Here is a 57,671-nt window from a genome sequence, read left to right on the forward strand (position 1 = left end):
AAGATCCCGGTGTTCCTAGAGGACCAGCTACACTTGCAATGTAAGTACTACCATTATACGTAATGACTTGACCTGCTGGATAACCCGGGGCGAGCGCTGGATTAAATGCCACTGCTCCTGTCAAACCAGCTCCGATTGCTCCCGTGGCTCCAGTCGTTCCACCCGACAGCAAAAGAGTGTAGTCTGGAGAACTTCCGGGTGTACCCAAGGGACCGTTCACATTGGCAACATAAAGACTGCCCTCGTAGCTTACTACTTGACCTTGAGCATAAGTTGGTCCCAGTGCAGGATCATATGCAGTAATATTGTTCAAGCCAACACCAGGTGCTCCTGCCGGACCCTGTGCTCCCTGTGGACCAACTGGGCCAACCGGTCCTACTGGTCCAATTCCTCCCGGTGTTCCAGTAGCCCCTTTCACCCCAGGGACTCCCGGGACACCGGGTACCCCCGGAACTCCTGGCACTCCCTGTGGGCCAGCTGGTCCGGTAATCCCTCCAGTTCCAAGAGTTGTCGTCGCCCGGCTTAACGATATGGAGATCGATCGAATTAATCCCACAAGTTTATCTTTTTCTGCAGGTGGTACTTCAAGAAGCAGCGTCACACTTAACAAGTCATCCAGTAAGTTCTGTAAGTTACCTGCAAGATTAATAAGAGGAACTGGGACAATCTCTGAACCTGCAATCGTTAATTCCAATACGGCTTGTAATTCTGCCTTTACCCCCGCACGAAATCCGGATTGATTCACAAAAGTAAGTAACTGGCGTAATGCGTTCTGCAAAGACATTATATTGGCTGAAGTCGGCTGACTGATTGCAGCAGGAATAGCCACAGCCAAAGAACGCAGTATGGATTCAAACTCCTCCAGTTCTCTTGTAGTTATTGGAATAAACGGAGAGCCCGCTCTAAAAGATCTGCCGTCCAGAAAAGCTTTAATATTGACCCTTTTCCGATCATCGGACATGCTTATCTCAATCCTCCTCTATCTTGCTTGCTTTTCAAGCTTATGTAACATAGGAAGGAAAATTATCTTGGACACTCTTTTTAGTCAAAAAAAGACCATTCATGTTCCACGTTGAACAAGATTAAACGGTAGTCTTCAACAAAAAAACACCCTCCTTAAGAGGGTGTTTCCGCACTTTTTGTATGAAATTCAGGCTATTTCGATGAATCCAAAGGAAATTGCAAAATAAACTCTGTTCCTTCGCCAAGCACACTATTGACAGTAATCATGCCTTGATGCGCATCAACAATATTTTTCACAATCGCTAAACCAAGCCCCGTACCTACACTTTCTCCCCGAACACGAGCCTTGTCTGCTTTGTAGAATCGTTCAAAAATAAATGGCAAGTCGGATGAAGGGATACCTACACCCTGATCCTTCACAGAAACTCTGACAAATGGAGCACGAAGATAAGTGACCCGCTCAGCTGAGATCATAACATTTTTACCAGTAGGTGTATGTCTGAACGCATTATCCAGCAAATTCGTAAATACTTGCTCAAGTCGATCCTCATCTGCCTGTTGAAGTTCAATGGTTGGCTGTTCGAACTCAAAGTGCAGTTGAATTCCCTGTTCTTTTGAACGCACCGAGAACTTCCGATATACACGTTCAAGTAGCTCTCCGAGGTCAACTTCCTTCATCACCATGTCCGTGTGTCCAGCTTCCATCCGCGCAAGGTCAAGCAAGTCTTTAACCAGTCTGCCCATCCGCAAGGACTCATCATGAATGACCTGGATCAGTTCTTCGCTCTCTTCGGGTGAGGTTGCCATACCGTCCAGAAGCGCTTCGCTGTAGCCTTGCATCATGGATAATGGGGTACGTATCTCATGAGATACGTTAGCCACGAAATCACGCCGCATCTTCTCCAGCCGTACTTCTTCTGTTACATCTCTTAAGACAGCCACAGCCCCTCTGACAACACTGTCAGCATACAACGGTGCCATCTGAACAGACCAGACACCTTGCTGTACGTGAACATTGGAGTTCTGGTCCCCACCTTGCTCCATCACCATTCTGAACAAAGGAAGAAGGGGCTCAGGTACATCACGCGATGTCTTGTCAGACTGCTCGGATTCTTGCCCTTCGTCCATTTTTGCCCAATCGAGATCATACCATGTCTGCATGATCTTCTCTCCAGGCGGATTCGTCAGAATAACTTTGCCTTCACCATCAAATGTAACCACCGCATCGGTCATGCTGCGAAGCACACTCGCCAAATGTTCCTTCTCATGGTTAAGGTTTCGAATATTATCTTCCAATTGGGCAGCCATATGATTAAATGTGTTGGCAAGTTCACCAATCTCATCACTCGTTACCAGGGAGAGACGTGTTCCGTAGTTCCCTTTGCGAATCGCATTGGCTGCCTGGATCAATTGCTGCATGGGCTGCGTTATTTTGGTGAATAGAAACAATGCAAAAAACGTGGTTAAACTGAATCCGATAATACAGATATAGGTGAACAACCGCTTAATATCTCTGGATTCGGACTCTGCAAAGTTCGTATCAATGTAGGGCAGCAAAAAAAGACCCAGCGCTATAAGTACACAACCCACAAGGCAGATAATAGTGATCCATAACTTCCCGACCAGTGATCTCCAGAAACTAAAACTACTTCGGTACTTCCAGTTTATAACCCACACCCCACACCGTCGTAATCATGGCCGCCGATTCAGGCGATACCTTGTTAAGTTTCTCGCGAAGACGCTTCACGTGCGTATCCACGGTACGAAGATCGCCAAAGAATTCGTAATTCCATACATCTTTGAGCAATTCTTCTCTGGAGAAAACTTTGTCGGGAGATGTTGCAAGGTAGTGCAGCAATTCATATTCTTTTGGTGTAAGACTAATCTCTTCGCCACCAGCGGTTACCCGGTGGGCATCATGCTCAATAACCAGATGCGGGAACACGATGTTGTTACTTGAATTGCTCTCCTTGGAGAGATAAGCTGTCGCGGAAGATCGACGCAAAATCGCTTTGACACGATAAATCACTTCACGCGGGCTGAATGGTTTTACAACATAGTCATCAGCGCCAACTTCGAAGCCTTGAACCCGGTTAATCTCTTCACCTTTTGCAGTGAGCATCAAAACCGGCGTTGATTTCACCTGACGAAGACGTGTACACACTTCGACTCCATCCATACCTGGTAACATCACATCAAGCAAAATCAGCCCGTAGTCCCCTGCTGTTGCTTTACGCAGCGCAGTTTCCCCATCCTCGGCTTCATCGATTTCATAACCTTCTTTTTCAAGATACATTTTTAAAAGCCTGCGGATTCTCTCTTCGTCATCCACGACCAGTATTCGATTCTCATGTTCAGCCATGCCTCTCCAGCCCCTTTGCAATAACTCCTCATCACTTCTATTATGTTCGATCTGGCGAACAATATTTGAATACCCTTCAATAAAAAGGTACGTTTGTGTTTCCCGCTTCTAAACTCAACCTTTGCAATACGAGTCTGTCCTAGTCCGCACCAGCGTAAGAATGTAATCCAGCAATGATCAGATTCACCCCAACTAGCGTAAACATGACGACTAGGAAGCCAAGAACTGCAAGCCATGCAGACTTCTGACCTTGCCAACCTCTGGATAAACGCAAATGCAGATACACACTATAATATAGCCATGTGATCAATGCCCACACCTCTTTGGGGTCCCAACCCCAAAAACGACTCCAGGCAATCTGAGCCCAGATCATGGCAAAGATTAATGCTCCCAGCGTAAATATCGGAAAACCGATGGCAATCGCACGATAACTTATCTCATCCAGATCATCGGCATCAATTCCATCCATCATTGGCTGTAACGCTTGTCCAAGTGGTCTGCGTACAAGAAGTCGTACAATTCCATATAGGATCAGACCTACAATAAGTGACCAAACCACCGTATTCAGCTTGCGCCCGGCATTTACGCCGTTCATCCAGGAAGGCGTCTCAAGTAAAGGTTTTTTCATGCCAAGAAACGGTGTCATGCTCTCCACTTCGCTATTATATGGTGCAAAAATCGGAGGCATGCGATAATTCACTTTCTCTATTGTACTATTTTCCTGTACCTCTGTGTCAATGCTGACCGTTTTCTGTACAAAAACTGCCTCGTAACCAGCTGCACGAAAGGCAAATACCGTCCCGATAAATCCGATAACGACGACGATCGTAACCAGGGTGAATTCAACCCATCCTCTTTGCCGTCTTGAAGACTTGTCTTTACCACTGAAATCAACCGTACGGAGCAAATACATGAACCCTGCGGCAAAACCCACGGCGAAGAATGCTTCACCAAGTGCAGCCAACGTCACGTGAATTTTCAGCCAGATGGACTGAAGTGCCGGGATTAACGGCTGTACCTCCTGAGGAAATACAGCAGCGTAAGCCATTATAATGATGGTAAGTGGTAAGGCAAACAAACCAAGTAGTGACTTCCGATATATGGCGTATACAACGATAAATGCAACCATGATCATCATGGACAGAAAAGACATAAACTCGTACATGTTACTAACCGGGATATGCCCTGCCCCAGCCCATCGTGTTGCAAAAAATACAAGATGTGCTGCCAAAGCGACAGTCGAGGCAATGAAAGCTCGTTTACCCCAGCGATTCATATGGTCCAGAGGATCACGATTGCTCCATTTTTTGCCCATTACCGCAACACCATATAAAAAGAATGCGGCACAATAGAGAAAGAAAGCTACGATAAATGCGTCGCTGCTGAAATCCAATAAATTCATGCTTGGTTCCCCCCGTTATCCAACGACTTCTCTTCCACTTCCAAATTCATTTGTTTCAAAACAGCCGCGACTTCACGCCTGAAGCCAAACCAGTTTTTGTTGGTATGTCCACCCAAGGTAAGCTGTTGATCATCAAAACGAATCCAGATGCGGCGATGATGCCAATAAAAACCCATGACCAGACCCAACATGACAATGCCGGCTCCTACCCACACGAAAGGCATTGCTTTATCCACGCGTATATTGAGATAACTTACGGATTGAATAATATCAACCTTGTCCATGCTGTCTACTTCCAACTGTAAAGGAATCTCTGCTCCAATCAGCTGTTGGTTAATTGCATCCTGCTGAAACCGTTGCTTATCAATCTGCTTCGCAAAATAAAGATATTGTATCCCCTCTTCCGGCAGATTCGGTCCCTTAATGAGAAAGAGAAAAGCAGGTGCATTAGGTGAAGGCGATTTTGATTTGGGCTGACCATTCTCATCCAATCCAAAGTCCATGAACTTTTCCTTTACGGTCAGTTCATAAGGACCCGCTTCAAATGTTTTTTGGGTATCGACCATATCAATCTTAATCGCCCCATATACTTCACCAGTCTTTGTATTGACCAGATCCGGCGTTACGGACCGAATGGTGGGTGTTAGATCATAATCAAACTGATATGCTTTCAGACCGTTATAATTTAATGGATGATTCACACGAACATCATGTCTGGCCACCTCAGCCAATTGAGGTTTTTTCGAAAGATCCGAACAATCTGCTGTACATTCATATAAAACAACTTTTGTTTCGAACAGTTTTGGAACGGTCTTATTCAGGTTACGGAATTGCTCAGGTACTTCTTCCTCACTGTAAAATTCAACATTAAACTGTTCATTTTTCAGATACATCGACGTATTCGGGATCTTTTTGATCTCACCTTCTGGAAAAGCAACATGCTCATCCAGATTCAGGCCAGGTAGCCCTCGTGCGAGCACCGCCAGCAGAAATATAATGAGTCCAATATGGATGACATATGGGCCCCATCGACTGAATCGCTGTTTCTCGGCGAGCAAAGCATCACCCTGGGTGTGCACTCGGTAGCCTTTCTTTTTAAGCGGCGTAACCGCTTTCTTAATCCAGTCTTCTGGTGCCTCTTCGATAGATCCTTGGTACACCAGACGCTGTCTCGTCAGAAATTGCGTATGTTTACGTATTTTCTGTTTATTCAGTGCTTTGTAGAGCGGTAGGACGCGATCCAGACTGCATATCACCAATGATGCCCCAATCAGCACCAACAGCAAGATAAACCACCAGGATTCGTATGTATGGGATAAACCCAACAGATAATAGATATGACCCAACTGACCGTATGTTTCTTTGTAATACACGGAAGGATCAATATTCAAGAATGTACTTTCTTGCGGATAGATCGTACCAAGCATAGAACCTACAAGCGTGAAAACAATCATATAGACGGCAATTTTGACGGATGAAAAAAAGTTCCATATGCGGTCAATGATGTTGGGATTACTGCGCTGTGAACGGCGCGCCATGCCATCATAACGCATTTCCAGCACTTCATTCGATTTAGCTTCAGACTCCAGTATCGGTTTCCCACATGCTTCACATAGTACAGTGCCAACCGGATTCTGGTGTCCGCACTCACATTTGGTATTTTGGAACACGAATAGACCTCCTATCAGGGCTGCTTCGCCAGTTGCGAAATTTGAGCGTCAAGTGTGTCCAAATCAAGTTGCCCGATATGAATGGTAGAGATTTTGCCCGTGTCGGATACAAAAAATGTTGTTGGCATCGGAGAGATCCCAAAATCACGAACCGAGTTTTTCTCACGGTCTAACATGATTGGAAACGTAACCCCAACCTGCCGTACAAAATTATCCACGGTCATCTGGTCTTCTCCAACATTAATTCCGACAAACTGTACTCCTCGGTCCTTCCATTTGTCAGCTTGCGCCTGAAGTGCAGGCATTTCTTTAACACAAGGTTCACACCAAGTGCCCCAGAAATTGATCACCATTGCTTTTCCTTTGTACTCATCAGACGTATGAACTTGACCATCCAGGCCCAGCAGTTCAAAAGAAGGAGACTTATCCCCTTCCTTTGGCTTGCCATTCGAGCCGGATACCGATGTGGTAATCGCATATCCGCCCAACACCAGGATCAATAACAAAATGACGATTTGCACCGTTCTTCTTGATTTGCCCATGTGCTGCTCCCCTTTTAAGTGACTGTAGCATTCGCATCTTATTGGTCTAAGACAACTGTGAACATCCTATGAACAATTATAGCGAATTTCGTCACAAAACTGCGGCGGTTTTATGAAAATTATGTGTCCTCACATTACCTTTTTTTCATTTTTTTGGCTGGTTCTGATTGTGCGAGGGTAATCAGGTTGTTGATTTCCTCTTTGGTCAGATGACGTGTCAGACCACGTTTCAGGTTTTGTAGCAAAATACCACCAAACGAAATCCGTTTCAGACGGGTTACCGGATGATTGATTGCCTCGAACATACGTCTAACCTGACGGTTACGCCCTTCATAGATCGTAATGGAAATGACCGACTCATTGGCCGCTGTATCGACATCTTTGTACTCTACCTCTGCAGGAGCAGTCATGCCGTCATCCAGCATAATGCCTGTCTTTAATTTCTCCAGAGCTGTACCATGTGGCACACCTTTGACCGTTGCGTGATACGTTTTGGGTACGTGATGCTTCGGATGCGTCAGCAAATGTGCAAACTCACCATCATTGGTAAGGATCAATAAGCCCTCTGTGTCATAATCCAGACGACCTACAGGATATACGCGTTCCTTGACACCTTTCAGGTAGTCGGATACAATTTTCCGACCTTCCGGGTCAGATGCACTTGTGATTACACCTTTTGGCTTGTTCAACATCAAATACACTTTTTTCTCACTGCGGATCGGTTTTCCATTAACCGTAATCATATCCTCTTCGGGGTTCGCTTTTGTACCCAGTTCGGTTACGACCTCCCCGTTAACTTCTACTTTGCCGGACAGGATTAGTTCCTCGCTTTTGCGGCGGGATGCAATGCCTGCCTGTGCGATAATTTTTTGTAATCTTTCCATGTTTGTCATGTCACCTCACACTAATGATACCCATCCAACAGGGAAATCACAAGGATAATCCAAGGATTTTGTTAACTGGCGACACGAATATGCATTTTAGGCTACCTCCCCCTTTGAGATTGACGCAAAAAAAGCCTGCCTTTACACGACCTGTTGAACACAGATGGCGTAAAGATAAGCCTTTTCCTCAAATCATTTAATTGGAAACTTTACCGGCAACTGCAACTTGTTTTTTGGCAGGTTTAGTACTCTCTTTAATGAAAGTCTCCAATGTCTTGGAAGTAATATAATAGGTACGTCCACCGTACACAAATGTCATCATACCAATGACCCGGTTGTTCTGATCCAGAACAGGGCCACCTGAATTACCTTGTGCCATGGATTTCACAATACTGCCGATTCCCTTTTTACCTGGAACGTCCGAAGCTTGAGAACTGAACACTCTGCTTTTGGCAATCGTATTGTAGGTTGAAGGAAAATCTTCATCCAGGATGACAAGATCACCAGCAGGATTTTTGGGGAATCCAATCGTATAGACAACCTGGTTATCCCTTGCATTAGCAAATGTGACCGGTTGGGCATCTATTTCCTTGTCCAGCTTCAGCAGTGCCATGTCTGTGCCTGGATCTGTCTTAATAATCTTTGCCTTTACAGGCTTACTAAGGGAACCCGGGCTTGCAACAGTCAGTGTACCTTCATCACCATCAGACAGTTCAGCAAAACTCTGAACGACATGGTAATTCGTGAGCACTTCATCCTTCGAGATCAGTATTGAGGTACCAACATCATAATATACCATATCGGGTTCATCCTGCTTGACCAAACGTACATTCACGACTGGAAAAGAATCTGCCGTTACTGCCATTTGTGCACGCAGCTGTTTGTCGAAGTACCCTGTAAAATGTATCGTCTGAACGGCTTGAGCTGCCGCCAGCCCCGTTGACCCTGCGAGCATTGCAATAGCAAGCACGCCTGTCATTCCGACACGGAGCATTCGTTTCCAACTCTTCTGCATGTCTCACTCTCCTCCGCTATTATTCTAGCATATCTAATATATCGGAAGGAAAGGAGATATCTTTTAACCAAAAACGAGCAAACAAATGGCGAGGGCAGCAATAAAACCAATGACATCGGAAAACAACCCTACTTTGAGTGCATATCGACCGTTCCGTATGCCTACAGCCCCAAAATAAACAGTCAGCACATATAACGTGGTGTCTGTACTCCCCTGAATCGTAGATGCCATACGTCCAATCATGGAGTCAGGGCCATGGGTTTTGATCAGATCGGTTGTAAACGCCAGAGAGCCTGTCCCCGTTAAAGGACGCAGTATTCCGAGTGGCAACACTTCGCCTGGAACACCCATCCAGGACACCAGAGGAGCGAACAGGCTAATCACAAAATCCAGTGCACCCGAGGCACGAAATACGCTGATTGCGACCATCATGCCCACGAGATGCGGAATAATACTGATTGCAGTAGAGAATCCATCCTTGGCCCCATCAACAAAGGATTCGTAAACCGGGACCTTTTTGGTAAACGCATATAATGGAACAAACGCGATAATAACCGGGATGGCCCAGACGGAGATCCAGTTGATGAAGGTTAACAAAGGTGCTCATCCTTTCATGCCGGGATTGCCACTTTTCTGTATGCGCGGCGGTTTGTGTAATGCCCTGTTCCGATACCAGCGATCGGCGATTATAGCAGCAAGTGTAGCGATAATGGTAGCCATCAATGTTGTTCCCACAATCTCTGTAGCATTGGCGGAATGATAGTTTAAGCGGATTGCGATCAGCGTTGTCGGAATAATGGTAATACTAGCCGTATTCAGAGCCAGTAAGGTGCACATGGCAGGAGACGCTGTTTGTTTGTCCGGATTAAGCTCCTGCAGCTGTTGCATGGCTTTGATTCCCATCGGAGTAGCCGCATTTCCTAGCCCCAGCAGATTGGCACTCATATTAGAGAGAATATAACCCATCGCCGGATGATTTTTGGGCACATCGGGGAACAGGAAGCCAACAACCGGACCGAGCAGCTTGGCAATCCGGGCCAGGAGACCCGCATCTTCAGCCATTTTCATCATGCCCATCCAGAACACTAGCACACTAATCAGTCCAAAACAGACCGTGACTCCCGTTGCCGCCCCATCAAAAGCTGCTTGCGTAACCACTTCGATATTGCCGTTGACGGCTGCAAAAGCAAATCCGATTAAAATCATGAGCAGCCAAATTAAATTAATCACGGATCATATCCTCCCTTCAATGGCGATTTAGCTAAGGAGACAATAGATGGCTTAACACGGCACGCCATGCAGCTGCCCAGGAAGAGACATCACCGACTCCACCCAGTGTTGCATCTTCTGTCTTCGGTTCAGGAGGAATATAACTGCCTTTGCGATACACGGGAATTGAGCCAACAAGTTTGCCGTCAAGCTGCATATCAATGCGACCTGCCAACCCGAACGAAGGATCTGTCGATTGTTCCTTGCCTTCCGTTTCCGACTGTCCTCGATTTTCGTGTAGTATCAATTTCTTGGTCAATGAGCCTTGTTCACTCTTAGCCAGTGGGTACCAGAATCCCCGGCCCGTAACGACATCCGTATTTTGCACAGGCTGTTCTTGCTTGGCGACCTCTACCAATGGGAAGTATTCAAACCCGAAATCTAGCATCCGAGCATGATCGTTCCAATCGTTTCCGTCGTTCAGCGTTACCGCGGCGAGCTGCTGTCCATTACGTGTAGCGGAGCTGACCAAACATCTGAAAGCTTTTTTTGTGTAGCCGGTCTTCACTCCATCCGCACCTTCGTACATCCGCAGCATTTTATTTTTATTGTGCCAAGAGTATTCCCAGCTTTCATTGGGATTCGGTGCGGATTTGTCCTCCGTGGCTACGATTCGTTTGAACACCGGATTGTGCAAGGCATATGCCGTTAATCGGGCCAAGTCATTGGCTGTAGAATAGTGACCTTCTGCATCCAGTCCATGAGGGTTCATAAAATGGGAATGCGTCAGACCGATTTGCTCCGCCTTTTTGTTCATTAACAGGACAAAGCCTTCTTCCGATCCACCTACATGTTCCGCTATTGCAGAGGCCGCATCATTGCCTGAACGGAGCATTAGCCCGTACAACATGTTCTCCAGCGTCATCTCTTCACCTAACTTGAGATAGAGAGATGATCCTTCTTTGGCAAAAGCAGTGGGCGTCACTTTAACTTTTTCATCCAGCTTGCTGTGTTCAATCGCTACGATCGCTGTCATGATTTTGGTCAAGCTGGCAATCCGCAGTTCTTTATCCCCATCCTTGCTGTATAAGATCCGGCCTGATGTCACATCAATGAGAGCAGCGCTTTGCGCATGTGTAGACGGACCTTGAATTGTTGCCTGGGCTTGAGTAACTCCAAATGAAGACAGCAAGAAGACAGGGATAAGCATGCATGCAATGACTTTCGTTATTTTTCGCATCAATTCATTCCTCCGGGTCACTTGGAATCTTGTACTATCTTATGTCCGGACAACTTGGAGTATGTCCCATCAGGCAAAAACAGCAAATATCCCTCACCGCTTGAATGCGGGAGGGATCATGACGAAATGATTCAGCTATACGTTGATGGATCTGGTGTAACGGGTACATCTGATGTATTCGTTTGTGTTGTATTACGTTGGAACATGCCCTGGATTCGGTCAAGAACATAAGGGGTAGAGTCAATGAGCTTCTCAAACAAATGCGTGGAGTTATCGAGTGGTACAATGTGTACCCCTTGTTTACCAACGACAAGAAATGCGATTGGGCGTATGGAAACTCCACCACCACTACCTCCACCAAAAGGTGAAGATACAGAGGCATGCTCTGTCTTCGCTCCTGTCGTGGAACCAGTCTCCTTGTTCTTTTCATCATTCACGCGAAAATCGCTACCACCTGCTGCAAATCCGAAACCCACTTTACTGATCGGCAGAATGACTGTACCGTCAGGTGTTTCAACTGCATCGCCAACGATAGTATTGACATCCACCATGGCCTTGATATTTTCCATTGCAGTTTCCATTAAGCCTTGAATTGGATGATCTGACATCTGAATTCCCTCCAGTTTCAATGTAAGCTAGGTTTGATCTAACCATATGATCCCCAAACACCAGGGGACTTATGTAACAAATGCATTTTATCCATATCCTGCGATTTCTCAGTCTCATCTGTGCTAAAATGTGTAACGAGTGTTCTACACATCACTGTACCCATCAGAAACTGCCAGTCCAAATTGAGAAAACATGAACGAATAACACATCGCTGTCTTCAAAGAGTTACGGTTTTGCCCCTTCAAGCTTTTGTTTCTCCTTGTGTTTACGACGCTGCTCCCGCAGTAGCTTGAACCACATCCGCCATCCACCCTCGACTTGTAACACTCGGGTTAATAACCTTATTCCTGCAACCATAATGGCTGTAATCCGGATCTTCAATCGGAATTCAAGTTCCGTCCGGAACTCCATCTCATCTGACCATACCGGTATAACTTCAAGCATTGGCGTCTTTTCAAACTTAACCTGATAGGTCAGAAAACCAATGATAATGGACTTGATTCCCCATACCCAACCCGTAAGGACAGCCGTATACGCTGCATCACTTACCCCGATGTGAGTAGACCAGGACAGTTGAGTCATATGTACGCGTGTGAGTGTTTGCTTAAGCCACAGCTTGAGCGCGTCCGTTGCCCTAAGCATGATTTTCACATCTTTAGCCCACTTCTTGACTTTGCGTTTGTTGACCCTCTCGCTTCCCTGGACCTCCCCTCTCGAATGATTCATGGATTGTTCGGTCTTGACCAGAAAACCTTCCTTCATATTGCGAAAAACAATACTCGGGATCTCATAGTTAATCCGCACAATTCCATAGAGAAGACGAACATTAATATTGGCGTAATCATCACTTTTATGTTTACTGAATGTAAAATGTACATGAACATTTGAGATGAGGACTGCGGCAATCAGCAATGCGAACAACAAACCGATTCCTCCAAGCCAAACCCACACAGGCCTTACCTCCAAGCCCTCAATTCTTTTTCTCGTCTAGTATGGCACTTTGAATAGGAAAAAATTCACGTCTGACCTAAAAATCCCATTTCATATTTGTTTGGAAAATGTTTTACACACCGTTTATCTAAAAACAATGCGCAAAAAAACCGACTCCACTGATGGGTGTCGGTTAGTATGAGCTTGCAAATTAGAGTGAAGAATCCATATTATCGTCTTCGCTGTCGATATGACTTAGATCATCCGCCGGATCAGCACTTTCCGGTTCCAGTTGTTGCAAATCCAGTTTGTTGAATAACAGTTGTGTCTCTTCTTCCAGGTTTTCCGAATCTTCGAACAAGCCTGGTTCCGGAAGGTCTTTAATTGAAGCCAGTCCGAAATAATCCAGGAATGACTTGGTCGTTCCGTACAAAATTGGTCGTCCGATCGCCTCGGCTCGTCCCACTTCAATAATCAGATCCTTATTCACAAGCGTATGAATGGCCCGCTCCGATTTTACACCGCGGATTTCCTCAATCTCTACCCGTGTAATGGGCTGCCGGTACGCTACAATAGCCAGCGTCTCCAGAGCCGCTTGGGATAAGGAAGTGCGTGCTGGAGAGTATGCCAGTTTCTCAAAATACACAGCATGCTCAGGCAAGGTGCCCAACTGAACTACACCCGCGATCTTGAGAATCTGTACACCTCGTCCCTGCTGTGAAAATTCATGAATCATCTCCTCAATCGCGTCCGTTACAAGCTCCACTCGCTGGTCGACGATCTCGGCGATTTGTTTGATACTCAGACCTTCTTCTCCGGACAAAAACAGCAGGCCTTCAATAATCGATTTCAATTTCGGAAAATCCATGATTCTTTGTTTCCCCTCTCCACTCCATAACGATATCCTCAAACATCCGTTCCTGATAACAGACAATCTGCTTCATCTTCATCAGTTCCAGCACCGCCAGAAAAGTGACAACAATCTCATGGCGATAGATATGCTCATCCATCAACTTGGAGAATAACAGTCTGCCTCCCGGCCCCATACTTTCCAAAGCGCCGATGACATCCCGTATCCGGTCCTTAACCGAAATCTCATCCCGTTTGATTCGGGTTACAGTTGTGCGCTTCTCAGCCTTGCGTAGCGCCTTCTGAAAGGCTGCAATCAGGTCAGAGGTGTGTAAACCCTCAACCGGGTTCGATTGGGCTTCTACGGGCATATAGGGGCGCAGATCCTCGGGCTCTTTGGAAAATATAAGGCTGCGTTCCCACTCCCGTTCATGAAGATGACGCGCAATTCCCTTATACTTGCGATATTCTATCAGACGTGCAATCAGCTCTGCACGTGGATCATAATCTTCTTCTTCCATAAAATCATAATCCTCAAAGTCCTCAATTACCGGTGGTTTGGGCAGTAAAAGTTTGCTCTTGATCGACAGCAATGTTGCTGCCATGACCAGAAATTCACTCGTAATATCCAGTTCCAGTTCCTGCATCGAATGCAGATACGCCATGTATTGATCGGTAATATCGCTGATGGGAATATCCTGGATATGAATTTCAGCCTTATCAATCAGATGAAGCAGCAGATCCAAAGGCCCTTCAAAAGTCTCCAGTTTGTATGTAACTACCGTCACTAGACGAATCCTCCCGCCAGAAAAATACAAAACCCTGCTAAGCCGTCCGAATCCGGTTTCCCGTGTTCGTCTGCGCAAAGCAGGGCACTACTATTAAATAAGCACTATTTTAGCTGTTTCGTCAAGTTTGCCATCTCAATTGCCGCCGTAGCTGCATCCCAACCTTTGTTACCCGCCTTGGTTCCGGCACGTTCAATTGCTTGTTCAATATTTTCTGTTGTAACCAGACCAAAGATTGTAGGCACGCCAGTTTTCAGGTTAATTGCCGCTACCCCTTTAGCCATCTCGTTGCACACATAATCGTAATGCGTAGTGGACCCACGAATGACAGTTCCCAAGGTAATTACTGCATCATACTTGCCACTCTCCGCCATTTTCTGCGCTATTAAAGGAATTTCGAACGCACCTGGAACCCAGGCTACATCCACTTCCTCATCCTTCACGCCGTGACGTTTGAATGCATCGAGCGCTGCGCTAAGCAATTTGCTCGTGATGAATTCGTTGAAACGTCCAACAACAACTCCATATCTTAATCCTTCTGATACTAAATGTCCTTCAAAAAATTGTGCCATTCATGTCATCTCCCTAACGGTATAATGTAATGTAAGTAACGGAAATCCCTAATCAATCTCTTCCATAAATTACATGGTGAACGTTATTCATCTAAAATTATTTACTCTTCGTTCTGCTCGATATCATCAAACTTGAGCATATGCCCCAACTTGGCTTGCTTGGTGTGAAGATAAACCGTATTGTCCTCGTTCTCCTCCATCTGGATCGCGACACGCTCTACCACTTCAAGTCCATATCCTTCAAGGCCTTTAATTTTACGAGGGTTGTTAGTTAACAGTCTGATCTGACGAACTCCAAGGTCTTTTAGAATTTGAGCGCCAATTCCGTAATCACGCAAGTCGGCAGCAAAACCCAAACTCAGGTTTGCGTCAACAGTATCCATACCTTCCTCTTGCAGCTTATAGGCTTTGAGCTTGTTGATCAGCCCAATCCCCCGACCTTCCTGTCTCATATATAACAGTACGCCATTGCCTTCCTCGTGAATCTGTTTGAGTGCCGCATCAAACTGCGGACCACAGTCACAACGATGCGAATGGAATACATCACCTGTCAAACATTCAGAGTGCACACGTACAAGCACAGGTTTCGAACCATCAATTTCTCCTTTGACCAAAGCCACGTGTTCCTTATTGTCCACAGCATTTGTATAAGCCACCGCTTGAAACTCACCAAAGTCCGTTGGCATGCGTACAGCCACTTCACGTTGAACCAGCTGCTCTTTTTCGTTACGATAACGAATCATGTCCTGAATACTGATCAGCTTCAGATCATGTTTACGGGCAATCTCCTGCAGATCCGGAAGTCTGGCCATCGTGCCATCTTCCTTAATCACTTCACAGATAACGCCAGCAGGGTAGGAACCACACATGATAGCGAGATCTACTGCAGCTTCCGTATGTCCGGCACGCCGAAGTACACCGCCGTCTTTTGCAATCAACGGGAACATGTGACCAGGCTTACGGAAGTCCCCGGCTTTCGCCTCAGGATCAATCAGACCTTTCACAGTAATAGAGCGTTCATGTGCCGAGATACCTGTTGTCGTATCTTTGTGGTCCACAGAGACGGTGAAGGCTGTTCCATGGAAATCCGTATTTTGTTGAACCATTGGTTTCAGGTTAAGTTCGTCCGCACGTTGTTGTGTAATCGGAACACAGACCAGACCTCTACCTTCAGTAATCATGAAATTAATGACTTCAGGTGTCGCCTTTTCGGCCAAAGCGATAAAATCGCCTTCATTCTCCCGATCTTCATCATCCACAACAATGACGGGTTTACCACGCATAAGATCATATATGGCTTCTTCTATTGTGTCCAGAATGGATTGTTCTGACATTGGTCCACCTCCAGTTAATTTCTGTTCTCTATTTATGCAAATCCGTGATTGGCGAGAAAATCTTCACTGATACTGCGCGGCTTGCCAGCACCCGTCTCCCGATGTCCTCTCCCATACTGGAGCAGATGATCCACATATTTGCCCAAAATATCACATTCGATATTAATGGTATCCCCTGTCTTTTTCACATTTAGTACAGTTTCACCAATGGTATGCGGGATAATGGAAACTGTGAATGCCGTATCCGACGTATGGACAACGGTCAAACTAATGCCATCCAGTGTAACCGATCCTTTGGGGATCAGATATTTGAACAACTGATGATCATCAGGCTTGATCTCAAACACAATTGCATTCTGATCACGTGTTATACTGCCAATCACTCCAGTACCATCGACATGGCCCTGAACGATATGGCCGCCAAAACGACCGCCTGATTGCATGGCCCGCTCCAGATTAACTTTACTGCCAGATTGCAGCTGACTGAGATTGGTATGGCGATAGGTTTCAGGCATTACATCGGCGGTAAAACCTCCACCTTCGAGCGTTGTGGCAGTTAAGCACACGCCGTTCACTGCTACACTATCACCAATCTTCAGATCGTCCATGATGGCGGAAGCTCCGATATTCAGGACCATCGCTTCGCCTTTCCGACCAATACGCCGGATCTGACCAACTTCTTCCACCAAACCGGTAAACATGCTGCCGCCTCCCTTTTTCAAGTTATAAAGAACCTAACTTGCTTCTTTTAAATTCAATTATTTATTCAGGCCACACCGGAATGCCACCAATGCTGATATTATCTCCAACTTGTTCGATCTCCAACTGATTCAATTGAATGGCCTGATTCATACGTTCCACACCCTCGAATCGGAAGCTTCCAGGTGTATCATAACCGCCTACAATCTTCGGAGCGATAAACATGAGCAGTCGATCAACCAACCGCGCCTCCAGCATGGCTCCATTCAAGGTACCTCCACCTTCAAGCAAAATTGAACCAATGTCACGCTCACCCAACTTGCTAAGTCCGTTTAACAGATCCACACGTGGTCCAGGACCACAGCGTATAATTTCGACGCCGTAGGCTTCCAAACGTTCAGCAGCTTCAGGACTGGCTTCGTCTGTTGTCAGCACCCATGTCGGAGCAAGACCATCCTTAACCATTTTGGCACCTACGGGAAGACGTAACTTGGAATCCACCACAATGCGCACCGGACTAATGCCTTCGACTTGCAAACGGGTTGTAAGTTCCGGATTATCGGCAATCACTGTGTCGACGCCAACCATAATTCCCTGGTGACGATGACGAAGGGCATGCACAATCTCACGAGCAGGCTCGTTCGAGATCCACTTGCTGTCTCCGCTGCGAGTAGCAATTTTCCCATCCAAAGTTGTAGCTGTCTTCAACGTCACAAAAGGTAGACCCGTTGTAATATACTTAATGAATTTTTCATTCATGCGTCTTCCACGCTCACGCAGTACGCCAACTTCAACTTCAATGCCTTGTTGACGAAGCATGCTTATGCCTCTGCCGGATACTTGCGGATTTGGATCTTCACAACATACCACAACACGTTTCACCTTTTCATGAATCAGGCGTTCACTACAAGGTGGCGTCTTGCCATAATGACTACAAGGCTCAAGTGTAACGTATACCGTACTTCCTTCTGCATCACTGCCTGCCATGTTAAGTGCATGCACCTCTGCATGACCGGTTCCACGTTTCAGATGGCTCCCCAGGCCTACAATACGACCTTCTTTTACAACTACACATCCAACGACCGGATTGATGCCCGTCTGTCCCTGTGCTCGTTCCGCCATATCCAATGCCAGTGCCATATAAAATTCATCATTGATCATTTCCAAATCCGTTCACCCCGCGGTTTAAAGTCTTGTTTATTAAAAAATCCCCGTCGAACAATCAGTTCGATGGGGATGATGAGAGACAAATGTCAACAGCAGGAGTGAAATGGATACAGCACGCCAACACTTTGCCTAAAACTTCATTTCGGGCAAGTGAAAATAGACACATACCTTAATGAACATCAATTACAGGTAAAGAGCTTTTAAAGTGCGGCATATGTATGGAACTGTCCGACGTAACCGGATCTTCCCTGCACAGTGCAAGACATCACACATCGTGACCGTGCAGCAATACTCCTGCTGAATGCAAACCTGTTAGGTCTGCACCTCTCCTTCTCCCATCCAGACTATACTGTCGGTTCTGGAATTACACCAGATCAGCCATCTGCCAATGGCAGACAGGTCACGGACTTTGCATCAAGTGCTGGACACATAGGTCCTTACACTTCCTGCATCACCGCCGGTAGGGAATTACACCCTGCCCTGAAGGATTGCTTTCGTTATTACTTGGATGTTAGCACTTTAATGCCAAAAAATCAATTGTTTTTTGTTCCTTTTTGTCACATACTAACTTTAAATAAGCTAAGAAACAACAAAAACCGCTTCCTCTTAAGTGGGTACGGTTTTTGCTTGGAGACACATTTTCACATCCATCGTATCATTCTACATATCAGGAAAACACCAGCTCGCCATATGCTTTAATTCTTTGGCATTATGGAATGGAGTGCGGTCAGGTTCTTGCAGGGGCGAAGTCGGAAGCGGGAACTCTCGTGCGACCCTTCTGATCCAACTTGTGGAATCAATCGCAATAGCCGAGCATTTCCAGCGTCCATTCGCTCTCGGTCGAAATGTCCCATGTAAATCTGCTTTTCTCGGCATCTCTGGAAAGATACCCTCCAGATATTCGACGATGACGCGTTTGTCTCTGACTTCATGACAATAAACTGTCACCCATACACCTTCCCGGACCCGAACAGCATACACATCGCCAGACTGTACCTCCCCGGTACCTGCATCAGGAGATGCCTTTGGCACTTTTCCGCGAACACTTCTCTTCTTCTCCAATACACCTAAGATCGTGTCCTTTACAGCTGGACTCTCATCAGGCTTATCCGCAAGAGATATATTATTCAGATCAAACTCATGAAATATCTTGTTCAGGTTGTTCTCATTAATTCCGACAGATGAATCCCACCACGCCAGAGGGGCCTGCACTTCAACCCGCACATTGGGGCGTGCGTCACGTTGGATATAAGAGGTAAATTCCGTGATCATACCAGGATGCTCCGGCGTATCCAGTATGCCAATCAGAGCTAACGTCTCAAGCAAATCACGGTAGGCATATTCCTTCTGTGTAGGCAAAAGACGTTCCTTCTTGAGCGCTACTGCTGCCTTGCTGTAACGTGTTTTGGGAGGTAACTCGCGCAGCAACGTTAACACCGCACGGAATGTCCAGCGGTCGTAATCATTGGGTATTGGAATCTCCTTCGCGGTAGCCAGTTCTCGAAGTGCCAACACATATCCAAAAGGATCACCGTCCAACGGGGTTCCATTGGTCATCCGCCAATACCATTGCAGCGTCGTGTCGGTTGCTTGATCTACACTTAATCCGCAGATCTTGCAAGTGTTCGAAGATGGATATGGCGTATGTTCATGACTTGGCATACTGCTCGCAATAAGCTTGCCCGTAAGCAACGAGCGCCAGATCATGGGTGCGGACCACAAAGAGGATACAAAAGCCTGCGCTGCATCATTTATCGTCCATTGATTTGCAACTTTTTTCAGCTCAGTAATCGCTTCATCATGTTGCGGACGTACAAATCGATTCGGTTCATGCCCAGCTGCCTCTAACGCTTCTCGATCCTTTACGGACAGACTATCCGGAACGACATGCCGCGATGCCTGCAGTTCTTCATCCCACAACGTGCGCTCACTATAAATTTGTTTTAACAAGCTTAGCTGAGTAACCATATCCAAGATTTTATTCATCCTTTCTAATCATCGATTTCAAGTATGTAAAAAAATAAAAAAAGTGCTTCTATAAAAGAAGCACTTCATGTTTGGATCCAGTTAAGGTGAAGGTATTAAGCTTCTACAACTTCAACAGTTTCCATTTTGTCTTTACCTTCTAAAGCGTCCACGAATTCCATACCTTTAGTTACTTTACCAAATACAGTATGTTGTCCATCCAAATGTGGTTGAGGTTGGTAGCAGATGTAGAACTGGCTTCCACCTGTGTTACGGCCAGCATGTGCCATAGCAAGTGTTCCGCGCTCATGTTTGTTGGGGTTAATTTCACAGTTGATTGTGTAACCTGGGCCACCTGCACCGGAACCGTTAGGGCATCCGCCTTGAGCTACAAAGCCCGGGATAACACGGTGGAATGTAAGACCATTGTAGAAACCGGAGTTAGCCAGTTTCTCAAAGTTTGCTACTGTGTTTGGAGCTTCTTGATCGAACAGATCGATCAAAACTTCTCCGCCGTTTGCCAATTTAATTTTCGCTTGTTTCGCCATATGTAAATGACTCCTTTCGTATTGACCATCGTTAATGGTGCCAGAACGCATGACCCTGGGCCAAGCATTACAGCACTTTTCTTAGTGTACACCGAAAATGTCTGGATCGCAAAAAAAACGGCAACTTTTTTCATGATTTAGTTCAAATACGCAAAAAGCAGACGAAAAAGGAAGGTCCCTTTTCATCTGCTTCAACTGCAAAATCCCTATATCTTGAATAATGCAGAACCGCATTATCTTTTGACGAATTAGCGAGTAACTGGCTGTTTGCCAATACGCGCTGGTACCAGGTCATTCTGGATTATATCCTGATACGTCTCACGGCGTACCACGACATCTCCTTGACCGTCTTTGACAAATACAACGGCCGGACGACGAATCCGGTTGTAGTTGCTCGCCATGGAGTAGTTATATGCACCTGTGCAAGCTACAGCGAGTAGGTCGCCACTTTCCACTTTTGGCAGGTCCAGATCCCAGATCAACATATCGCCACTCTCGCAACATTTACCCGCAACGGATACTGTTTCCTGAGCAGCCTCATTCGCACGATTGGCAAGCACAGCTTCATACTTGGATTCATACAAAGCAGGACGTGGGTTATCAGTCATACCACCATCAACGGCAACGTATTTACGCACGCCTGGAATGTCTTTGCTAGTTCCAACGGTATACAGTGTTGTTCCCGCTTCACCCACGATGCTGCGGCCTGGCTCAACCCAGATCTCAGGTACGGCATAGCCGATTTGAGCAAAATGATTTTTAACGGCGTCTGTAATAGCCTTCACGTATTGTGCAACTTCAAGTGGAGTATCTCCATCGATATAACGGATTCCGAATCCACCACCCAGGTTAACCACTTTGAAAGCAACATTAAGACGCTCATATACACTTGCTGCAAATTCGGCAACACGTTGAACCGCCATCTGGAAGCCTTCAACTTCGAAGATCTGGGAACCGATGTGGGAATGCACACCGAGCAATACCAGGTTAGACTGCTTGGAAGCCAAGTCAATCGCTTCATATGCTGTACCATTACCGATATCAAATCCAAATTTGGAATCCGTTTGACCTGTGGAAATATATTCATGCGTATGTGCCTCAACACCAGGCGTCACACGAAGCAAAATGTTCACTTTACGATTTTTGTCCGCTGCTACAGCCTGCAACAGATGCAATTCATTGAAGTTATCAACAACAAAACATCCGATCTCCGCATCAAGAGCCATTTCGATCTCTTCCAACGTTTTGTTGTTACCGTGGAAGTGAATGCGCTCAGCCGGGAATCCTGCTTGCAGTGCAGTAAACAGTTCACCATCAGATACAACATCCAGGGAAAGTCCTTCTTCTGCTGCAAGGGCACACATCGCCATTACACAGAATGCTTTACTTGCGTAAGCAACCTGGAAGCCCAGTCCGGAAGCACGGAATGCTTCCATGTACTCTCTGCAACGCTCGCGAACCAATTGCTCGTCCACAACGTACAGGGGAGTTCCAAATTGTTCTTTCAGATCTGTTGCATCAACTCCGCCAATCTCCAGATGTCCTTGCGCATTTATTTTACTTGTACCATGTAAATACATAATCTGCATTCCTCACTTTTTATATACTGGAACAATTGATATTCCAATGATTTTACACCAGTATATCAAATTAGGCAGCGAGATGAATGGATTTTTCGGAAGATCATTTGTGTTTTTTACTTTTTCGCAGTTCCCCGTCCGGATCATCGGACATTTTGGTGTTGTCACGGGTTTTATTAAATGATGGACGTTTTTTATTTTCCAGCAACGGAAGCCGAAATAAAAAATTGCCCAGGGCCTTTGCATTAAACGGTATAAAAGGCCAGAGATACGAAGAATTGTACGACCGGTGAACGGTAAGCGCCAATATGAGCAAGGTACAGCCCACGACCAATCCCGGAACCTTGAATATCGCAACAGCAATTAACAGAACCAACCTGACTAGCCTGTTGGCAAGTCCAAGCTCGTAACTCGGTGTGGCAAACATTCCGATGGCTGCGATAGCCATATAGAGTACAACTTCATTGACAAAATATCCTGTTTTGACGGCGATATCCCCGACTAGAATTGCCGCGATCAAGCCCATCGCCGATGCCAGAGGTGTAGGCGTATGAACCGCCGCCATCCGTAATAAATCGACGCCAAGTTCAATCAGGAGAAATTGCAGAATAATCGGCAGCTTTACATTTTCCTGCGGACCAATGAAGTCAAGTCCCATCGGTTTAATCGAAGGATCAATTACCATGAGAAGCCATAACGGTAGCAAAAACAGCGAGATGAGAATCCCTGCAAAACGCACCCATCGTAAATACGTTCCCATCAATGCCGTCTGTCTGTTTTCCTCCGCATGCTCACACAGGTCGAAGAAGGTCGTAGGCAGAATCATCACACTGGGGGAAGTGTCTACGAAAATGACAACTCGCCCTTCCAGCAAATGGGAGGCTGTAACATCCGGCCGTTCCGAGTAACGAACGAGCGGGAATGGGTTCCAACCCTTGTTGATAATCGCTTCCTCTAGCTGCTTGTCGGCTGCGGGAATACCATCGATATCCACTCGCTGTATTTTTTCACGAACGGAATCTACCTGCACTTTATCCACAATATCGTCAATATACACCACACAGACATCGGTTTGTGTTCTCCGCCCCACCTGCATAATTTCGAATTTCAGTCCTGGGTCGCGTATTCTGCGGCGCACCAGGGTTACATTGGTCAGGAGTGTTTCGGTAAAGCCGTCTCTGGAACCTCGGACTACCCTTTCCAATGAAGGCTCTTCGGGTGAACGTACCGGATAACTCCGGGTATCCATAATTAAGACCGAGCGGTCCCCCTCAACGAACATTGCGCTCATCCCGGTAAGAACCTTGTTGATGACCGCACTCATCTTGTCGACTTTTTCCACCTGAATATGGGGAATGTAACATTCAAAATAGGATTTGAGAGCATGTCCGGACACGTCATCTGGCGTGAGATAGGTCAGTCTTTTCAACACTTCAAGTAAAATCTCATCCTTGGCAAAACCGGTAATCATCAGCAATCCAACATGCTTGCCACCCAGGACCATTTCCCTCATATTAACATCGAACGATTCTCCAAGCCCCAGTACCTGTTGCAGCGTATATTTGTTCTCACTCATGCGTGGGGAGATATCATCGTTTTCCTGCCAATATTGTACGGATTCCTCAATGCTGTCGGACATCTCATTTTGTTTTTTCTTATTGTACGCTTTCTCCTCTTCTTCCTTCTGAATCTCATAAGCAGACTTTTGTAACATCTCTTCCGTTATACCTTCACTATTTTCCTGGCCTGTGTGCTCCGTTCGTTCATCCATCTTCCATCCTCCTATGGCCACGAGTTACCGCTGATATATAAAAAAATCAAACAGGGAACCTGTCATTTTGCCCAAAATCATGGCGAGCAGTAATCCAAACAAATAAGGTTTCATGCCCAATCGTTTGGCTAGTACGGGCAGTACATTGAGTACCTCAGTGAGCGCCGCGGCCAGCAGTCCGATGAACACGCCACAGAACAAACCAACGATTGGGCTGAGCAGCAGCACCCCATGCATTTTCCAGTGCCAGAAGTCCGCTACCGTCCCGAGCAGTGAACCACCTATTAGCGCCCCTTCGTACCAGTGAGTCTTGTCATACGATTGCGTAAGTTGAGCCAACCTTGGGATCATATCGAGCACCAGAATGAGCGCAATTACGCCGCTCCCTACGGCAATTCCCCCTGCAATACCCAATACAATGCTGATTGCTCCATTAAGAACGCTCATCCGCATTCATCTCCCTGCGTTCCTGCTCATGCATCCGTTCGCTCTCTTCAATCACCACATATTTATCTACATTTTGCTGGTATAGAAACATCTCCACTTCTAGCGGGGTAGGTTCCTCATTCCACTTTTTCTTGAACAAATGATTAAAAAATACGGCCATTCCGAATCCAATGCCAATGGAATACGCCACTTGGAACAAATAGGGATGTTCGTCCCGATGCCCAGTAAGCATCTCCACAATTCGAATCTGTACTTCCTGCATGTTCACATCGGCATGAAAATTCATGATGGTTAAGGCTGATCCAAAGAACAGCAGTAGCCAAACCAGAATGAACAGGGACTTGGAAGGTTGACCATTTCCCGCAATGACTTCAACCAACGTATGACCTGATCCCATCAGTTCCACACTTACCTCCGGCAAGATGTGCCGAATTCGGGGAATAATCTGCAATATATCAATGAGGATCAGATTGCCATCCTCCGGTCCAGGGCGCAGCAGTTCAAGCTCCAGTAGCCTGCCCTCCTGGTCTTCAGAAGAGGTCAGTACATGTGCAATGTCTCCAAGCTTGACTGCTCTGCCCCTCTGGATGCGAATACGGCTGCGCAGACGAATATAGACCATTGGAGTGGGTGTCTGGGACATCCAAAGCACTCCTTTACTGCGTAATTTAGGTTAGTATTTGAAGAATGTGCAAATTTATTACAAATTGGTTGGAAAAAAGGTGGAAGGCTGAGTTGACGCTGCGGGATGGATCGGTCACTGGTCGCTGTTATCCCCGGATTTCTTGAACTCTTCTTTTCAAGGAGGAAATCCGGTGCTAAAGGCGAACGCTACGCTCCTTTTGACCGATTCCATCCCTCCGCTACCCATCGTCCTCCCGTTTCCAAACGTTTATAATAAATATGCTGGGATGTGGGCAGGAAGGGAATTAAAAGAAGGACTTTTTTGGGGGGATTTTGCTCAGAATTTCATGACTCTTGAAGTTGTCTTCTGCATGCGTCTTAGAATACAACTGTGTGAAATTCGGAGACAAAGGCGCACGCTTCGCTTCTTCAGGTCTAATCTGCCGCCTGCGTTGCTTATGTATCCTTAGGTGAACCCTCACGCTTCGCTCCTTTTGACCGATTCCATTCCTCCGCTACCCATCGTCCTCCCATTTCCAAACGTTTGAAATAAATATGCTGGGGGAGTAGGCAGGAAGGGAATTAAAAGTGGGGATATTCGCTTTGTTTCTCTAACAACAAATAACCTCCCTCGCCATAATGCGCGATAGAAGGTTGTTAGTTGTCGTATATTGGTGCATAAGCGCCAATATTGTTGTTGCAATCCCAGAATCACTGCGCGATCTGGTCGCGGATGGATTGCAGTATTTTTTTCTCCAGACGTGATACTTGCACCTGAGATATTCCCAGCCTGCTGGCAACCTCGGATTGGGTCTGATCCCGGTAATACCGAAGATAAACGATTAACCGCTCCCGCTCACTGAGACCACCGATGGCTTCGTTCAGGGCCAGCTTGTCAAACCAACGTTCCTGAGACTCGTCGGCAATCTGATCCATTAACGTAATAGGATCACCGTCATTCTCGAATACCGTCTCATGGATGGAGGTCGGTGGTTTGTTCGCTTCCTGGGCAAATACGACTTCCTCCGGGGTTACCCCCAGCTCTGCGGCAACTTCCTTAATCGTTGGCAAACGATCCAGATGTTTGGACAGTTCGTCCCTTTTTTTGCGGACTTTATTCGCCATCTCTTTCAGTGAACGACTGACCTTCAAGGTACCGTCATCCCGCAGGAATCGCTGGATTTCTCCGATGATCATCGGTACCGCGTAGGTTGAGAACTTCACGTCATAACTGAGATCGAATTTGTCCACTGACTTGAGCAGACCGATACAACCAATCTGGAACAGATCTTCCGGATCATATCCCCTGTTCATAAAACGCTGTACGACGGACCAGACGAGTCTGATGTTGCAGTTCACCAGCGTATCCCGTGAGACATGGTCACCCGACTGACTGAGCGCAATCAGCCGTTTGACCTCGGCATCGTCCAAATAGGTCTGTGAAGATGGTTTCACTTCAGCATCCATAAGAACACCAACCCCTAATTATACAATGCTTTCTTGGATTCAATCCTTTTTTTCATCTTGATGGAGGTGCCTCTGCCGGGCTCACTGCTGACTTCGAATTCATCCATAAAGTTTTCCATAATGGTGAAGCCCATGCCCGACCGCTCAAGTTCGGGTTTGGACGTATATAGCGGCTGCTTGGCCAGTTCAAGATCTTCGATTCCTTCACCGCGGTCTTCCACAATAATTGTGATCATGTCTTCCCGAATCTCGGCCTGGATGGACACAACACCCTCGGAGTTATTGTTGTATCCATGGATGATGCTGTTGGTCACGGCTTCCGAAATGACCGTCTTCAGGTCACTGAGCTCGTCCATCGTTGGATCAAGCTGGGAGATAAACGCAGCAACGGTTACCCGTGCAAACGACTCATTCTCTGACTTGGCCGCGAATTGCAGATTCATGAAATTTGTCCCTGTTCCTTCATTCATGAGACGACCTCCAGACCTGAGAGAGCAGTTCCCTCATTTTCGTATATCGGCATAATCTTGAACAGACCCGACATTTCCAGCAAGCGGTACACTGGCGAATTGACGTCACAGACCACCATCTTGCCACCTTTATTCTTAATGAGCTTGTATCTTCCCAAAATGACACCCAGACCCGAACTGTCCATAAATTGCAGATCTTTCAGGCTGAGTACGAGATGCTCGCTTTGTCTCCGCTGGATAGCTTCATCCATTTGCATCCGTACCATGTCAGCTGTATGGTGATCCAGCTCCCCGGATAATCGTACAATCAGAATCCCGCGATGGTGTTCCATTTCCACATGCAAGTTCACGTTTGCTCACTCTCCTCCCTGTCTTAGAACAAGGATTTCTACGCTTCCGAAGGCTTTTCCTGCCCCCCGACAAAACTAGAAGAAAACCCCTATTTAACTACAAAATATGTTCGAAGGATGCGTGCAACTCGCAGAAATCGCCGTTTAGTCAAACAGATTGGACGTTGTCCGCTTGAACAGCTTCCACCAGCCAGCCTTATTCACATCCTGCGGAGCCTGAATGTCGAACTCCTTAATGACGTCGTTGCCCTGGTAAACCACCAGTTTACCTATACTTTGCCCAGCCTTGATCGGAGCTTTCAATTCTTTGGCGACCAGCAATTCATGCCGGATGTCATTGGATTTGGCTCCTTTGCGCATCAGCACACTATAATTTTGCGTGGCATTCAGAGGCAATTCGGCAACTTCACCTTTTTCAATTTTCAGACTGCCCAGCAGATCCCCTGCCTTGTAGAGCGCCTTCATCGTATATTGACTGAACGCATAGTCAAACATCGAAGATACTTCGCTGTTCCGTGTTTTGGTATTTGGTTCACCGAGTACCACGGAAACGACACGCAGTCCATCCTTGGACGCTGTTGCAGACAAGCAGAATTTCGCTTCGGAGGTATAACCTGTTTTCAAACCGTCTGCCCCTTCATAAAAACGAACCAGCTTGTTTGTGTTCACTAGCCAAAATGGCTTTTCCGAATCTTTGCGAAGATAATCCTGATATGCACCAGTGTACTTCGTAATCCCGGAATGCTTCAGCAGTTCACGGCTCATGACGGCAATGTCATGGGCAGACGAATAATGATTATCGACCGGCAGGCCGTTACAGTTGGCAAAATGAGTATCCTTCATGCCAAGCTCCTTCGCACGCTCATTCATCAGCTGTACAAAGGCTTCTTCTGAGCCAGCGATCTTCTCAGCCATCGCTACCGAGGCATCATTGCCTGATGCCATGGCAATCCCTTTTAACATATCATCGACCGTCATTTCTTCCCCAGGCTCCAGAAAGATCTGCGAACCGCCCATGGAAGCTGCATATTCGCTCGTTCTTACTTTGTCCGTCAGCTTCAGTTTGCCCGAGTCGATCGCTTCGATCGTAAGCAGCATTGTCATAATTTTCGTAATGCTCGCCGGAGGCAGCTGATCATGACTGTTTTTCTCATAAATGACCGTTCCCGTATCTGCATCCATTAAGATCGCAGAGCGCGCCGACGGGGCCAGATCAGTTCCTCCCGCTGCCTTCGGTTTTTCTTCAGCCAATGCTGTTGATGCCATAAGGGACAGCAGAATACAAAGGGTCATGAACGATGCCATTATTCTTTTCTTCACAAGGTTACCTCCTCAAATGACTTGCTTACTGCATGTTCCATGCATGTACTGCTAATCATTGTCGGCCCGTTTCCAGTAAATTATTCCATGTAAAGCATGATTTCCCGAACTTTTATTGAAAATGTGGTCAAAGCAAAAAAACGCACTGCATTCAACGAATGAGTAACCGTACGTTTATCACAACAAAAAAAGGTTACCCCCGATGATTTCTCATCCAAAGAGGTAACCCTATCTACTCAAATCTTGCTTACATTTGTGGAATAACCGCCAATACCAGCGCCAGGAACGACTCACGAACACGTTCCGTCGTTTCCATCACCTCATCATGTGACAGCGGCTGGTCCAGAATTCCGGCAGCCATGTTGCTGATACAGGAAATACCGAGTACTTCCAGACCTGCGTGGCGTGCCACGATCACTTCAGAAACAGTGGACATGCCCACTGCGTCTGCGCCCAATGTACGCAGCATTCTGATCTCTGCCGGTGTCTCGTAGTTCGGACCGAGCATACCTGCGTATACCCCTTCACGTACGTTAAAACCTTGTGAAGCGGCCGTATCCTTCGCCAGCGCACGCAAACGGCGGCTATATGCTTCGGACAGATCAGGGAAACGCACGCCCAGTGCAGCGTCATTTGGTCCGATCAGTGGATTTTTGCCTGTGAGATTTAAGTGATCAGAGATCAGCATCAAGTCTCCAGCTTCATACGACGTATTCACGCCGCCCGCAGCATTGGTTACAAGCAGGCCGCTTACACCCAGTTCTTTCATAACCCGTACCGGGAAAGCTGTCAATTCCGGACCATATCCTTCGTACATGTGGAAACGGCCTTTCATCATTACGACTGGACGACCTTTAATGGTTCCAACCAATAGTTCACCTTCATGTCCTTCTACTGTGGACACTGGAAAATGAGGAATATCCTGATAAGCGATACTTACGCCATCTTCAATCAATTCTGCAAGTACACCAAGACCCGAACCCAAAATCAAACCGACTTCCGGCTTGATGGAGCTTTTGCTTTGAATATAAGATGCTGCTTCCGAAATCATTTGTTGGTTTAATGCTGTCATACGATGTATGTTCCTCCTTGAGTTGAAACGATCCGTCTTATGTATAACGGCGTTTGGATGTATTCAATTTATTTTATCCTAAATCGGCCCAATGTTCCGCCCTTATTTGTGAATGCCATGCGTCAAAATCTATCTTGCCCTCGGATGATGGGTTTCATAGATTTCTTTCATGGTTTTGCGTCCATGATTGCCATATTGTTGTCCAGGCTGCTCCACGTGCCCCAACATGTCTTGAACCGCACGTGTATCCGCCCCATTGGCAATCAGGTGTGCTGCAAACGAATGACGCAGTGTATGCGGCGTAATTTCTTCCGAGATCCCTGCGTCCACCGCCGCTTTTTTGAGCAGCTTCCAGAAGCCCTGCCGGGTTAAACGCCTCCCAGATACATTCACGAATAGTGCCTGCTCGTCCGAATCGGTTTTGAGCAACTTATTGCGGAATTCCTCCACATATACACTTGCCCAATGTGCTGCTGGTGCACCGATGGGAAGTATGCGTTCCTTGCCCGCCCCACCGCATCGTATAAAACGCATGCCTGGCTGTACATCCCGAATGTCAAGGGCAATCAGTTCCGAGACCCTAATGCCTGTGGCATATAACAGTTCAAGCATCGCTCGATCTCTCACACCCTGCGGTGAACGAATATCAGGCGCTGTCAGCAGTTGTTCGATCTCCTGGATACTTAACACCTGTGGTGGCGTCTTGTCCGCCTTGGGAGCTTCCACATCAAACGTAGGGTCCTGTATAATATCACCCCGCCGCATCAAAAAATGAAAGTAGGAGCGCAGAGATACGATGCTGCGGGCAATGGTTGCATTGGCACGTCCTGCCTGTTTGAGCTGACCTGCAAACAGGACGACATGTGTGCGTCTGACCTGATCGGCTTCGCGTATGCCATATTCCTTATCTGCAAATTCAATGAACTTGTCCACGTCTCGGAGATACGATTCAAGCGTGCTGCTCGACATCCCTTTATCATCTTCCAAGTATAAGGCATAGGCGTGTATCGTCTGTTTCATGTACAACGCTCCTCAACTGACAGATCTGCCGCTCTGGCAGACTGCTCCCGTATTTGCATCCCTGGCTGTTTGAAGCTACTCCCCGTACCAATAGAACAAACGGAGACGCTCTGCCATCGTAGGACGTCCTTCTCCATTACCCGGCCAATCCGTTTCCTGAAATACTTTGATTGCATTGCCAGTCGGCATCTGATATTGATCCACAGGTGAGATCCAGCCATTAAACAGATCCAGAACATGATAGAACAGATAAACTAATGCAGCAAAAACTATAATAAATCGAATAAAACGGAGCCCTCTCCGCATTGATATAATCATGGGCGTGTCCCCTCCTGATTCGAATCCGTTATTGTCCTTGAATCAGGGTATGTCCATAAACACAGGTTTATGCCATTCGGGGGAAACTCCAGATCATGTCCGGTGCCAAAAAAGCTCTCCCGTCAAAACCGCCGGTGAGAGCTTGAAGATATGCTATGTTATTCTTCATCTTTGGGTTTCTGTTCATTTTTAGCTTTGCAACGATAACAAATCCCATGAAAATCCAGTCGGTGATCTACTACCGAAAAGTTGAATTCCCGCTCCAAACGCTCTTCAAGCGGTCCAAGCCAGTCTTCACGTATTTCATCCATACTTCCGCATTGAACACAGATTAAGTGATGATGGTGATGCTTGGATGTATCTCCGCGCAGATCATAACGCGCTACACCGTCGCCGAAGTTGATTTTCTCTACAACATGCAGCTCACTCAGCAGTTCGAGGGTACGGTACACGGTTGCCAGACCGATTTCGGGAGCCTTTTCTTTAACGAGCATGAATACATCTTCTGCGCTCAGATGATCTTCTTCATTCTCAAGAAGTACTCTTAAGGTGGCTTCCCGCTGGGGCGTTAATTTATATCCTTGGGACTGTAGTTGCTGCTTAATTTTATCAATCCGTGCTTCCATTTTCTCCCTCCCCCTAGGAAATCACTGCACACTGCAACTTAACCCACTCTTTTCATTATAGGGGGAGTGCGTAATTAAAGTCAACATTTTACACTATACTGTGCACGTTAGGCCGGCAGTAACATTGGTGTGACCCAGCGCATCATCGCAGGTGTAACCCATGTTTCAAAAGATGCCACGCCGAGCAGCAATGCAGCCATAACCAAAGTTAACACTATATATGAAGCAAAAGGCCTTTGTCGACCAGGTGTTCGCTGCATCAAAACACGATTGCGAATGATGTATAACGAGAACGTCATCGCCGCCACACTGCAGATCAGCAGGATCGGAATGACAAATAGATTATGCGGTGCCACGGACACCAGTGCAAACAGAAGCCCTTTCCAGGAATACTGCCCAACAAGGTACCCTACCGTGAATCCAATGAGCACACCTTTCAGAAAATCCAGAACCAGTATACCGGGCAGTCCAACGACGGATAAACCCAGAATAAAGATCAGACCCACCCATTTCAGATGGAGCATGGCAATGTCCCAATATGCCCCGGTCTCAGTCACTTGTGCACTGTGCTGCACGGTCATGAAGAAATTGCCGAGATAACCCTCCAGATCCTGACGTTGCTCAAGAGACAATGCGTTGACCATGAGCGCGCCAAAAATGACGCCGACCAGAAACAAGACAGCCACGAATACATATAACGAAGTCTGACCTTTAAATGTAAAGTAGGAAGAGCGCATACAGGTACGAGTCCCCTTTCCGGTATCATGCTGCAAGGATTCTCAGTTACATCCTCATAGTCATTCTTATGAACCGGAATGCACCTGTATGACTTCTTGTCCAGATTGGACCTCTGTAAAGCAAAAGCTACATGAGTTAAACTACAGAATATTTACACGAGTCACTCCGAAGCTTTTTGCTGAACAGCAACCTTTCCGTACGTACCGCCACCTCCGGAGGACAGCTCCAGTTGTCCGTTCCGTGCAGCCACAATCAGGCCAGCCAGCACAGGTCCAACAACCGCAGCAAGCTCTTCCTCACGCGTGCGATGAAGTACGTTCATTTCTGTACCAAAATGGTCCAGTAGCTGGCGCAGTTTGGCTTTGCCAAGTCCCGGGATGAACTCCAGTGGTACCTGATAATGATAGGCCGGTCTGTTTGCAGGAACATGAGGACTCTCCCGATCAGAGATTGCCAGAATGCGATCCAGAACCCCCTGAACCAGCTTCAGACTGCCACAGTGCGGACAACGCTCTGCTGACATCGCCTGCTCGTCCATTATGCTGCCACATGCTGCACAGTAAGTACGGTGGTATTTGCCCAGCCTTGGATTCAGTCCATAATTGGCAGCAATTTTCCTGCCGGCTTCTCCTTGAAGTGCCATGTGGAATTCATCAAAAGAAGGGGAAGCAACTTGCAGTTCGTTATACTCCCGTCCAATCTTACCGAGTGAATGAGCATCCGAATTGGTCAGAAACGGTACATGATCCAACTCCCGAATATAACTGGCCATGGATGAATCAGAGCTTAACCCCAACTCGACAGCATCCACGAGACGGGTATCCAGTACATCGCCCATACGGGGCGCAGTACTACCATAGATGCCTTTATGCGGTGTAAATACATGTGCAGGCACAATAAGCCCACCACGTGCCTTAATCTCGGCTTGCATCTCTAGAGCGGGCACATAGACACGCTGAGAACTGAGATTCACATTTTTCATATAACGTTTCATCCAGTCCGTGAAGGACTTCATTGTTTTCAGATCACGGAAATATGCCAACATATGGAACTCACGCATTCCAGGCTCGCGCAGCTCAATCTCTGTACCCAGCAGAATGGTGGTGTCCTGATAGGCAATGCCGCCGCCCTCAATCTCGGACATGGTACCACTCTCCAACAATTGCTCGATATCCAACTGTACAACCGGAGAATGACAATCAATAACACCAAGCAAATGAATTCCTTTGCGATCCGATGCTTCCCGAGCAATATTCTCAAATGTCAGATCGCGACTGCCACTGATTTTCACGGCCTCACCGCGAGAGGTTCGTCCGATGTGAATATGCAGGTCTGTATAACAGGGCTCCCACGTCGTGGACATTTCCAGTTGGTCTTGCATGCCTAGAACCGTCCTGTCGTTCTGTAGAGGTCCCACGCGTACACAGCCATCATCGTTTTGGCATCACTAATCCGATTATCGTCCATGAGTGCGTAGGCTTCCTCCAGTGTGATCTCGGATACTTCTAGGAATTCATCTTCGTCAAGTTCCATGTCTCCTGCTTCCAACTCTTCAGCGATGTATAGATGAATGATCTCATCTGCGAACCCCGGTGACGTGTAGAACGAACGCAAATGACGCAGTGACTTGGCCACATATCCCGTCTCTTCTCTCAATTCACGTGCTGCAGCAACTTCTGGCTCTTCTCCCGGGTCCAGTTTTCCCGCAGGAATCTCCACTTCGGTGCGTCCCATTGCCTGACGATACTGATCCACAACAAGCATGCGATCCCCATTCAGAGCGAGTACAGCTACTGCTCCTGGGTGCCGGATTATCTCACGTGTAGCCGTCTCACCGTTCGGCAGTTTAACCGTATCGACCTGTAGTGAAATCACTTTCCCCTCGAAGATGGGCTTGGTGGATACGGTCACTTCATCCAACTTCGGATTGGCAGGTTGCGGTGCATGGATGGATTGGGCAGATTGGTTTGATTTCATTCGTTCTTCAACTCCATATCGTTGGATTATATATAAATTGACTAAAAATATTTACACTAACCACTCCGATGACAGAACAACCCTTCGATCGCTGTTATCCCCAGATTTTTTGATTTCTTTCTCTATTAGATAAAATTTGGTGATAAAGGCGAACGCTCCGCTTCTCTTGGTTATTTCTGTCCTCTCCGTTCTTGTGTAAAGGATTAGCTCAATTTATATATTCGGTTAATGTATAAATCTCTGATTTTGGGCATATGGTGAGCGTATAGAACTCTCACAGCAACAGCAAATATAAACAAATCAGGGGGAATTTTGATGAACAGTTATTTGACGCCTAAATCCGTACACGTGGTAGGACAAGCCCGGCAAGTACAGCTCATACTCAAGCAATGGTTGCACGAGTGGGGACCGGATGCCAAATTAAGTGATCTGCTCGCTGGACGCAAATCAATGGGGCATTGATCTATTCAGCCATAGACACATGTTTCATCCAATATTAACGAGTCTTCTCCCTTGAAATATAACATGAATTCACAAAAAGTCCGAATCCGCACAGACCGGGTTCGGACTTTTGTCTAAGAACATGTGAGGTAACATGTGCAGTATCTTATTTCTTGCCAGCTGCCGTTTCCTGAATAATTGCCACCACCACTTGGGACAACTTCACAATATCTTCGGCACGAATACGTTCTTTGGTTGTATGAATATCCTCATACCCTACCGCCAGATTCGCGGTTGGAATACCAAATCCGTTAAAGATGTTGGCATCACTGCCTCCACCAGAAGCGAACGTACGAGTTTTGAGACCCATACTGCGGATGGCACGCTGTGCAAGCTGCACAACTTCGTGCTCATCATGGAAACCAAATGCCGGATAAAGGATTTCACTTCTGAATTCAGCTGTTGCACCGTATTTGCGACATGTTGTTTCGAGCGCGTCACGCATCTGTGCTACCTGCAATTCCACTTTCTCCTGCACAATACTGCGGGCTTCCGCTTCAATCTGTACAAAGTCACATACCACGTTGAGTGCTGATCCACCCTGGAATTTACCAATGTTTGCTGTTGTCTCATCATCAATTCGTCCAAGCTTCATCGCTGCAATGGCTTTGGCAGCAACCTGAATGGCGCTGATCCCGTCTTCCGGGTTCACGCCCGCATGTGCGGACTTCCCATAGATGCTCATTTGAATTTCAGCTCTGGCTGGTGCAGCAACACAGATCGTACCTACAGCTCCATTAGAATCCAGCGCATAACCGAACTCGGCATCGATATCCTTCGGATTCATTGCACGTGCGCCCACCAGACCAGACTCTTCGCCGACCGTAATGACAAATTGAATTTTACCATGTGGAATCTTGTTTTCCTGGATCACACGAATCGCTTCGAACAGTGCCGCAATCCCTGCTTTGTCATCTGCTCCCAGGATCGTTGTTCCATCACTGCGAATCCAGCCATCTTCACCCAGTTCAGGCTTAATTCCCTGTCCCGGCGTCACGGTGTCCATATGACATGTGAAAAAGATCGGTGCAACCCCTTCAGTTCCTTCGGCTTCCCAGGTAATGACGATGTTTCCGGCGCCATGTCCGGTTTGCTCCATGGTATCATCCTCATAGACATGAAGACCGAGATCTGTAAACTGTTCTTTTAACACCTTCGAGATGTTCTGTTCATTTTTCGTTTCACTATCAATCTGCACCAGTTCCATGAACTGATCGATAACACGTTGTTGTTTAATCATAGGACTTTCCTCCCTCTCGTGGATACGGTACAATACAATTACTATGGCTTGTTTAACTTATGTTGAAAGGAGTTCTCTTATCATGCAAAAAAAGAAATGGTTCAAAATCATCATCTATCTCATGCTGATCGCCATGATCGGGTCCACCCTTTTCATAGCTCTCGAACCGTTGCTGTTCGGATAGCCACATCAAGCCTTTCGACGAACTGTTTACAGACGTTGAAGGGCTTCTTTTTCGCTAATCCAATTGATTTGATATGGAAAAATGCGATTAAAGTACGGAACAATCTCACGTGCTACCTGCTCCACCGCATAGGACTTGCCCGTTATATCCTCCAGTGAGGTAACGCCATACTGCTCAATCCCACAAGGAACAATCCCCTGAAAACCCGCATGTTGAATGCCTGAGCTGATGTTAAAAGCAAACCCGTGACTGGTCACAAAACCGCGGCGGTGTTTGCAACGATTAAACTTGATGCCAATTGCAGCAATCTTCATATCGCCAATCCACACACCCGTGTAACCCTCTTTGCGTCCAGCTTCGATGCCCTGGTCTGCGAGATAATCCATAAGTACCTGCTCAAGTTTCCGTAAATAACCGTGTAGATCCAGGTCTTCATCCCGACCAAGAATCAATAACGGGTAACCTACCAACTGGCCCGGGCCATGATAAGTAATATCACCGCCGCGGTCAATTTGAAACAAAGAAATCCCTTGCTCACGCAACTCATCCGGACTGAGAAGCAGATGCTCCGGATGATTTTGTGAACCGATTGTATACGTAGGCGGGTGCTGTAAAAGCAGCATCTGCTCCGCTCCATCGCCCTCGTCCAATCGCTGCACAATCGCTTTCTGGCGGTTCCAAGCCTCTTCATAATCAAGCATTGGTATGTATGCAACATCCAGCGGCTTGCTCATGATTTCCCCACACCCTTCTGCTTCAGGTTCAGTGTACAATTGAGCACCTGTCCGTAGACAGCAGGAAAAGTGCACGGCCTCCGGCACATACACTTTCCCAACAACTATTTTACTTAATACACCTTGCTCTCCATGGTGTATCCTTCAAGGTTTTCTTTGACACGTTGCAAGAAACGTCCGCTGATTACACCATCCAGAATTCGGTGATCCAGCGACAGACACAGGTTAGCCATCGAGCGAACAGCGATCATATCATTAATAACCACTGGTTTCTTGACAATCGATTCGAATGTAAGAATCGCTGCCTGCGGATAGTTAATGATTGGCTGGGACAGGATCGAACCAAATGAACCCGTGTTGTTTACCGTGAACGTACCACCCTGCATATGGTCCAGCTTCAAAGTACCTTCACGTGTTTTGCGAGCCAGTTCATCCACTTCACGGGCCAAACCTGCAATATTTCGCTGATCGGCATGTTTGATTACGGGTGTAAGTACGGAATCTTCGGTTCCTACCGCCATGGACAAGTTAATGTCCCGTTTGACGATAATTTTGTCCACTGCCCATACCGAGTTCATGATTGGGTAGTCTTTAATCGCGTTAACGACTCCCTTCATCATGAAGGACAGATATGTCAGATTGATGCCTTCCTTACGCTTGAACTCATCCTTGAGTTTATTGCGCAGCATCACAAGATTTGTTACGTCCACTTCGATCATTGTCCATGCATGCGGGATTTCCGATACGCTTTGACGCATATTCCGGGCAATGGCATTACGCACAGGGGTAACATCGATGAAATACTCCGATCTTCCCTGGCCGCCACCTTCCACTTCGATCTGTGGAATTTTCGGGCTTTCGGTCAGATGAATGCCTGAATGTCTCACAGGAACACCTGCATCGGACGCTGAGATCGCTTCTCCAGCGGTTAAACCCATTTCTCCATTTCCGCGATTCACTCCGCTGAATGGAGAAGCAGACGGCACACCAGAAGGTGTATGCTGAACAGTTCCTGCTTGTGCAGACGCAGACGTTCCAGCCGCGTTACCTCCCTGTGCAACAAATGCCAGCACATCTTTGCGGGTAATACGACCACCGGCACCGGTGCCTTGGATGCTTTGCAAGTTCAAGCCATGCTCTGCTGCCAAGGATTGCACTGCCGGGGAATACCGATTACGCATCGGCTGGTTAGGGTCATGTGTTGCTGTATTTGAGGCGGCAACAGGAGTGTGGCTAGCATGTGGCTGCACTTGCTCCTGTTGCTGCGATACTTGTGTTACTTGCTCAGCCGCTTCTTCGTCAGAAGCTGCGACCTGCATGCGGCAGATTGCTTCACCAACAGCAATCGTTGTGCCCTCTTCCACTAAAAGGTCACCCATTATTCCATCCACAGTGGATGGAATCTCGGCATTAACTTTATCAGTGATTACTTCACAGATCGGCTCGTACTGTTCCACACGGTCGCCCGGTTTTTTCAACCATTTGCCTATGGTAGCCGAGACCAGCGATTCCGCCAATTGCGGCATAATGACCTCGATCCATTTCATACGTTCAGCCATTTGATTATCACTCCAAACTTTACTTTTAAACGATCCAAAAAACAAAATTAAAACTCGGCAAGTGTACGCATTGCTGCTTTGGCTTTGTCTTTGCTCAGCATGTAGAATTTCTCCAATGTTGGGCTAATTGGCATGGCCGGCACGTCAGGTCCGCAGAGACGCTGAATCGGTGCATCCAGTTCAAATAGACATTCCTCACTAATAATCGCGGCAACTTCGGCACCTACACCACCGGTTTTGTTATCTTCGTGTACGATCAGCACTTTGCCTGTTAGACGAGCGGAAGCAATAATCGCTTCACGATCCAACGGCTGCAATGTGCGCAGATCGAGAACGTGTGCTGTAATGCCTTCTTCACGCTCCAGCTCCTCAGCAGCCTGCATGACAAAATGCAGCGGCTGACTGTAACCAATCACGGTAATATCCGCACCCTCACGAAGTACGTTGGCTTTACCAATCGGAACGATGTAATCATCTTCAGGCACATCTTCCTTGATAAGTTTGTAACATTTTTTATTTTCAAAAAAGAGTACCGGGTCCGGGTCGCGAATAGCGGCCTTGAGCAGTCCCTTAGCATCGTATGCCGAGTAGGGAGCTATAATTTTCAGACCAGGTGTACCAAAGAAAATCGACTCCGGACATTGGGAGTGATACAACCCACCGAAGATTCCGCCACCAATCGGCGCGCGGATAACAATCGGACAGCTCCAGTCATTGTTGGAACGATAGCGGATCTTCGCCGCTTCACTAATGATCTGGTTGGTTGCCGGTAACATGAAGTCCGAATATTGCATTTCGGCAATCGGCTTCATGCCATACATCGCTGCACCAATGGCAACACCTGCAATAGCGGATTCAGACAAAGGTGTGTCCATCACTCGCATTTCGCCAAACTGATCTTGCAGCCCTTTAGTTGTGGTAAACACACCACCTTTGAGACCTACGTCTTCACCAAGGATAAAAACATTTTCATCCCGTTCCATCTCTTCTTTCATCGCGAGACGGATTGCATCAATATATTCCATCACTGCCATACTTACCGTCCCCCTTCTTCGCTGTCCGCATAAACGTGCGTCAGAGTGTCCTCAGGTTTCGGATATGGCGCGTTGTCTGCATATTCAGTTGCTTCTTTCATTTCCAGCGCAAGCTGGGAAGCCAGATCCGCATCCCGGGCTTCGTCCCAGATGCCGCAATCGATCAAGTAGTTCTTCATGCGAGGAACGCCATCTTTCTTCCAGTTCTCCTCAACTTCCTCTTTGGTCCGGTAAGCCAGATCATTGTCGGAGGTGGAATGAGGTGACAACCGATACATCATCGCTTCAATCAGTGTCGGGCCTTCCCCGGCTATGGCACGGCGACGCGCTTCCTTCACTGCAGCGTATACTTCTAATGCATCGTTACCATCTACACGCAGTCCGGGGAACCCGTATCCTTGTGCTCGATCGGATATTTTGCCGCTCAACTGTTTGTGAATCGGTACCGAAATTGCATATTGATTGTTCTCACACATAATAATGACAGGCAATTTATGCACACCTGCAAAGTTGGCTCCCTCATGGAAGTCACCCTGATTGCTTGATCCTTCGCCAAACGTAACAAAAGAAACAAATTCTTGCTTCTTCATTTTGGCAGCCAGCGCAAATCCAACAGCGTGCGGAACCTGTGTTGTAACCGGGCTGGAACCCGTCACAATCCGCAGCTTTTTGTGACCGAAGTGACCCGGCATTTGCCGACCCCCACTATTCGGATCTTCTGCCTTCGCAAAAGCAGACAACATCAACTCACGCGGAGTCATGCCTACCGCCAGTACAAAGCCGTAATCGCGGTAATAAGGTAAATAATAATCGTGATCCCGATCCAGACCAAATGCAGCGCCTACTTGCGCAGCTTCCTGACCTACACCGGATACGTGAAAGTTAATTTTGCCAGCCCGTTGCAAGAGCAAGCAACGCTCGTCAAACTTGCGCGCGAGCAGCATGTATTTGTACATATCCAATACTTCACCATCGCTAAGTCCCAGCTGTTGATGCCGGTGGACCGCGTCTGCAGTACCTTGTGAACTCATATGAGGTACCTCCTTTTAATCAGAGCCTGCGCCATACTTACTACCCGATCTTATAACCTGGTACTAAGACTTGGCTTAACCTTATTATAATCCCTTTTACCCAAAAAAGGAAAGGACCTTTCTCATAAGCTTGTTTGGCTTACATCCCAATGGCCTTTCCATCGACCGCCAGCATGGCTTCACCCATAATTTCCGACAGAGAAGGGTGCGGATGGATGGTTTGTCCGACTTCCCAAGGTGTGGCATCCAGCATCTGAGCCAGAGAAGCCTCAGCGATTAATTCCGTTACATGGGTGCCAATCATATGTACCCCCAATATATCATTCGTCTTGGCTTCTGCAATCACCTTCACGAATCCATCCCGACTTCCGTGAATAAGCGATTTGCCAATGGCCGAAAATGGGAACTTCCCTGTTTTGATGTCATAGCCACGTTCTTTGGCTTCACGCTCGGTGAATCCGATGCTTGCTGCTTCCGGACGTGTGTAGACACAGCGCGGGATACGGTGGGATTCTACAGCATGTACCGTTTCGCCCGCCAGATGATCAACAGCGAGAATGCCTTCATGACTTGCGGCATGTGCAAGCTGCAAACCGCCGATGCAGTCACCAATGGCGTAGATGTGACCTTCACCGGTCTGTAACTGTTTGTTCACAGCGATGAACCCACGCTCCAGTTTGATATCTGTATTTTCGAGTCCGATATTTTCGACATTAGCCTGACGTCCAACCGACACGAGCATTTTCTCCGCTCTCAGCGTCTCCTGCTTATCTTCACCAAGCTGCACATCAATCTGGATGCCCTCTTGATCCGCGTTATATGTTTCGGTTAGAACGGTGGCACCTGTCAGGAAACGAACACCTCGTTTGCCGAGCAATCGCTGCATTTCTCTGGCAACATCCTCATCCTCGGCAGGCAACACGTGAGCAGCTGCTTCTACGACTGTGATATCTACGCCAAAGTCATTCAGCATGGATGCCCACTCCAGTCCAATCACACCCCCACCGACAATAATGAGTGATGCAGGAAGTTCATCCATACGCAGGGCTTCGTCGCTGCTCATTATGTATTTTCCGTCCGGTTCCAGGCCCGGCAACACACGAGGGCGTGAACCAGTAGCAATAATGAGATTGGTCGGAACAACCGTATCCATCTCGCCATCTTCAAACTCCACAGCGACTGCTCCGCTCTGCGGTGAGAAGATGGATGGTCCGATGACGCGACCTTTCGCGTGTACAACCTGGATTTTATTTTTTTTCATCAAATACTGAACGCCCTGATGGAGCTGTTCGACAATTGCATCCTTGCGCGCCTGTACTTTGGGAAATACAAGTGTAGCTCCAGCTGTCTCGATACCATACGTCTCGCTCTCCTGGATTTCGGCGTATACTTCCGCACTTTTCAGCAAAGCTTTACTCGGAATACAGCCACGATGCAGACAGGTACCGCCAAGCTTGTCCTTCTCAATAATAACGACCTGTTTTCCCAGCTGTGCAGCCCGGATCGCGGCTACATATCCACCGGTTCCTCCTCCAAGAATTGCAACATCACATGTAATTGGCATCTCTCATGCTCTCCTCTATGAATCAAATTTCAATATCATTTATGATGGCTTAAATCATGGTTTGGCTTATACCCTCTATATGCCATTGTACTCTCCTTGAGCGGTCAACTCAAAGTTTGAAGCAATCACACATGGACAGCCTATGCATTCCAAGCTATGATGGAATCAGGTATGATCTGTAAGCGTAACCTTTATTTAATGTCGACTTTGGCAGAAAGGGTATAATGCTCATGAATACAAGATTGGTCTTTGCGCGATTTTTGGCAATTGTTGTTCTGGTCATCCCCGGTTTAATGGCAATGAAGGGTTTTCTGATGATGAAAGATGCCCTGTTCCTATATTATGCCGAGCACGGGAACGAACTAATTTCACCAGGTTTCCAATGGCTCTCCTTTGGCGGTGGACTTGTCCTTTTTGCCGCAGGTATGAGTTTTCTGGGAGGCTGGATCTTGTTCCGTGACCGCAAGCGTAATTATGTAGGTCCCCGTTTCCGGTCCAAAAGTGTACCCGAAAAAGCAGAGACGCCCGGAAGGACTCCATGAGTCCGGGCTTTTTGTGTGTTTATACAACACACCGTCTACTTTACATAGACAGGATGGATCATCATGGTATCATTTCTAATCACGTTACAACGATTGCTCAAAGGCATTTTCCATGCGTTCAAAGACCCCAAGTTTCTGGCTCTGTTCGCGTTAACGGCAGCAACGTTGCTGTCAGGCACTTTATTTTACACTCGTGTTGAAGGTCTGCACTGGATCGATGCGTTATACTTCTGTGCGGTTACCCTGACTACAGTGGGACATCCTGAATTTGTGCCAACCACCGGATTCAGCAAAGCCTTTACCGTAATCTACATGTTTGCAGGCATTGGTCTCACCTTTGCCATGATTGCCAGAATTACAGCAGGTATTCTATTCCCTCGCAAATTAAAGACAGAAGAGGACCCGGAGTAATCTCCGGGTCATTCGTATAAGGCATCCCGCAGTTTGGTAGACATACGTGATTCTTTGGGAGAAGACTTCAAGATCGTTCTACGCAATGTAAGGTTACTTGCCTGCAGTCTCTCCGCTTCTGCGAACAGTTCTGCAAATAATGCCTGCGCCGCTTCATCTAGAGATCCCTGTTCTTTCAGGCTTTCATATTGCGCTTGCAGTGATGTTAATGCTTCACTCATACTAAACACCTCTTTTCACAACTCCTGTTAATTAGCTACCGTAACCAATACCTTAACAATCCATATAGTAACACAAAGCTGCGCAGATTAGTTCTGGCTCTTTCCAAAGATTTTGTGGTACTCTGTAAAGGTCGCTTTTTTTGTTGAATCCCGTATGTGAGAGGAGTAGCAGCACCGTGCAAACAGGACGTATTACCGTAATTACTGGACCCATGTTCAGTGAAAAATCCGGTGAACTCATTCGCCGTTGTCAGAAATTAATACAATTTGGCCGTAAAAAGGTTGTGGCCTACAAACCAGCCGAGGATGATCGGTTTGCCCAGGATGAGATCGTGAGCCGAATTGGTTATCGACTCCCTGCCCATTCCATTCCCCGGCAATTAACCCCGGAATCCGTAGAAATGATCTTGAACCAAACCATAGATGCTGATGTTGTTGCATTTGATGAAGTACAATTTTTCAGCAGTGCCATTATGGAACTTGTCTCGGAGTTAGCGTATTGTGGCAAACATGTCATTGTGGATGGACTTAATATGGATTACCGTGGTAAGGAATTTGGATATGTCGGCGGTTTGCTTGCCATGGCAGATGACATTGAGAAACTCTCGGCTTTCTGTGCGGTATGTGGCAGCCCGGATGCAGCCTTTACGCAACGTATCGTCAATGGGGAGCCCGTTACCTTGGGTCCGGTTGTCATGATTGGCGATTCAGAAGCTTACGAGCCACGCTGTCGTTGCTGCTTCATTCCTCCTCACAAAGTTGAATGCTCATCATAATTCCTAAAAGATCTTAGATATCTTCCAAAAAGGCCCCTTGGGGCTTTTTTTGTTATAGAGCAAACAATCGCACAAAAAAGCACCGCTTCGCAGCGATGCTTCCAGAGTCACTTCCCGCTAGTCCCGGGAAACAAAATATTTGTTGGTCATGTAGTAAGCGTCACCACGCGACGTTTCCACCATTCCTTTTTTGGCATCCAAAAATACAATTTCTTTACACTTTGTACAGTACCATTTTGTGCGCTTGTATGGGGATTCCGTCACATAAGCCGTGCCACATTTACAATCAATCTTCATTAATAACTCGGTTGATTTATAAGCACTGGACAAGCGTTCCAGGTTATCCTGCTGCTGTGTAGGCATAATGGTCTGCTGATAATCCGATAAATGATTTTGAACCTTGAAATCTGCTACCAATCCTGCATTCAATCCAAAAAACTCCTTGCCAATTTCGGTCACGAAGCGCTTCTCATTTCTGTAGCAATCCAGCCACTCAATAATCTGCTTATTAGACAGTGGAACCGTACCCTTGATACCGCTGTTTAAGGTGTAGGTCATGATGTATAAAGTATCGTCTTGTCTACCTGAGTACATTAGAATCCTCCTTCGAATACATTTGCTAATGTACTACAAAAACGCGCATAAATCAAAAAATTCTTATTTCCTGAGCGCATCTCTTCTTATTAAATGGGAAACATTCCTCGTTCATCCGCCAAAGACTTACAAGAACTGCATACACCTGAAACATTTCCCTGTGGAGCTGCATAATGCACGACCGATTTAACGTTTTTCTTGCATATGGAACAGTAGTGCCTCCTTTCCTTTTTTGGGATATAGTCCGATAGCTTAACCACGTTTTTGTTCGGTCGGAATCGTTGTAAGAAGCCCGGCCATTTCATCTCGCTTCACTCTTTCTTGTTCGTCTACTTCGTAGTCATTTTTGTGCTGTGGGCTAAAAATTATCTCGCCTTTTTTTATGTATACGATTCCAAGTTGTGCGTGCCTATCTCATAATCTATTCGACGTTTTGAGCGTTTTTCCTGTTTTTAATCTCTACACGTATAAAAAAAACCGACAGAACCTGCTCTCCTTAGTTTCGGATGAACAGTATTTTAGTCGGTTCCAGCCTTATTTATAAAAAGTTCCCAGAACGTCCAGCTCTGATGAGCGCTCTATTCGAAATGGATAGATATAACCCTGATTCATTCGGGTAAATTTGCGACTCCACAGATCCAGTCCCGATGTGAACTGATAGGCCTGATATATAAACTTGGAGCAGTAATTACGCTCAATACTGCGCAGATTGGTCTGCAAACGGTAGAATTTCACCTGCTTGTAATGGTCATGTACCCACCCGGCTGCTTTCATTCCTGCCTCATTCAATCTGGAGCGGAATACAATGAAGCGATCTCCTTCATAAAACCGCGTGAGATACCACTCTAATGAATCAGCAAAAACAGGCCCATAAGGGTGCACATGATACACCTTGCCGTCGAGACCGATAATGCCCATATGCCCGGCATAATATGTCGATTCCGAGCTTGGCGTGTACACAATATCCCCTGGCTCTAGCTTCATTTCGCCCAACACGTTAATGGGCAAGTCCTGATGAAGCCGTTTGGCTGCTGAACGTTCACGCCGCCCTTCAACTAACAAGCGATGAAGCGTACCAGCAAGTGCGAGATATATTTCAGACCATTTAATCTTTTTTTTATCAGATCGTTTGAACCAATGCTGGATGAAGGCGAAACCTCGTTGTGGCTGTGATCCCTTTTTCATACGCTGCACTCCACTCTGATCTAGTTATTGTATCTATATAAGTTGAATTAAAGTTTATTTACACTGGCACTACGATGACAGAACAATCTTCCAATCGCTGTTATCCCCAGATTTTTTCGATTCCCTTTTTCTCAAGGGAAAATCCGGTGATAGCGTATGCTTCCGATGTAGCTTTCTTTCAGAAATCTTTTAGGCGCCCGCTTCGCTTTTTCAGATTTTTTCTGTCCTCTTCGTTATCGTGTAAATTATTATTTCAATTTATATAGTTGTTATTCTTCAGTTTCTCAGGCTTATTATAGACATTTGGTAGTGTATATTCAATTCGGCAACCATTGTATCTGTTGAAATTATGCCTTCTTATTACCCATTTTATGCAAAAAAAGATGACTTCGGGATTAACCTGAAGTCATCTTACTCTTATCCAAATGTAAACATTTATTCTTCTACAACACCAAGAGCTTTATTTTTCTCCTTAAAACGACTGTTATGGGAAGAAACATAAGCCACTTTCTCTGCTTCAGGGTCCATGTAAAGCTTCGCACTGTTTACCGCGAGGGCTGCATCAGTGAAAGTACCCGCAATCAGGTACAGTTTGCTACCATAATCTACAAAATCACCTGCGGCAAATACGCCAGGAATATTGGTTTGTAATCTCTCTGTGGTAGTGACATGCCATTCCCCAAGATCAAGTCCCCAATCCCGGATTGGACCAAAATCACTCTTCATGCCATGGTTTACAATGACAGCATCTACTTCAAGCAGTTCAGTTTCACCTGTGTCCACGTGTGAAATGGTCACCTGTTCAATCACATCACCGCTTAAACTATGCAGTGTCTCTACCGCGTAAGGTGTACGGACATCTACAGAGGATTCTCTCATACGCAGTACATTACGCTCCAACCCTCCAAATCGGTCACGACGATGCACAACCGTAACTTGCTCTGCCAGAGCTTCCAGTTCATTCGCCCAGTCCACAGCAGAGTCGCCTCCACCCGAGATCAGCACGCGTTTACCGCGGAATGGTTCTAGTTCCTGCACGGTATAATGCAGATTGCTAACCTCATAGCGGTCTGCACCTTCAAGCTCCAACTTGGCCATTTTATATATACCATATCCGATTGCCATAATGACGGTACGTGTCCAATGTTGCTCACCTGTTGCAGAAGTTAACAGAATTGTGCCATCAGGTTGACGCTCAAATCCTTCGATCTGTTGTTCAAAAACGAGGGTTGGCTCAAAAGTTCTTGCCTGTTCTTCCAATTGTTTAATCAGATCTTCACACAGAATTGGCGTCACACCCCCGACATCCCAGATCATCTTCTCTGGATAAAAGAGCATGCGACCTCCCAATCTGTCACGTGCCTCAATCAACTTGGTCTTCATATCCCGCATGCCGCTATAAAAGGCAGAGTACATGCCCGCAGGGCCACCGCCGATAATGGTTACATCATAAAGTTCCAACTGCTGATTCATATTAAAAATACCTCCGTTAATTCGATCCAGAACATCGAGTATTTGATATCGATTCTCATTATCACTTAAATCCTAGTGTAATGGTAATCTTATCAAAATACAATGGCTAAAAAACAAACATTTCTTGTACAAAAATTCTACGAACACATCCGCTCTTTACTATTGCGCTCTTGGAGCCGCCAACAGCTTTTCAACGACAAAATCAAGTTGTTTATTAATTGAATAGATATCCGAATAATAGAAGAAATCGAAATCAATCTCAATCAGACGACCTTCTTTAATCGCAGGAATGCTGCTCCATATTGGATTATCTGTCAAGTTATCTGCCCCTTCATACACAGAGCGAAACACATAGTCTCCGATATATTCAGGAAGGACTTCCATGGAAATTGTGGAGCCTGCCGCGTCCGAAACCACGTCAATTTTTTTCTGTACGACTTCAGGTGCTTTCATTCCCAAGTACTCATATACCGCCTGAGATCCACGGCCAAATTGTTTGCTCTCTACAATAACCATACCTTTCAAACCACCCTCCACAATGGAGATTGTTTTGTCCAGTATGCCTGCATCTGCAAGAGTTTTCTTACTCTCTTCGACTTTGTTGTTGAGATTGGTGATTAACGTCTCGGCTTCCTGTTCTTTGCCAAAGATACTTGCTATATCATGAAGTCTCTCTTCTGTAGTCAATTTCTCATAAGGAATATATACTGTAGGTGCAATATCTTTTAATAACGTATACGTCTCTTCTGAAGGAACAATGATCAGATCCGGATCCAGATCAATGACAGCTTCAGGATTCGGTTCAAACCAGGTACCCAATGCGTTTACACCCTTTAGCTCACTCTTGTATGCAGCCCCGTCATATACATCTGAGGTAGCGATTGGCTTAACCCCAAGTGCAACGACATCCCCCTGGAGATACAATACAACAACCCGTTTTGGATTAGCTGGAACAACTACGTCACCCTTAACCGTTGAGACCGTGCGTGTTTCATTGTCTTTGTTCGTCTGGCTTCCTGTATCTGATGATACTGCTGTACTGCTGTTATTGGAACTGGCACCCGTTCCTTCACCAGCTACTGGTGTTGTTGCTGTACCTGAAGAGCAGGCTGCGAGTAGCATCGTTATGCTCAACAATGCAACCATAATCATACTGGAACTTGTTTTTCTTCTTTTCATTGGTGTAGACCCTCCGTCTATATATTGATAATGATTCTCATAATCAATATATCCCGACTTCCATCTTCGGCCAATGGACGATTCAGAGATTACCAATGGACGATCCTCTGCTCTCGCTTCTTCTCTTATCTTTCGTTGATACTGAATCGGAGAGATCCCCATATGTTTTTTGAAGATACGACTAAAATAGTACACATCCGAATAACCCACTTCTGCTGCAATTTCACTCAGCGTTGCATCAGATCGTACAAGCAAATTCCGAGCCTTGGCGATTCGAGTCTGAATTAAATAATCAATGGGACTGTAACCCGTCTGTCGTTTGAATTGCATGGATAAATGTCGGGAGCTGTAGTTGAATTGTTCAGCAAGGAAATCAAGCGTGACCTGTTCTCTATAATGGTTCTGTATATAACGAAGTGTTTGTTTCACCGGGTCAGCAAGCTCTGTTTTGATCTCCTGATCTGCCAACTGAACCATCATTTCATGAATGAACTGGTAAAATAAACCTTTTGTATGAAGCAGATCCAGACTGCCAGATTGAATCCATGCACCCTCAAGCTCACCAAGGTAACGTAATAACCCCAGCGGACTACTCGGTGCAAATCCATATTGCAAAGAGAACGGTGCAACTTCCGGCTGTGCCAATAACCACTTTTTACGATGACTAGGAAAGGCAAGGAATGCTCTGTAATAGAGCAGAATATATTCGAAATCTTCGTTGGTTTGGATATCCAGTGAAGATCCTTTGGCCCCATGAAGCATGTAGAACCGCTCTGCCTTGTATGTTTGTCCATCCAACTGAAGCACAGCCGATCCTCGAATTGTATATATAAAACCATTTGCCGGAAGTGTGTAGGAACTCAGTTGTGCCCCTGCCTCCATAACGATTCGGCGTATATCCAGAACCTTAACAGCGGCATGATTCCAGCATTTCATCTGTTCATCTAATTGCATCGACTACTCTCCAATCCCCGTCTCACCCGGAACAAAAGCCTTACAAAGGTCATCATTCTGCCACACATCCGATAACATATGCGTAGCAGAGGTTCCTAATATACCTTTATTATAAATGATAATAATTTTCATTATCAACTGAAATTTAGAGTGGAATTGTATTTCATCTCATCAATCACTTGTTAGACTTAATTTGGTTCAGAGATCTTCGTAAACCACGCGGCCAATTCCTCCGTCTGATCCAATGTTGCAATCGGGTCAAAGTACCATGAACGATCCGGGCTCCAAATAAACACTCGATCATTCTTAACCGCATCCAGTGAACTCCAGACCGGTTTGGATTTCAACTCTTCCAGGGTCAGATTGTCTGCTGTTAGAATAATGTAGTCTCCGGCAAATTCAGGAATCGCTTCCGATGAAACTTCAACCAGTTGATCCTTCATTAAAACCTCTTTTTTATCTGCAGGAGGATTCAAACCAAGCGCGCTGTAAACTGCCTGACCTCCCCGACCAAAATTATCACCAAAGGCTAACGGCCCTTTATCATTGAACTGCATGACCGACACCTCGGCTGCTGGATCAATCGCCTCACCAACGCGCTTCTTGGCATCTGCAATTCTTGCATCATAATCGGCTAACCAAGCCTCAGCTTCTTTTTCTTTATTCAACACTTCACCAAAATAGGTAATCTCTTCGTGGGTGTTTTTCAATTCACCAAAAGGAACAACCAGGGTTGGTGCTATTTTGCTAAAGGAATCAAATAAATCAGGATTACCTGTCACAATTAGATCTGGTTCAAGTTCCAATACCTTTTCGAGAGAGATGGTTTCGTATTCACCAATATTTTGCACGCCCTCAAGTGATTTGATAAAATAAGGATTCTTAAGATTCAACTCGGGTGTACCCACAGGTTTGATCCCCAAGACAATCAGGCTTCCCAGATACAAGTCAACCACAATCCGTTTAGGTTCATCGGGGATTGTAATATCTCCCTTAACTGTTGAAACTGTGCGGGGTTCCGATGATTTGCTTTGATTCTCCGTTGTTACTGTCTTCGTGGAACTTGACGTATTATTGCTTCCGGACGCATCCCCGCTTGAATTACTGGCAACACCTGTAGAGCAGGCACTTAACAGTAATGTGAGACTTAATAGAATACTAAGCAGCATTCCCGTACTTGTCTGTCTGTTCATATTGTTTGACCCTCCATGCTTATATTGATAATGATTATCACCATCAGTATAAACATACCTTCCACTTCCACCTCTGAAAATGTCATTTCGCGCCACACATGATGTCTGATCAGGCCAATATAGGGGTGCTGATTTCTTTTCTTTGAATTGCAGAGGAGAAAGACCGGTATGTTTCTTGAACATACGTCCCAAATAATATCCATCAGGATAACCGATTCCTACAGCGATTTCATCCAACGTGGCGTCTGTTTGCAGCAACATCTCCTTGGCTTTGAACAAACGAAACTGAATCAGATAATCGATGGGACTGGTTCCAGTCGACTGCTTGAACTTTCGTGACAAACTTCTTGGGCTGGTGCCGATCATTTCTGCCAAAACATGAAGTGTAAGTGGCTGGGTGTAGGAAGACTCTACAATTTCAATGACTTTGCTGACCTGATCCATGATACTTGGATAACGATTGGATACACGAGGAATCTGTGACGATACCTGCTCCACAAATGCATAGAACAAACTCTTGGCCTGAAAGTGCTGAATAGGGTTCTTTTGATCCCACAAAAAGTGCATCTTTTTCCATTGCTCATATAGAATGGTTGGCATATCGGGGGTAAAGCCATAGTTCATTTGGAACGGATTGATTCGCTCCATTAACCTTCCCAGATCGTTTCTCCCTCCACTAGGCAGGTTTGCTTTATACATCAAGTAATATAGGCGCAATCCGGATTCGCCTGCTTGAATCACCAACTTACTCCCTTTTCCCCCATGGAAAATATAAAAGCGACTCACTTCATATGTTTGATTGTCAATCGTCACTCCAGCATCACCCTGAATGGTGAGTACAAAGGTACTTGTCGGAAATTTGTATTTCATCTTTTCATATGACTCTAATTCCATGTAACGGATATCTGATATACTCACCGCAGCATAGTTCCAGAGGATATAATAATCATTCCACATTTTGCTAACCCATCTCCGTCTACATAAATTGTGTCTGTACTCTACTCACTTATTGATAACCATTATCAATTATTATGATGAAGTACGCAATACAACCGATGTAAATGATTCCATTCAGACGAAAAAGAGCTATTCAAATCCTTCTCTTAACATCCGATATATGTAAATAGAACCATGATAAAGAGTAGAAGGAGAACAGAGGATATGAATTCAATCTCATCTGCAACCAAAAGCAGTTTCACTCCGGGGAATCAAGTCTCCAGTCGGGATAAAGAAATTCAGGGACTCATGCAGCAGAAGATCCGGCTCAATGAAGAAATGCAAGGTGTAAAAACCAATGACGAGTTGGATACCAAAACCAAAGCTCAGCGAATTAAATCCCTAACAAGCTCCATATCACAGATCGACAGCCAGATTGCCCAAATTAAAGCTGAAGAATTGCAAGAAAAGAACAAATTAAGACAGCCCGAAAAGACTCAACAGCAACAACCCAAACCAACCGACGAGACACAAGCCCCTTCACTGGATCACCTGATCAAGCATAGTCAGACTTATGATCAATTGGGTAAGCTGGTCGGTTTGCGTGATCGCATGCAGGGCTCCATCCAGACCACTGAAGGAGAGACCCGATTCGACCGACTCGTTCTGGAGATTAATCCTCCTACAAATGATCTCGATCCCGGCAAATCAATGATGTTGGAAAACTCAGAACGCACCGTCTTTCAGGCAAAACGAGAGGTTGTTCAGGACATCAATTCTCAGCTCAGCAAGGTCAATCAAAAGATTGGGGATCTGGTGAAAGAGATCCATCAGCCCGCACCTAAAGAGGCAGCACAAACTCCTATCTCTGCAACATCTGGAGAAGAAGATCAGGAAGTAAATGAAGGAAAGAAAACGGAAAGTAAGGAGCACCCATTAGATGGCGGAACCACAGATCAGGAATCCGGAAACGGCCCGCAAACTCCGGCTTCTACATCTCCTGCTGCTTCATATCCATCCGTCGATATTCGAATCTGAGTACCCTTTGCTCTAACATACTTATATGTATACATAATGAGGTTGAAGGTTAAAGTGGTTCGTTCGCTAAACAACCTTCGGCTCGCATCAATGATAAAACCGCTATTACCAGGTGACTAACTCCTGATAAGTAGCGGTTTTTCTTGCATCTTTAACGTTAGTAGTTGTATCTAGCATAAGTATTTCTTGCTCTAACACGGAGTACTGGCGGTATCATTTGCACAGATGATACTTCCAGCAATCGCTTTACAACCTTTTTTGATGCGTGTGGCCTCATCAATGATCTGATCTATGTCTTCATATTTTCGCTTGCTATTGGTTACAACGGCGATCGATACCGACACGAGAGGAATGGGCCGAATTAGCCCCGAACGTCCTTCCCCCAGAACATATTGATGATGCCAATCATGTTCGTTGTAGAATGTCTTTTTCATTTCCTCAAAACCTGAGATGACTTCCTCACTAATATGTTTGTAATCATGGTGATTCAGGATTGTAATAAAATCATCACCACCGATATGTCCAAGAAAGGCTTCAGGGAGAACAAATAGCTTGCGAAGCAAGTTAGCTGTCGCCTGAATAAGCTGATCCCCCATTTTGAAGCCGTAACTATCATTGTAGGATTTGAATTGATCGAGATCAACGTACAGTACGCTAAAATGGTCCATCTGAAGAGCCTGAGACAGCCTTTCATCTATGATATGATTACCTGGAAGACCAGTCAGTGGGTTCATAAAAATCGCCATTTCAGCCCGTACATCAGCAACAGCGAGTAGCAAACGCCGAATACTCACAGCTCCAAAGAAACTTTCTCCTGACGTGACCAACACAAGATCATATATTTCCCCTTCATCCCGGTCCATAGCTAGAACACTGACATCAGTAATCTGTTCAGAATAATCCACGACCAGTGCCTGCGTGTTCATCACCAGTTCTACAGGACGTCCCATATACAGATTATAGCCATACTGGGTGCCAATCTGCTGAAAGAATCGAGGCCGCATCATTAATGACACACCCTTCTCCCCCATAACAGCTATACCTTCCAGACTAGGATTGGACTTGAAAAGATGATAGACGATATCACATTTTGTATCAGATCGTACTACAGGAATTGGTTCAGCAATCTCGCCTATTTGCGTAAACATACTATTCTACTCCTCTGTTCGTAGCATCTAATCCGAAGAACTTCCTAAATATATATGTAGGTGTTTGTCAATGGTCACATCGTACCACTTTCTACTTGAAAAAGCGTTAACTGAAGGTAAAAGTTTATGAAATAAAATTATTTTTCCATGATCTGTGTTATTTCGTTATGCTAAAATACCGTCAATTACTGGATATTTTTAATCCAATAATTGACGGTATTCGTTGGCATATATTATAGAAGTTTATCGGCATGAAATGAACGAATTCACATATAGGCCGCCAAAATTCATTTGGCCAGAATCTAATCTGATTTAAAATTTCCTTGCCGAATCACTACTCCTGACTCTTTCAGCTTACCTTATGCTCAATTCTCAGCTTGTCAGCAACCATGGCGATGAACTCGCTATTTGTCGGCTTCGACTTGCTGATGTTGATCGTGTAACCAAACAAGTGGCTGATACTGTCGATGTTACCGCGAGTCCATGCCACTTCAATGGCATGACGGATGGCACGTTCGACGCGGGACGGCGTGGTTTTGAATTTTTCGGCAATCGCCGGATACAGTGTTTTGGTGATGGCTCCCAAAATTTCGATATTGTTATACACCATCGTAATCGCTTCGCGCAAATACTGATATCCTTTAATATGCGCAGGAACTCCGATTTCATGTATGATGGACGTAATATTTGCATCCAGATTTTTGTGTTTGCCCATTGGCACAACATTGGATTTCATGAACATGGATGATCCGCTGCTTGTGGACATCGCCGTCTGTGTTCCCACCAGTTGACGCACACGATTCGCAAGCACTTCCATATCAAACGGCTTGAGAATATAATAAGAAGCTCCGAGTTGCACAGCACGCTGTGTGATATTCTCTTGTCCGAATGCCGTAAGCATAATGACTTTAGGCTGTGGAGACAGGTTCAGGTCGCGCAAGCGCTCAAGCACACCCAGTCCGTCCAGGTGAGGCATGATAATATCCAGAATCAATACATCCGGCACATCCCGAGTTTGCTCCAGCAATTGCAGTACTTCTTCTCCATTGTATGCAATACCGGTTACTTCCATATCTTCCTGCTCAGATATATATTCGGCAAGCAAATTCGTAAATTCACGATTATCATCGGCCAGCAATACCTCAATTTTTTGCAAAACGGTATCCTCCTTTAAATTAAACATCGTTTCGTACATTTCCTTACAGGTTAAATTTTCGACACAGCAAGTTAAATTCCTCCTGTCGAAAATTATTTTTCTTTATTTTTTTTTCTTGATCCTATATAATAAATAATTTATTTCATTATCCGATATATTATGTTTGCTTTCGACAAAAAAGAACCTCAGGGCTGTTTAGCCAGCCTTGAGGTTCTTATCGTTTTCCTTTTTCATCATAACGCCAGCATCTTGTAACATCCATTCAATGAAGCAACCGTAACCCGATTTTGGATCATTCACGAATACATGAGTAACTGCACCAATCAACTTACCATTCTGTACAATGGGGCTGCCACTCATCCCTTGAACGATACCTCCGGTCTTATCCAGCAGTTTCGGGTCCGTGATTCGAAGCACCAGACCTTTCGTTGCTGGTTCGGTTTGATCTGCCACATGAACAATGTCAATCGAGAAGCGTTCAACTTGTTGGCCGTCAACCACGGTAAGTATTTCGGCCGGTCCTTCTTTGACTTCATGAGAAAAGGCGACGGGAATACCTTTCGAATACAGACTGTGCTCAGGATTTCCGGACATTTTACCAAAGATGCCAAAAGCCGTATTACGTTCAATATTGCCCAAAATTTTGCTTTCCTTGAGGAAATGAGCACGTTTTTCACCCGGATCACCGGTCTCACTTTTAGAAATGGACGTCACATTAGACTGAACGATCTGACCACTACCCACAACAATAGATGTTTGTGTGTTCATATCTGTAATGACATGGCCCAGTGCGCCGTATACGCCCTGATCGGGAGCATAGAAGGTAAGTGTGCCAACACCAGCTGCAGAATCACGAATGTACAATCCAAGCCTCCACGCTTGATCCTCGGAGTCATACGCCGGAGTTAATCGTGTCTTCACCGTTTCCTTACCACGTTTTAACACAACATCAATACCTTTTTTACTTTTACCTGCAAGTTCAACGGCTTCAGAGACACCTGCTACGCCATCAAGGCGTTTGCCATCCATATGCGTAATCAGATCTCCGAGCTTAATGCCAGCCGTTTCTCCTGGCGATACACGCTCATCCTGCCCAGAATGGACCAGATGATGACCTACCACCAGAATGCCTGCCGATTTAACTTTGACACCAATGGTTTGACCCCCGGGTACAACACGCAAATCCGGTATCACATTCACATGGACTGTTTTGACCGGAATTTTACCCCACAACTTCAACGTTAATTTGGCATGTCCCGTCTGTTGAGGGTGAAGATGCAAAGGTTGTTGCCTGGTAACATGCATCGCTGCCTGATCATCCAAACCAACGATATCAGGACGATCTACAACGGCGCTTGAAACAGCAGGTACAGCGAGCCGGACATCCGCTTGCCTGCCAGCAAACACCTGCAATTCATCCGGCAGTGAAGCATAACTTTGCACAGGCTGAATGGCCTGGCTAATCACACAAAGAAAGAAGGCAAATAAAAGACCTAGCAATTTCTTCCTGAGGGGGGAATTCAATGGCTGTCACACTCCCTTTGCTTCTTTCGCTTGACGAAAGGTGGTCGCCAATTGCGTACCTTTAAGATAACCTCGCCCCCAGGCTTTTATTACTGTCAATCATTACGCCAGCCGTCCGTTTCACCCTTTTTTGGCTTCCGCCAAATTCAGCATTTCCTGTGCGTGATGCAGTGTTTTTTCTGTAATTTCCACACCGCCCAACATACGTGCCAATTCCTTCACTCTGCCTTCGTCTGACAGCGATTCCACCTGCGTCATCGTCCGTCCATCGTAGACATGTTTCTCAATGAGATACTGATGATCTGCCATACAAGCCACTTGTGGTAAGTGCGTTATTGAGAAAACCTGACAAGTCGAAGACAAGCGGAACAGTTTTTCCGCAATGGATTGAGCTGCTCTACCGCTAACTCCTGTATCAACTTCATCAAAAATCAACACAGGTATCCGGTCATGTCGCGCAAAGATACTCTTCATCGCCAGCATCATTCTCGACAACTCACCACCTGAAGCAATCTTGCCAAGTGGTCGTAATGGCTCGCCCGGGTTCGGTGAGATCAGGAATTCCGCATTGTCCGCACCCTGACGATTCAGACGAATACGGCGTCCATTCCATTCAATGCCCTTCGGATCTTCGAAAGGAGTAATCTGAACACGCAGTGTAGTCCGCTCCATTTGCAGATCCTTGAGCTCGCTTTCCACCTGTGCAGCAAGTTCCTCGGCACATTGTTTGCGAACCTTGCTGAGTTCTTCAGCAGACTCCATCACAAGGTTAAGCATTTTGTCACGTTCAGCTCGCAATTTCTCCAGCCGTTCGTCCTTGTTCTCCAGTTGGTCGCTTTCATGGCTAATCTGCTCATAATAACTCAGAATAACTTCAACACTGTCCCCGTATTTCCGTCTGAGTCCAGAAATCAGATTCAGCCTTTGCTCCACTTCTTCCAGCCTTGCCGGATTAAATTCAATCTT

General features: G+C 46.1%; 58 protein-coding genes and 1 riboswitch (2 of these 59 only partly in view). Of the genes, 6 read left to right on the plus strand and 52 right to left on the minus strand.

The window, feature by feature from the left end; all coding sequences use genetic code 11:
* The 36 genes from MKY92_RS19170 to MKY92_RS19345 form a co-directional block, all read right to left on the minus strand.
* Positions 1-961: the beginning of a collagen-like repeat preface domain-containing protein gene (locus MKY92_RS19170; RefSeq protein ID WP_339297316.1), read on the minus strand. The gene continues 2,678 nt to the left of window position 1, outside the view; only the first 961 of its 3,639 coding nucleotides appear in the window; it begins with the start codon at positions 959-961; the stop codon falls past the left edge of the window.
* 194 nt (positions 962-1,155) lie between these two features.
* Positions 1,156-2,553: an ATP-binding protein gene (locus MKY92_RS19175; protein WP_282320907.1), complete on the minus strand. Its 1,398-nt coding sequence runs from the start codon at positions 2,551-2,553 to the stop codon at positions 1,156-1,158.
* A gap of 55 nt (positions 2,554-2,608) precedes the next feature.
* On the minus strand, positions 2,609-3,325 hold the full coding sequence (locus MKY92_RS19180; protein WP_017687664.1) for a response regulator transcription factor: 717 nt from the start codon (positions 3,323-3,325) through the stop codon (positions 2,609-2,611).
* A 139-nt stretch (positions 3,326-3,464) separates the two neighbouring features.
* Positions 3,465-4,727, minus strand: coding sequence for a cytochrome c biogenesis protein CcsA (gene ccsA, locus MKY92_RS19185; protein WP_091018068.1), 1,263 nt, complete (start codon positions 4,725-4,727; stop codon positions 3,465-3,467).
* Positions 4,724-6,397: a cytochrome c biogenesis protein ResB gene (locus tag MKY92_RS19190; RefSeq protein WP_091018070.1), complete on the minus strand. Its 1,674-nt coding sequence runs from the start codon at positions 6,395-6,397 to the stop codon at positions 4,724-4,726. The genes ccsA and MKY92_RS19190 overlap by 4 nt, the downstream gene beginning before the upstream one ends.
* Before the next feature lie 14 nt (positions 6,398-6,411).
* Entirely contained in the window at positions 6,412-6,939 is a 528-nt protein-coding gene (locus tag MKY92_RS19195; RefSeq protein WP_339297317.1) for a redoxin family protein, read from the minus strand.
* A 134-nt stretch (positions 6,940-7,073) separates the two neighbouring features.
* Positions 7,074-7,823, minus strand: coding sequence for a pseudouridine synthase (locus MKY92_RS19200; RefSeq protein WP_339297318.1), 750 nt, complete (start codon positions 7,821-7,823; stop codon positions 7,074-7,076).
* Positions 7,824-8,019: 196 nt separating this feature from the next.
* Positions 8,020-8,838, minus strand: a complete 819-nt coding sequence (locus MKY92_RS19205; protein ID WP_339297319.1) for a serine protease — start codon at positions 8,836-8,838, stop codon at positions 8,020-8,022.
* A 63-nt stretch (positions 8,839-8,901) separates the two neighbouring features.
* Entirely contained in the window at positions 8,902-9,435 is a 534-nt protein-coding gene (locus tag MKY92_RS19210) for a spore maturation protein (RefSeq protein ID WP_127550944.1), read from the minus strand.
* Between the two features lie 6 nt (positions 9,436-9,441).
* Entirely contained in the window at positions 9,442-10,068 is a 627-nt protein-coding gene (locus MKY92_RS19215; protein WP_036672256.1) for a nucleoside recognition domain-containing protein, read from the minus strand.
* 31 nt (positions 10,069-10,099) lie between these two features.
* Positions 10,100-11,287 carry a D-alanyl-D-alanine carboxypeptidase family protein gene (locus tag MKY92_RS19220; RefSeq protein ID WP_339297320.1) on the minus strand — a complete coding sequence of 396 codons (1,188 nt, stop codon included), beginning with the start codon at positions 11,285-11,287 and terminating at the stop codon, positions 10,100-10,102.
* 131 nt (positions 11,288-11,418) lie between these two features.
* Complete coding sequence (gene ytfJ / locus MKY92_RS19225) at positions 11,419-11,895, minus strand: GerW family sporulation protein (protein WP_221822074.1); 477 nt, start codon at positions 11,893-11,895, stop codon at positions 11,419-11,421.
* 226 nt (positions 11,896-12,121) lie between these two features.
* Positions 12,122-12,847, minus strand: coding sequence for a DUF2953 domain-containing protein (locus MKY92_RS19230; protein ID WP_339297321.1), 726 nt, complete (start codon positions 12,845-12,847; stop codon positions 12,122-12,124).
* Positions 12,848-13,037: 190 nt separating this feature from the next.
* The gene (gene scpB / locus MKY92_RS19235; RefSeq protein ID WP_339297322.1) at positions 13,038-13,694 is read right to left on the minus strand and encodes an SMC-Scp complex subunit ScpB; all 657 of its coding nucleotides are present in this window, start codon (positions 13,692-13,694) and stop codon (positions 13,038-13,040) included.
* Complete coding sequence (locus MKY92_RS19240) at positions 13,663-14,463, minus strand: segregation/condensation protein A (protein WP_076328266.1); 801 nt, start codon at positions 14,461-14,463, stop codon at positions 13,663-13,665. The genes scpB and MKY92_RS19240 overlap by 32 nt, the downstream gene beginning before the upstream one ends.
* A 104-nt stretch (positions 14,464-14,567) precedes the next feature.
* Entirely contained in the window at positions 14,568-15,035 is a 468-nt protein-coding gene (ribE, locus tag MKY92_RS19245) for a 6,7-dimethyl-8-ribityllumazine synthase (protein WP_076215868.1), read from the minus strand.
* A gap of 101 nt (positions 15,036-15,136) precedes the next feature.
* Positions 15,137-16,369, minus strand: coding sequence for a bifunctional 3,4-dihydroxy-2-butanone-4-phosphate synthase/GTP cyclohydrolase II (locus tag MKY92_RS19250; protein WP_076215865.1), 1,233 nt, complete (start codon positions 16,367-16,369; stop codon positions 15,137-15,139).
* Positions 16,370-16,401: 32 nt separating this feature from the next.
* Positions 16,402-17,070 (minus strand): riboflavin synthase, encoded by a 669-nt coding sequence (ribE, locus tag MKY92_RS19255; RefSeq protein WP_150364570.1) that lies wholly within the window; start codon positions 17,068-17,070, stop codon positions 16,402-16,404.
* 61 nt (positions 17,071-17,131) lie between these two features.
* A complete protein-coding gene (ribD, locus tag MKY92_RS19260; protein WP_339297323.1) occupies positions 17,132-18,235 on the minus strand; it encodes a bifunctional diaminohydroxyphosphoribosylaminopyrimidine deaminase/5-amino-6-(5-phosphoribosylamino)uracil reductase RibD in 1,104 nt (367 codons plus the stop codon).
* A gap of 323 nt (positions 18,236-18,558) precedes the next feature.
* Positions 18,559-18,727: riboswitch (FMN riboswitch) on the minus strand.
* Between the two features lie 168 nt (positions 18,728-18,895).
* A complete protein-coding gene (locus tag MKY92_RS19265; RefSeq protein ID WP_339301845.1) occupies positions 18,896-20,203 on the minus strand; it encodes a hypothetical protein in 1,308 nt (435 codons plus the stop codon).
* A gap of 113 nt (positions 20,204-20,316) precedes the next feature.
* Positions 20,317-20,748 carry a peptidylprolyl isomerase gene (locus MKY92_RS19270; protein ID WP_017687646.1) on the minus strand — a complete coding sequence of 144 codons (432 nt, stop codon included), beginning with the start codon at positions 20,746-20,748 and terminating at the stop codon, positions 20,317-20,319.
* 248 nt (positions 20,749-20,996) lie between these two features.
* A complete protein-coding gene (lysA, locus tag MKY92_RS19275; protein ID WP_339301846.1) occupies positions 20,997-22,328 on the minus strand; it encodes a diaminopimelate decarboxylase in 1,332 nt (443 codons plus the stop codon).
* Positions 22,329-22,431: 103 nt separating this feature from the next.
* The gene (locus MKY92_RS19280; RefSeq protein ID WP_339297324.1) at positions 22,432-24,099 is read right to left on the minus strand and encodes a spore germination protein; all 1,668 of its coding nucleotides are present in this window, start codon (positions 24,097-24,099) and stop codon (positions 22,432-22,434) included.
* A gap of 24 nt (positions 24,100-24,123) precedes the next feature.
* On the minus strand, positions 24,124-24,552 hold the full coding sequence (locus MKY92_RS19285; RefSeq protein WP_026080996.1) for a stage V sporulation protein AB: 429 nt from the start codon (positions 24,550-24,552) through the stop codon (positions 24,124-24,126).
* Complete coding sequence (locus tag MKY92_RS19290; protein ID WP_339297325.1) at positions 24,533-25,189, minus strand: stage V sporulation protein AA; 657 nt, start codon at positions 25,187-25,189, stop codon at positions 24,533-24,535. The genes MKY92_RS19285 and MKY92_RS19290 overlap by 20 nt, the downstream gene beginning before the upstream one ends.
* Positions 25,190-25,881: 692 nt before the next feature.
* Complete coding sequence (gene sigF / locus MKY92_RS19295; RefSeq protein WP_036607856.1) at positions 25,882-26,637, minus strand: RNA polymerase sporulation sigma factor SigF; 756 nt, start codon at positions 26,635-26,637, stop codon at positions 25,882-25,884.
* A 14-nt stretch (positions 26,638-26,651) separates the two neighbouring features.
* Entirely contained in the window at positions 26,652-27,107 is a 456-nt protein-coding gene (gene spoIIAB / locus MKY92_RS19300) for an anti-sigma F factor (RefSeq protein WP_036672324.1), read from the minus strand.
* A complete protein-coding gene (gene spoIIAA / locus MKY92_RS19305) occupies positions 27,104-27,457 on the minus strand; it encodes an anti-sigma F factor antagonist (RefSeq protein ID WP_017687636.1) in 354 nt (117 codons plus the stop codon). Before spoIIAA ends, spoIIAB begins: the two co-directional genes overlap by 4 nt.
* Positions 27,458-27,601: 144 nt before the next feature.
* Complete coding sequence (locus MKY92_RS19310) at positions 27,602-28,723, minus strand: D-alanyl-D-alanine carboxypeptidase family protein (protein WP_339301847.1); 1,122 nt, start codon at positions 28,721-28,723, stop codon at positions 27,602-27,604.
* 301 nt (positions 28,724-29,024) lie between these two features.
* Positions 29,025-29,849 carry a purine-nucleoside phosphorylase gene (locus MKY92_RS19315; RefSeq protein ID WP_339297326.1) on the minus strand — a complete coding sequence of 275 codons (825 nt, stop codon included), beginning with the start codon at positions 29,847-29,849 and terminating at the stop codon, positions 29,025-29,027.
* A 129-nt stretch (positions 29,850-29,978) separates the two neighbouring features.
* A complete protein-coding gene (locus MKY92_RS19320; RefSeq protein WP_105599514.1) occupies positions 29,979-30,869 on the minus strand; it encodes a tyrosine recombinase in 891 nt (296 codons plus the stop codon).
* Positions 30,870-30,944: 75 nt separating this feature from the next.
* Positions 30,945-31,187, minus strand: coding sequence for a DUF4227 family protein (locus tag MKY92_RS19325; RefSeq protein WP_339297327.1), 243 nt, complete (start codon positions 31,185-31,187; stop codon positions 30,945-30,947).
* Positions 31,188-31,345: 158 nt separating this feature from the next.
* Complete coding sequence (locus MKY92_RS19330) at positions 31,346-31,813, minus strand: Fur family transcriptional regulator (protein WP_036607866.1); 468 nt, start codon at positions 31,811-31,813, stop codon at positions 31,346-31,348.
* A gap of 107 nt (positions 31,814-31,920) precedes the next feature.
* A complete protein-coding gene (gene spoIIM / locus MKY92_RS19335) occupies positions 31,921-32,550 on the minus strand; it encodes a stage II sporulation protein M (RefSeq protein ID WP_017687629.1) in 630 nt (209 codons plus the stop codon).
* 161 nt (positions 32,551-32,711) lie between these two features.
* Positions 32,712-33,932: an endonuclease Q family protein gene (locus MKY92_RS19340; RefSeq protein ID WP_339297328.1), complete on the minus strand. Its 1,221-nt coding sequence runs from the start codon at positions 33,930-33,932 to the stop codon at positions 32,712-32,714.
* A gap of 2 nt (positions 33,933-33,934) precedes the next feature.
* Positions 33,935-34,528 carry an NUDIX hydrolase gene (locus tag MKY92_RS19345; protein WP_339297329.1) on the minus strand — a complete coding sequence of 198 codons (594 nt, stop codon included), beginning with the start codon at positions 34,526-34,528 and terminating at the stop codon, positions 33,935-33,937.
* Positions 34,529-34,843: 315 nt separating this feature from the next.
* Here MKY92_RS19345 and mciZ point away from each other — a divergent pair, with 315 nt between their 5' ends.
* Positions 34,844-34,990: a Z-ring formation inhibitor MciZ gene (mciZ, locus tag MKY92_RS19350; RefSeq protein WP_253438738.1), complete on the plus strand. Its 147-nt coding sequence runs from the start codon at positions 34,844-34,846 to the stop codon at positions 34,988-34,990.
* 145 nt (positions 34,991-35,135) lie between these two features.
* Here the strand turns inward: mciZ and MKY92_RS19355 are convergent, their stop codons facing one another.
* A complete protein-coding gene (locus MKY92_RS19355) occupies positions 35,136-36,269 on the minus strand; it encodes a tripeptidase T (RefSeq protein ID WP_339297330.1) in 1,134 nt (377 codons plus the stop codon).
* An 82-nt stretch (positions 36,270-36,351) separates the two neighbouring features.
* On the opposite strand from MKY92_RS19355, the gene prli42 reads away from it, so the two are divergent.
* Positions 36,352-36,453: a stressosome-associated protein Prli42 gene (gene prli42, locus MKY92_RS19360; protein WP_017687624.1), complete on the plus strand. Its 102-nt coding sequence runs from the start codon at positions 36,352-36,354 to the stop codon at positions 36,451-36,453.
* Positions 36,454-36,479: 26 nt separating this feature from the next.
* On the opposite strand, the gene lipB is transcribed toward prli42, so the two are convergent.
* The 5 genes from lipB to lpdA all read right to left on the minus strand — a co-directional run bounded on the left by lipB (position 36,480) and on the right by lpdA (position 42,375).
* Complete coding sequence (gene lipB / locus MKY92_RS19365; protein WP_339297331.1) at positions 36,480-37,187, minus strand: lipoyl(octanoyl) transferase LipB; 708 nt, start codon at positions 37,185-37,187, stop codon at positions 36,480-36,482.
* A 113-nt stretch (positions 37,188-37,300) separates the two neighbouring features.
* Positions 37,301-38,746 carry a dihydrolipoamide acetyltransferase family protein gene (locus MKY92_RS19370; RefSeq protein ID WP_339297332.1) on the minus strand — a complete coding sequence of 482 codons (1,446 nt, stop codon included), beginning with the start codon at positions 38,744-38,746 and terminating at the stop codon, positions 37,301-37,303.
* Between the two features lie 47 nt (positions 38,747-38,793).
* Positions 38,794-39,780, minus strand: coding sequence for an alpha-ketoacid dehydrogenase subunit beta (locus MKY92_RS19375; protein WP_017687621.1), 987 nt, complete (start codon positions 39,778-39,780; stop codon positions 38,794-38,796).
* Between the two features lie 2 nt (positions 39,781-39,782).
* Positions 39,783-40,811 (minus strand): thiamine pyrophosphate-dependent dehydrogenase E1 component subunit alpha, encoded by a 1,029-nt coding sequence (locus MKY92_RS19380; RefSeq protein ID WP_017687620.1) that lies wholly within the window; start codon positions 40,809-40,811, stop codon positions 39,783-39,785.
* 139 nt (positions 40,812-40,950) lie between these two features.
* On the minus strand, positions 40,951-42,375 hold the full coding sequence (lpdA, locus tag MKY92_RS19385) for a dihydrolipoyl dehydrogenase (RefSeq protein ID WP_339297333.1): 1,425 nt from the start codon (positions 42,373-42,375) through the stop codon (positions 40,951-40,953).
* Between the two features lie 230 nt (positions 42,376-42,605).
* Between lpdA and MKY92_RS19390 the strand changes: the two genes are divergently transcribed.
* Positions 42,606-42,917 carry a DUF2627 domain-containing protein gene (locus MKY92_RS19390; RefSeq protein ID WP_036607881.1) on the plus strand — a complete coding sequence of 104 codons (312 nt, stop codon included), beginning with the start codon at positions 42,606-42,608 and terminating at the stop codon, positions 42,915-42,917.
* 63 nt (positions 42,918-42,980) lie between these two features.
* On the plus strand, positions 42,981-43,328 hold the full coding sequence (locus tag MKY92_RS19395; RefSeq protein WP_036607883.1) for a potassium channel family protein: 348 nt from the start codon (positions 42,981-42,983) through the stop codon (positions 43,326-43,328).
* 8 nt (positions 43,329-43,336) lie between these two features.
* Here the strand turns inward: MKY92_RS19395 and MKY92_RS19400 are convergent, their stop codons facing one another.
* Positions 43,337-43,549: a hypothetical protein gene (locus MKY92_RS19400; protein WP_339297334.1), complete on the minus strand. Its 213-nt coding sequence runs from the start codon at positions 43,547-43,549 to the stop codon at positions 43,337-43,339.
* 176 nt (positions 43,550-43,725) lie between these two features.
* On the opposite strand from MKY92_RS19400, the gene MKY92_RS19405 reads away from it, so the two are divergent.
* The gene (locus MKY92_RS19405; RefSeq protein ID WP_062835251.1) at positions 43,726-44,325 is read left to right on the plus strand and encodes a thymidine kinase; all 600 of its coding nucleotides are present in this window, start codon (positions 43,726-43,728) and stop codon (positions 44,323-44,325) included.
* Between the two features lie 117 nt (positions 44,326-44,442).
* On the opposite strand, the gene MKY92_RS19410 is transcribed toward MKY92_RS19405, so the two are convergent.
* The 5 genes from MKY92_RS19410 to MKY92_RS19430 form a co-directional block, all read right to left on the minus strand.
* Positions 44,443-44,919, minus strand: coding sequence for a hypothetical protein (locus MKY92_RS19410; RefSeq protein WP_017687614.1), 477 nt, complete (start codon positions 44,917-44,919; stop codon positions 44,443-44,445).
* Positions 44,920-45,453: 534 nt separating this feature from the next.
* Positions 45,454-46,104: a hypothetical protein gene (locus MKY92_RS19415; RefSeq protein ID WP_339297335.1), complete on the minus strand. Its 651-nt coding sequence runs from the start codon at positions 46,102-46,104 to the stop codon at positions 45,454-45,456.
* Positions 46,105-46,539: 435 nt separating this feature from the next.
* The gene (locus tag MKY92_RS19420; protein WP_339297336.1) at positions 46,540-47,577 is read right to left on the minus strand and encodes an NAD(P)/FAD-dependent oxidoreductase; all 1,038 of its coding nucleotides are present in this window, start codon (positions 47,575-47,577) and stop codon (positions 46,540-46,542) included.
* 159 nt (positions 47,578-47,736) lie between these two features.
* Positions 47,737-49,710, minus strand: a complete 1,974-nt coding sequence (locus tag MKY92_RS19425; protein WP_339297337.1) for an AraC family transcriptional regulator — start codon at positions 49,708-49,710, stop codon at positions 47,737-47,739.
* Between the two features lie 188 nt (positions 49,711-49,898).
* The gene (locus MKY92_RS19430) at positions 49,899-51,773 is read right to left on the minus strand and encodes an AraC family transcriptional regulator (protein WP_339297338.1); all 1,875 of its coding nucleotides are present in this window, start codon (positions 51,771-51,773) and stop codon (positions 49,899-49,901) included.
* A gap of 291 nt (positions 51,774-52,064) precedes the next feature.
* Between MKY92_RS19430 and MKY92_RS19435 the strand changes: the two genes are divergently transcribed.
* Positions 52,065-52,877 carry a hypothetical protein gene (locus tag MKY92_RS19435; RefSeq protein ID WP_339297339.1) on the plus strand — a complete coding sequence of 271 codons (813 nt, stop codon included), beginning with the start codon at positions 52,065-52,067 and terminating at the stop codon, positions 52,875-52,877.
* Positions 52,878-53,068: 191 nt separating this feature from the next.
* Here MKY92_RS19435 and MKY92_RS19440 read toward each other — a convergent pair whose 3' ends face one another.
* From MKY92_RS19440 to recN, 4 genes are all read right to left on the minus strand, one after another.
* Positions 53,069-54,025, minus strand: a complete 957-nt coding sequence (locus MKY92_RS19440) for a diguanylate cyclase (protein ID WP_339297340.1) — start codon at positions 54,023-54,025, stop codon at positions 53,069-53,071.
* A gap of 349 nt (positions 54,026-54,374) precedes the next feature.
* Positions 54,375-55,181, minus strand: a complete 807-nt coding sequence (gene spo0A / locus MKY92_RS19445; RefSeq protein ID WP_017687607.1) for a sporulation transcription factor Spo0A — start codon at positions 55,179-55,181, stop codon at positions 54,375-54,377.
* A gap of 195 nt (positions 55,182-55,376) precedes the next feature.
* Complete coding sequence (gene spoIVB, locus MKY92_RS19450) at positions 55,377-56,705, minus strand: SpoIVB peptidase (RefSeq protein WP_105599530.1); 1,329 nt, start codon at positions 56,703-56,705, stop codon at positions 55,377-55,379.
* Between the two features lie 120 nt (positions 56,706-56,825).
* Positions 56,826-57,671, minus strand: the 3' portion of a protein-coding gene (gene recN / locus MKY92_RS19455) for a DNA repair protein RecN (protein WP_339297341.1). It continues 873 nt past the right edge of the window; the window shows 846 of its 1,719 coding nt (coding positions 874-1,719); the start codon falls outside the window, past its right edge — the gene reads right to left on this strand; it ends in the stop codon at positions 56,826-56,828.

The sequence above is a fragment of the Paenibacillus sp. FSL R5-0623 genome (genome assembly GCF_037974265.1).
In the GTDB taxonomy this organism is placed as follows: domain Bacteria; phylum Bacillota; class Bacilli; order Paenibacillales; family Paenibacillaceae; genus Paenibacillus.

Coding starts and splice junctions, on each gene's coding strand:
- MKY92_RS19440 (WP_339297340.1), bottom strand. CDS start 54,025: ATGTTTACGCAAATAGGCGAGATTGCTGAACCAATTCCTGTAGTACGA.
- MKY92_RS19355 (WP_339297330.1), bottom strand. CDS start 36,269: ATGATTAAACAACAACGTGTTATCGATCAGTTCATGGAACTGGTGCAG.
- MKY92_RS19415 (WP_339297335.1), bottom strand. CDS start 46,104: ATGAAAAAGGGATCACAGCCACAACGAGGTTTCGCCTTCATCCAGCAT.
- ytfJ (WP_221822074.1), bottom strand. CDS start 11,895: ATGTCAGATCATCCAATTCAAGGCTTAATGGAAACTGCAATGGAAAAT.
- MKY92_RS19290 (WP_339297325.1), bottom strand. CDS start 25,189: ATGTCCCAGACACCCACTCCAATGGTCTATATTCGTCTGCGCAGCCGT.
- MKY92_RS19435 (WP_339297339.1), top strand. CDS start 52,065: ATGAATTCAATCTCATCTGCAACCAAAAGCAGTTTCACTCCGGGGAAT.
- MKY92_RS19340 (WP_339297328.1), bottom strand. CDS start 33,932: ATGCAAGACCAACTGGAAATGTCCACGACGTGGGAGCCCTGTTATACA.
- MKY92_RS19390 (WP_036607881.1), top strand. CDS start 42,606: ATGAATACAAGATTGGTCTTTGCGCGATTTTTGGCAATTGTTGTTCTG.
- MKY92_RS19250 (WP_076215865.1), bottom strand. CDS start 16,369: ATGTCAGAACAATCCATTCTGGACACAATAGAAGAAGCCATATATGAT.
- MKY92_RS19285 (WP_026080996.1), bottom strand. CDS start 24,552: ATGCGGATGAGCGTTCTTAATGGAGCAATCAGCATTGTATTGGGTATT.
- spoIIAB (WP_036672324.1), bottom strand. CDS start 27,107: ATGAATGAAGGAACAGGGACAAATTTCATGAATCTGCAATTCGCGGCC.
- MKY92_RS19370 (WP_339297332.1), bottom strand. CDS start 38,746: ATGGCTGAACGTATGAAATGGATCGAGGTCATTATGCCGCAATTGGCG.
- lysA (WP_339301846.1), bottom strand. CDS start 22,328: ATGTATTTACATGGTACAAGTAAAATAAATGCGCAAGGACATCTGGAG.
- MKY92_RS19180 (WP_017687664.1), bottom strand. CDS start 3,325: ATGGCTGAACATGAGAATCGAATACTGGTCGTGGATGACGAAGAGAGA.
- MKY92_RS19220 (WP_339297320.1), bottom strand. CDS start 11,287: ATGCGAAAAATAACGAAAGTCATTGCATGCATGCTTATCCCTGTCTTC.
- MKY92_RS19345 (WP_339297329.1), bottom strand. CDS start 34,528: ATGAAATCAAACCAATCTGCCCAATCCATCCATGCACCGCAACCTGCC.
- spoIIM (WP_017687629.1), bottom strand. CDS start 32,550: ATGCGCTCTTCCTACTTTACATTTAAAGGTCAGACTTCGTTATATGTA.
- MKY92_RS19330 (WP_036607866.1), bottom strand. CDS start 31,813: ATGGAAGCACGGATTGATAAAATTAAGCAGCAACTACAGTCCCAAGGA.
- MKY92_RS19270 (WP_017687646.1), bottom strand. CDS start 20,748: ATGGCGAAACAAGCGAAAATTAAATTGGCAAACGGCGGAGAAGTTTTG.
- MKY92_RS19430 (WP_339297338.1), bottom strand. CDS start 51,773: ATGAAATACAAATTTCCGACAAGTACCTTTGTACTCACCATTCAGGGT.
- MKY92_RS19375 (WP_017687621.1), bottom strand. CDS start 39,780: ATGGCAGTGATGGAATATATTGATGCAATCCGTCTCGCGATGAAAGAA.
- MKY92_RS19425 (WP_339297337.1), bottom strand. CDS start 49,710: ATGCAATTAGATGAACAGATGAAATGCTGGAATCATGCCGCTGTTAAG.
- MKY92_RS19400 (WP_339297334.1), bottom strand. CDS start 43,549: ATGAGTGAAGCATTAACATCACTGCAAGCGCAATATGAAAGCCTGAAA.
- MKY92_RS19200 (WP_339297318.1), bottom strand. CDS start 7,823: ATGGAAAGATTACAAAAAATTATCGCACAGGCAGGCATTGCATCCCGC.
- ccsA (WP_091018068.1), bottom strand. CDS start 4,727: ATGAATTTATTGGATTTCAGCAGCGACGCATTTATCGTAGCTTTCTTT.
- MKY92_RS19310 (WP_339301847.1), bottom strand. CDS start 28,723: ATGGCATCAACAGCATTGGCTGAAGAAAAACCGAAGGCAGCGGGAGGA.
- MKY92_RS19395 (WP_036607883.1), top strand. CDS start 42,981: ATGGTATCATTTCTAATCACGTTACAACGATTGCTCAAAGGCATTTTC.
- mciZ (WP_253438738.1), top strand. CDS start 34,844: ATGAACAGTTATTTGACGCCTAAATCCGTACACGTGGTAGGACAAGCC.
- MKY92_RS19320 (WP_105599514.1), bottom strand. CDS start 30,869: ATGAAACAGACGATACACGCCTATGCCTTATACTTGGAAGATGATAAA.
- MKY92_RS19325 (WP_339297327.1), bottom strand. CDS start 31,187: ATGATTATATCAATGCGGAGAGGGCTCCGTTTTATTCGATTTATTATA.
- ribE (WP_076215868.1), bottom strand. CDS start 15,035: ATGGCACAATTTTTTGAAGGACATTTAGTATCAGAAGGATTAAGATAT.
- sigF (WP_036607856.1), bottom strand. CDS start 26,637: ATGGATGCTGAAGTGAAACCATCTTCACAGACCTATTTGGACGATGCC.
- MKY92_RS19195 (WP_339297317.1), bottom strand. CDS start 6,939: ATGGGCAAATCAAGAAGAACGGTGCAAATCGTCATTTTGTTATTGATC.
- MKY92_RS19265 (WP_339301845.1), bottom strand. CDS start 20,203: ATGGTTACTCAGCTAAGCTTGTTAAAACAAATTTATAGTGAGCGCACG.
- MKY92_RS19205 (WP_339297319.1), bottom strand. CDS start 8,838: ATGCAGAAGAGTTGGAAACGAATGCTCCGTGTCGGAATGACAGGCGTG.
- scpB (WP_339297322.1), bottom strand. CDS start 13,694: ATGGATTTTCCGAAATTGAAATCGATTATTGAAGGCCTGCTGTTTTTG.
- MKY92_RS19410 (WP_017687614.1), bottom strand. CDS start 44,919: ATGTACTCAGGTAGACAAGACGATACTTTATACATCATGACCTACACC.
- MKY92_RS19380 (WP_017687620.1), bottom strand. CDS start 40,811: ATGAGTTCACAAGGTACTGCAGACGCGGTCCACCGGCATCAACAGCTG.
- MKY92_RS19420 (WP_339297336.1), bottom strand. CDS start 47,577: ATGAATCAGCAGTTGGAACTTTATGATGTAACCATTATCGGCGGTGGC.
- MKY92_RS19280 (WP_339297324.1), bottom strand. CDS start 24,099: ATGGATGAACGAACGGAGCACACAGGCCAGGAAAATAGTGAAGGTATA.
- lipB (WP_339297331.1), bottom strand. CDS start 37,187: ATGAGCAAGCCGCTGGATGTTGCATACATACCAATGCTTGATTATGAA.
- lpdA (WP_339297333.1), bottom strand. CDS start 42,375: ATGCCAATTACATGTGATGTTGCAATTCTTGGAGGAGGAACCGGTGGA.
- MKY92_RS19315 (WP_339297326.1), bottom strand. CDS start 29,849: ATGACAGCATTAAACCAACAAATGATTTCGGAAGCAGCATCTTATATT.
- ribE (WP_150364570.1), bottom strand. CDS start 17,070: ATGTTTACCGGTTTGGTGGAAGAAGTTGGTCAGATCCGGCGTATTGGT.
- prli42 (WP_017687624.1), top strand. CDS start 36,352: ATGCAAAAAAAGAAATGGTTCAAAATCATCATCTATCTCATGCTGATC.